The following is a 57069-nucleotide window of genomic DNA, read 5'->3' as shown; positions in this document are numbered from 1 at the left end:
CGCGCCAACGGCAGTACCAGCTCCAGCAGATGGGCCGGGTCGATGCCTCGTTCCCCGGTCCGTACCGGCTCGGCGGACCTGCCCTCCATGGGTGGCGCTCCACCGTACGTCCCCACGGCCACGCGCAGGCCGGAGCCTCCGGAGTCGACCGCGAGGAAGCCGGAGTCGGGCGGGTGGGCCGTGCTGTCCTCTGGGAACAACGGGATTCCCCTTCTCCTCGCCGGAGCGTCCGCGACGGAGGCAGGGTAGCGGGAGAGAGGATGTGCGCGGGTGTCGATCCACAGCCGTTCGGGTGATGTCGGTGGTGGCCAGTAGAGTGACTTGACGTGGCACGACGACCGTTGAACGAACTTGTAGAGGCCGGCTGGGCGAAGGCCCTGGACCCGGTGGCCGACCGCATCACGGCCATGGGGGACTTCCTGCGTGCCGAGGTGGCGGCGGGGCGGACCTATCTGCCGTCCGGGGCGAATGTCCTGCGGGCCTTCCAGCAGCCCTTCGACGATGTACGGGTCCTGATCGTGGGTCAGGACCCTTACCCGACGCCGGGCATGGCGATCGGGCTGAGCTTCGCGGTGGCGCCGGAGGTGCGGTCGCTGCCGGGCAGCCTGGAGAACATATACCGGGAGCTGAACACCGACCTGGGCCTGCCCCGGCCCTCCAACGGTGACCTGACCCCGTGGACCTCCCAGGGTGTCCTCCTGCTGAACAGGGCGCTCACCACCGCGCCCCGCAAGCCCGGCGCCCATCGCGGCAAGGGCTGGGAAGAGGTCACCGAGCAGGCCATCCGCGCCCTCGCCGCCCGAGGCAAGCCCCTGGTGTCCATCCTCTGGGGCCGCGACGCCCGCAACCTCCGCCCCCTCCTCGGCGACTACCCGGCCATCGAGTCCGCCCACCCCTCACCCATGTCCGCCGACCGGGGCTTCTTCGGCTCCCGGCCGTTCAGCCGGGCCAACGAGCTGCTGACGAACCAGGGCGCGGAGCCGGTGGACTGGCGCCTGCCGTAGGGCGCCGCGAGGTGGGCCGACGTATCCGCGCCGGCCCACCGGGCTTGCCAAAGCGTGGGCCCCGCCCGCAGCGGGCGCGCTCCTCAGCCCACCACCGCCGCCCGCACGCACAGCACGTCCGGCAGATGGGACGCCAACTGCTCCCACGTGTCCCCGTCGTCCGCGGAGGCGAACACCTCGCCGTTGCGGTTGCCGAAGTACACGCCCGCCGGGTCGGCGTCGTCGGTGCAGAGGGCGTCGCGGAGGACGGTGCCGTAGTGGTCGTCCTGGGGGAGGCCCTGCGAGAGGGGTTCCCAGGATTTGCCGGCGTCGGGGGTGCGGAAGACGCGGCAGCGGTGGTCGGCGGGGACGCGGTCGGAGTCGGCGTTGATGGGGAAGACGTAGGCCGTGCCGCCCCGGTGCGGGTGTGCGGCGACGGCGAAGCCGAAGGTCGAGGGGAGGCCCTCGCCGATGTCGGTCCAGTGGGCGCCCGCGTCGTCGCTGCGGTAGACGCCCCAGTGGTTCTGGAGGTACAGGCGGTCGGGGTCGTCCGCGTCCCGGGCGACCTTGTGCACGCACTGGCCGAACTCCGGGTCGGGGTCGGGGAGGAACGCGGCGGAGACACCTGAGTTAGACGGGGCCCAGCTCTCGCCGCCGTCCGTCGTACGGAACACCCCGGCCGTCGAGACCGCCACCGTCACCGCGCGCGGATCTCGGGCATCGGTCAGTACCGTGTGCAGCCCCTCCCCGCCGCCGCCCGGCACCCATTGTGAGCGGGTCGGGTGCTCCCACAGCGGGCGCACCAGCGCGAAGCTCTCGCCCCGGTCCTCGGAGCGGTACAGCGCGGCCGGTTCCGTGCCCGCGTACACCACGTCCGGCTCGGCGGCGGCCGGGTGCAGTTGCCAGACGCGTTCCAGCGAGGCGCCGGTGTCCTTGGGGAACTTGACGGCGGGCTGGGCCGGTTCCGACCAGGTGCGGCCCAGGTCGTCGGAGTGGAACACCGACGGGCCCCAGTGCGCGCTGTCGCCGCTGGCCAGCAGGCGGGGGGTGTCACCGCGGGTGTCGATGGCGACCGCGTAGACCGCCTGGGCGTTGAAGCGGGGGCCGTCGTCGAACTCCCAGGAGCCTCCGCGGCGTCGGCCGATGAACAGGCCCTTGCGGGTTCCCACGGCGAGCAGTACCTCGGTCATGACGACCACCTCCGGGACTTCGTTGTCCACTGTGCCGCATCGGTGTCGGACGCGGCATTCTCCGATTCCGCCCAGTCTGCACCCCACCACTGACAGTGACCCTGAGCAACGGGCGCCGGGCGTCCGTATCGGAGGGCGGTCCGGTCTTTCGGTGCGCTCGGGAGGAGGCTGGCCTTGGAGGCGTTCCGTGGTCCGCGTCGGTGGCTCTGGCGGTGGCGGAGGAATCCGCTGCGGCGCCGTGCCGACGTGGTGGAGGGGTGGGTACTGGCGGGCGCCTGGCTGCTGACCCTGCTGGCCGGGACGGTCGCGGGGCTCGTGACCGCGCGGGCGGTCGAGCACGACCTCGCCCGGGAACGGGCCGCCACGCATCCGATGATCGCCTACGTCGTCACGCGCGCCCCCGGCCGCTCCGGCGCCCGCAGCTCCACCGGCGAACGCGTCTGGGCGGAGGTCCGCTGGACCGCCCCCGACGGCTCGCCCCGCACCGGCCAGGTCCGCGTCACACCGGGCGCGGCGACGGGTGCACCGGTCGCCGTCTGGACCGACGCGTACGCCCACCTGGCCAACCGTCCCGCCACCCCCACCGAGGCGTCCGTCCGCGCCGCCTTCATCGGCACCCTGGCCGCCACCACCGCAGCAGCCGCCCCCTCCGCCGCAAGCCGCCTCCTGCTCATCCGACTGGAACGCCACCGCCTCGCCCTCTGGGACACCGAGTGGTCCCGCCTGGGCCCCCAGTGGGGCCGCAAGACGGGCTGACGGCGCGACCGGCATGGGCAGAGACCCCGCGCCCCCCTCAGACCGGCAGCGCGCTCAGACCGGCGCCCCCTCAGACCGGTAGCGCCCGATCCAGGATCGCCCCCAGATCCGTCCCCGAAGGCAGCGTCCCGAAGGAGTGCCCCCAATCACCCCCCAGCCGCGTCGCGCAGAACGCGTCCGCCACCGCCGGAGGCGCATGACGGACCAGGAGCGACCCCTGCAGGGCCAGGGCCATCCGCTCCACCACCCGCCGCGCACTCAATTCGTCCGCCCCCGCCAGTTCCCGCTGCAGCGAGGTCACCGTCGCGTCCAGGTGGCCATTCGCGCCCCGCGCGAGGGCCAGCTCACCGAAGAACGACTCCGCGCTCTCCGGTGACCGTCCCAACGCCCGCAGCACGTCCAGGGCGTTGACGTTGCCCGACCCCTCCCAGATCGACAGCAGCGGGGCCTCGCGGTAGTGGCGGGGCATGCCGGAGTCCTCGACGTAGCCGTTGCCGCCGAGGCATTCGAGGGCCTCGGCGGTGAAGGCGGGGCCGCGCTTGGTGACCCAGTACTTGCCCACGGCGGTGGCGATCCGGCGGAACGCCCGCTCGCCCTCGTCGCCGCGCACCGCGCGGTCCGCCGCGCCCGCGAGCCGGAGGGTCAGCGTCGTGGCCGCCTCCGACTCCAGGGCCAGGTCGGCAAGGACGTTCCGCATGAGGGGCTGGTCGAGCAGGCGGGCGCCGAAGGCGCTGCGGTGCCGGGCGTGGTGGCCGGCCTCGACCAGGGTCTTGCGCATCAGGGTCGCGGAGGACATCACGCAGTCCAGCCGGGTGCAGTTGACCATCTCGATGATCGTCTTCACCCCGCGCCCCTCCGGCCCGACCAGCCACGCCACCGTGCGGTCGAACTCCGGCTCGGAGGACGCGTTGGAGCGGTTGCCGAGCTTGTCCTTGAGGCGCTGGATGCGGAAGGTGTTGCGGGTGCCGTCCGGCAGCACGCGCGGCACCAGGAAGCAGGAGAGCCCGCCCGGAGCCTGCGCCAGCACCAGGAACACGTCGCACATCGGCGCCGAGGTGAACCACTTGTGCCCGCGCAGCGTGTACACGCCGGGCTCGTCCGTCGGTGTGGCCACGGTGGTGTTGGTGCGGACGTCGGAGCCGCCCTGCTTCTCGGTCATGCCCATCCCGGCGAGCAGGCCCCGCTTCTCGGTGGGCACGCGCAGCCCCGGCTCGTACTCCCGGCTGGTGAGCAGCGGTTCGTACACCTTCGCCAGCTCCGGCTGGGCGCGCAGGGCGGGGACGGCGGCGTACGTCATCGAGGTCGGGCAGCCGTGGCCCGCCTCGGTGTGCCCCCAGACCAGGCCGCCCGCCGTACGGGCCACGTGCGCGCCGGGGCGGTCCTCCGCCCACGGGGTGCCGGCCAGGCCCTCGGCGACGGCGGTGCGCATCAGGTGGTGCCAGCTCGGGTGGAACTCGACCTCGTCGACGCGGTTGCCGTACCGGTCGTGGGTGCGCAGCTCCGGCTCGTGCCGGTTGGCCAGCTCGCCCCACTCCTGCGCCTCGGCGCCACCCGCGCGCAGCCCCAGCAGCCGGACACCGTCCTCGGCCCACCCGGCGCCCTCCCGGCGCAGCCCCTCCAGCAGGGCGGCGTCGGCGGACGCGTCGTAGGGAGCGAGCGGCGGGGGCTGGTTGGTGACGTCGTGGGTGGCTGTGGGCATCGACTGCTCGGGCATCGGGACCATACGGCCATGTTGCACTCTCCGTACGGTTGTAGCAATGACGCAACATGGATCGGCGCACGTACAGTACGTCCCCATGCGCATCAACCCGTCGGCCGAGCCGGTGACCAGGCCGTTGTCCGCGCGGTCGGTCGTGCTGAGCCTGCTGCTCGGCGCGCACCCGCCCCGGCTGCCGGTACGGGAACTGGTGCGGCTGGTCGAGCCGTTCGGCGTGGGCGGCTCCACGCTCCGGGCCGCGCTCAGCCGGATGGTGGCCGCGGGCGATCTGCGCCGCACCGACGCGGTGTACGGGCTCAGCGACCGCCTGCTGGCCCGGCAGCGCCGCCAGGACGAGGCCGTGGCGCCGCGCACGCGCGCGTGGGACGGCGACTGGGAGATGGTCGTGATCACGGCGACCGGACGCGGCCCGGCCGAGCGCGCCGACCTTCGCGCCCGGCTGACCGCGCTGCGTCTGGCCGAACTACGCGAGGGTGTCTGGCTGCGCCCCGCCAACCTCGCCCGCCCGCTGCCCGAGGAGCTGACCGGGGTGGCCCTGACCTACACCGCCCGCCCCGACGAGCCCGTCGCCGAACTGGTGTCCCGGCTGTGGCCCCTGGACACCTGGGCCGCCGAGGCCCGCGCCCTCCTCGGCCGGGCCACCGGCGCCCGCCACCCGGCCGACCGCCTCACCGCCTACGCGGCCGTCGTACGCCATCTGCTCACCGACCCGGTCCTGCCCCCGCCCCTGCTCCCCGCCGACTGGCCGGGCGACGCGCTCCGGGCGGCCTACGCCGGGTACCAGCGGGAGCTGGCCGCGTCCTAGCGGGCGGCCGAGTGGCGCGTGCCCGGTGCTTGGCGTCTCCTGGGAGTGGAGGGGGTGACCAGCGTGCGCGTGCTTACGGGCACCGGGTGGGGCACGGCAGGCGATCTCGCCCGAGGAGAGTCATGGCTGAGCACACGTCGTCATCGGTCCTCACCGCGCCCCTGCGCGGCGCCGCCTCCGTCCTGAGCAAGGTGCCCGGCGCGTCGATGGTCAACAAGGCGGCCCAGGACACGCTGGACGTGATCGGCGTGGTCTCGCCCCGTGGACGGCGCCTCGCGGTGTACGCCGGGGCGGGCGTGCTCGGCGTCGCCGGGGTGGTGGAGTGGCCCGTGGCGCTGACCGGAGCCGCCATCGCCTGGCTGACCCAGCCCCGCCCGCCGCTGGTGACCCCGGTGGCCGAGACCACGGAGGTCGTGGTCGAGGAGCCCGCCCCCGCCAGCGAGGCCGAGGTGGGCGAGGCGGCGCTGCACACCAGGCACCACGACGCCCCCGGCCCGGTGAAGGCCACGGACACGGAGTCCGCGCACTCGGAGCCCGCGCACCCGGAGTCGCCCAAGAAGCACGGCAAGAAGTCCGGCAAGCAGTCCAAGGGCGCCACCGGACAACTCGGGCCCACCGCCCGCCCCGAACGCACCAGCCTTTGACGGCCTCGATGGTCCTCCACCTCCTCACCGCCCCCTCCGCCGCCACCCGCCTGCCCCGGCTCCTGGCGGAGGCCGCTGCCCCGCTGATCGGCGCGGCGGCCGGCGCCGCCGTGGGCACCGCGCGGGCGGGCGTACGCGGCGCGGACGCGGCCGTACGCGTCACCCGCGTCGCCCGCACCGCGCTGCCCGGCGGCCCCGCCCACTGGCGCTCCGGCGCCCGCGTCCACCTCCCGCTGCGCACCGCCGAACCCGACCGGGTCCGGGGCGAGGGCGGCCGCGCCCACCTGGCCCGCCGGATCGCGACGGCCCTCGCCGACCGGCCCGACGTCCTCCTCGCCTACTGGGACGAGGGTCTGGCCCGCCTGGTCGTGACCATGACCGAGGACGCCGTGAGCGACCGGGTCGTGGACCGCGCCGCCGAACTCGCCGTACGCGACGGCCTGCTCGTCGCGGGCGGCGACCCCGAGGAGTACGACCACCCCGCCGACCCGGCCGGCGTACGCGCCGCCGCCACCACCCTCGCCGTAGACCTGGCCGGCATCGGCGCCGCCCTCACCGGCTACGTCCTGCGGCTGCCCCCCACACCCCGCGCGGTCACCGCCTGCGTGACCCTGCTCCGGGAGAACCCGCGCGTCCGCGCCCTGCTGCGCAGCCGGATCGGCGCCGCGCGCATGGACCTCCTGCTGGCCGGTGCCAACGCGCTCGTGCACGCCGCCGGACAGACCCCCACCTCGCTCGTCCTCGACGGCACCCTGCGCTCCCTCCAGCTCACCGAGACCGTGGCCCGCGCCGCCGCCTTCGACTCCCTGCACGACGAGCTGTGCGGCCCCGAGCGCCTGAGCGTCGCCCCCACCGGCTCCCCGCGCCCCCCGCTGCGCGAGTCCCCGGCCCAGGTGTACGCCGCCCATGCCTCGGCGGGCAGTGTGCTCGGCGCGGTGGCCGCACTGCTGGTCAAGCGGGACCTGAACTCGGCCGCCGAGGCCGCCCTCTCCGGCTCGCCCAAGGCCGCCCGGTACGCCCCGGCCGCCTTCCACGCCGTACTCGGCACCGCCCTCGCCCGCTCCGACGTGCTGGTCCGCGACCCGGAACGGCTCAGACAACTGGAGATGGCCGGGACCCTGCTGCTGCACCCGAGCGCGCTGCGCACCGACGAGGGGCTGCCCGACCCGTGGACCGAGGCCGTGCTCGACGCGGCCCGCCGCGCCCGGCTGCGCGTGGTCCTCGTCGACGACCCGGCGCTGGAGGACTTCGCCGGGCTCGCGGACCAAGTGGTCGACGCCAGAAGGCCTTTGGACGATGTCGTACACGCCCTGCGCGGGGAACTGGACGCCGAGGACGCCGAGCACGGGGCAGGCGGCGAGGAGCACGTCGTCATCACCGTCGCCCGGCCGCGCGCCCTTGAGGAGACCGACGTCCTGGCCGGGCTCGACGCCGCCGACATCGCCGTCGCGCTCACCGACCGGGAGGGCGCCGTCATCTGGGGCGCCGACATCCTCGCCCCGCACGGCCTGCCCGACGTGTGGCGGCTGCTCACCGCGATCCCGGCCGCCCGCACGGTCGGCAGCCGGGGCCAGATCCTGGCCCGCTCCGGCGCCGCGCTCTCCGGGCTGCTGGTGGCCATCGGCGAGGCCCGGCGCGGCCGGGGGCGCCGCTCGGTGCTGCCCGGACTGCGGCACGCCCCCGTCGACACCGGCGCGCTCACCGCCCTGGTGTACGGCGTCTGGGCCGCCCTCAAGGTGTCCGCCGCCCGCGCCCCGCACCCGCGCGCCCGCGTGCGCTGGCACGAGCTGGACCCCGACGAGACGGTGGAACGCCTGGACCGCGAGGCACCCCCCGAACCGGGCGTGCTGGAGCGAGCCGCCGGCGAGGCCCGTAGGACGGCCGGCCGGATCGCCCGTGTCCCCGCTCTCGCCCCGGCCCGCTTCACCTGGCAGCTCGGCCGGGCCGTACGCGGCGAGCTGGACGACCCGCTCACCCCGGTGCTGGCCGTCGGCTCCGCCGCCTCCGCGATCCTCGGCTCGGTCGTGGACGCCCTGCTCGTCGTCGGTGCCCTCGACCTCAACGCGCTGGTCGGCGGGATCCAGCGGCTGCGCGCCGAGCGGGCGCTGTCCGGGCTGCACGCCGAGCAGCAGCGCAAGGCACGGGTCGCGCCCCCGCCGGAGGAGGCGCCCGCCGGGGGCACCCGCACCGTGGACGCCGGGCAACTGCTGCCCGGCGACGTGATCGAGCTGAAGGGCGACGACGTGGTCCCCGCCGACGCCCGGCTGCTCCGGCAGGACGGCCTGGAGGTGGACGAGTCCGCGCTGACCGGCGAGTCCCTGCCCGTGCACAAGCACGTCGGGGCCACTCCGCACGCGGCCGTCGCCGACCGGCGCTGCATGGTCTTCGAGGGCACCACCGTCGTCGCGGGCACCGCGCACGCCGTCGTCGTCGACACCGGTGAGCGCACCGAGGCCGCCCGTGCCGTCCACCTCGCCGCCCGCACGCCCCCGGCGGCCGGGGTGCAGGCCCGGCTCCAGGAACTCACCCGCAAGGCACTGCCGTTGACCCTCGCCGGTGGCGCGGCCGTGACCGGGCTCGCCCTGCTGCGCGGCACCCCGGTGCGCGAGGCGGTCAGCGGGGGCGTGGCCGTCGCGGTCGCCGCCGTGCCCGAGGGGCTGCCGCTGGTCGCCACCGTCGCCCAGCTCGCCGCCGCCCGGAGGCTCAGCCGCGACGGCGTCCTCGTCCGCACCCCGCGCACCCTGGAGGCGCTGGGCCGGGTCGACACCTTCTGCTTCGACAAGACCGGCACCCTCACCGAGAACCGGCTCCGGGTCGTGCGGGTGACCGACGCCGAGGGCATCGAATGGGCGGCCGGTGACGCGGGCGAGCCGGGCCCCGCCGCGACCTTGCGCCGCGCCGCCCGCGCCTGCCCGCGCGTCAACGGCGGCTCCGGGCGCCCGGTGCACGCCACCGACGAGGCCGTCATCGACGCGGCCGCCCCCGACCCCAACTGGACCCAGCTCGGCGGCCTCTCCTTCGAGGCCGCGCGAGGCTACGCCGCCGCCGTGGGCCGCGACGGCGACGGCCCCCGCACCCTGGTCGTCAAGGGCGCCCCCGAGACCGTCCTGCCCGGCTGCGCCGACCTCTCCGCCCGTGCCCACGACTCCGCGCACTCCCTCGCCGGAGCCGGACTGCGCGTCCTCGCGGTGGCCATGCGGCGCCTCGACGAGGGCGAGTCGGACTCCGACGCCCTCCAAGGGCCGCTGCACGGGCTGGAGTTCACCGGTCTGCTCGCACTCTCCGACGTACCCCGCGAGACCTCCAAGGCGCTGGTGCGCGGCCTCTACGAGGAGGGCGTACGGCCGGTCATGCTCACCGGCGACCACCCGCAGACCGCCCGTGCCATCGCCCGGGAACTCGGCTGGCCCGAGGACACCGAGGTGGTCACCGGCGACGAACTGGTCGCCGCGGACCGGCGTACCCGTGCCCGGATGCTGCGGGACGCCGGTGTTGTTGCCCGTGTCGCGCCCGAGCAGAAGCTCCAGGTCGTGGAGGCGCTGCGGGACGCGGGCCGGGTGGTCGGCATGGTCGGCGACGGTGCCAACGACGCCGCCGCGATCCGGGCCGCCGACATCGGCGTCGGCATCAGCGCGCGGGGCTCGGCCGCCGCGCGCAACGCCGCCGACATCGTCCTCACCGACGACGACCTGACCGTCCTCATCGACGCCATCGGGGAGGGGCGTTCGCTGTGGCACAGCGTCGCGGACGCCATCGCCATCCTCATCGGCGGCAACGCGGGCGAGGTCGGCTTCGGCATCCTCGGCACCCTGCTCTCCGGCACCGCCCCGCTGTCCACCCGGCAGATGCTGCTGGTCAACCTCTTCACCGACCTCTTCCCGGCCATGGCGGTGGCCGTGACCCCGAAGGACGGCGACGAGACCGAGGTACGCAGCCGCACCGCCTCCCCGGAGGACGCGGCGGGCGGGGTCCTCGGCACCCCGCTGATCCGGCAGATCCGGCACCGCGCCCTGACCACCGCGCTGGGCGCCATCACCGCCTGGCTCATCGGCCGCTTCACCCCCGGCACCGCCCGCCGCGCCAGCACCATGGCATTGTGCGGCGTCGTCGGCACCCAGCTCGTGCAGACCCTCCTCGACCGCCGCGACAGCACCCTGGTCCGCGTCACCGCCCTCGGCTCCGCCGCGGTCCTGGTGGCCGTCATCCAGACCCCCGCCGTCAGCCACCTGGTCGGCTGCACCCCGCTCGGCCCGATGGCCTGGGCGGGCGTCGCCGTGGCCATCGCCGCAGCCCTTGCGGCCCAGCGGACGCTGCCCCGGCTGGAGGAGATCGTCGCCGGACTGGTGCCGACGGAGGAACCGGCCTAGACGCGCTCCTCGACCGGTACCGGAGCCTCCTCGGTCTTCCGGCCGGGCAGGTGGTTGAACAGCAGGTTCAGCACGATCGCCGTCAGGCACCCCGCGCTGATGCCGCTGTTCATCACCGTCTGGAACCAGTCCGGGAACTTCGCGTACACCGTCGGCACACCCACCGGGAGCATGCCGACCGCGACCGAGACCGCGACGACGGTCAGGTTGTGGTTGTCCCGGAAGTCCACGCGGGCCAGGGTGCGCAGGCCGCTCGCCGCGACCGTGCCGAACATGACCAGCCCCGCCCCGCCGAGCACCGGCGCCGGTACGGCGGCCACGACGGCGCCCAGCTTGGGCAGCAGCCCGAGCAGGACGAGAAGGGCACCCGCGGCGGCGACCACCCACCGGCTGCGGACCCGCGTCATGCCCACCAGGCCCACGTTCTGCGCGTACGCCGTGTACGGGAAGGTGTTGAAGACCCCGCCCAGCACGGTCGACAGGCCGTCCGCGCGCAGCCCGTCCGCCAGGGAGCGCGGCTCGACCTCGCGGCCGGTCAGCTCGCCCACCGCGATGAGGTCACCGGTCGTCTCCGTCATCGTTACCAGCGCCACCACCAGCATGGACACGATCGCGGACACCCGGAACTCCGGCGCCCCGAAGTGGAACGGGGTGCTGATCCCCACCCAGTCCGCGTCCGCGACCCCGCCGAAGTCCGTGAAGCCGAACGGCACCGCGACGGCCAGACCCACCACGATGCCGGTCAGCACCGCCACCCGCGCCAGGAAGGGCGGGGCGAAGCGCTGCACCCCCAGCACCACCAGCAGGACGAACGCGGCCAGCGCGAGGTTCCGGGGCGCCCCGAAGTCCTTCGCACCAGCACCGCCGGCCGCCCAGTTGCCCGCGACCGGCAGCAGGGAGACCCCGATGATCAGGATGACCGTGCCGGTGACCAGCGGCGGGAAGAACCGCAGCAGCCGGCCGAAGACCGGCGCCAGCAGCACGATCGCCAGCCCCGCGACGATCACCGAGCCGTAGATCGCGGGCAGCCCGCCGCCCGTCGTACCGATCAGCACCATCGGCGAGACGGCCGCGAAGGTACACCCCTGCATGATCGGCAGCCGTACCCCGAACCGCCAGAAGCCGACGCACTGGATCAGCGTCGCCACCCCGCACACCAGCAGGTCGGCGGTGATCAGATACGCCAGGTCGGCGGGGGAGAGCCGCATGGCGCCGCCCACGATCAGCGGGACGGCCACGGCGCCCGCGTACATGGCGAGCACATGCTGGAGCCCGAAGGCCGCGAGCTGCCGTACCGGGGGTATCTCGTCGACGGGGTGCACTTCGGCGGTCGTGGCCATGGGGCCTCCTGAGCGGCGGGTGGGGAGCGGCAACCGGACAGCACGAGACCGTAGGGGCCTTGAACAATTTGTTGATTTCCGGTGCGTTGCCGCTGTGTGTCATGCCCACGTGAACGGTGGGGACACCCTCGGCCGCGCTACTCCGGCCGCGCCGCCGCCCACAGCGCGTCCCAGTCGGACAGCTTGACCGGGTTCCGGCCCAGGCTCGCGCCCAGCTCCGCCTCGGCCCGCTCGATCGCCAGCCATCCCGGCCACTCCACCGGGTCCGCGCCCGCCGCCCGCAGCCCCGGAAGCGGGTCCTGCGGCACCTCGCGGGCCTCCAGCGCGGGGGCGTCCGCCAGCAGCGAGGTCACCGTCTCCTTGGCGCAGGAGCGATTGCTGCCGATGACGCCGGTCGGGCCGCGCTTGATCCACCCGGCCACGTACGCGCCCGGCACCGGCACGCCGTCGCTCAGCACCCGGCCCGCCAGATGCGGCACCATCCCGGTCACCGGGTCGGACGGCAGCCCCTCCGGCGGCATCCCCCGGTACCCGACCGAACGGAGCACCAACTGCGCCGGGACGTCCTCGAACACGCCCGTGCCCCGCACCCCGCCCTGCCCGTCCGGCTCGGTGCGCTCGAAACGGACCCCGCCCACCCGGCCGTCCGTCTCCAGCACCTCAACCGGACGCAGGAAGAACCGGAGGCGGATCGTCCGCTCGGTGTCCGGGGGAGAGGTGGCGGCCCAGTCCCGCAGCACCTCCGCGTTACGCCGCTGGGCCGCCGGCAGCGCCGACAGGTCCACGAAGCCGGGGTCGAGCGCCAGTTCCGCCGGGTCGACCGAGACCCCGACGCCCGGCAGATGGCCCAGCTCCCGCAGCTCCTTGGTGGTGAACCGGGCCTGCGTGGGCCCGCGCCGCCCCGCCATGAGCACCTCGCCGACCCCGCCCCCGGTCAGCATCTCCAACGCGGCCTGCGGCATGTCCGTCCCGTGCAGCTCCGCCGCGCCGCGCATCAGCATCCGCGTCACGTCGACGGCCACATTGCCGACCCCGATGACCACGGCCGAGCGGACATCGCGCAGGAAACCCTCGTCGGCCGCGTCCGGATGCGCGCTGTACCAGGACACGAACTCCGACGCCGACCAGCTCCCCGGCAGCTCCTCACCCGGAATGCCCAGCGGACGGCCCGCCGCCGCGCCCACGCAGTACACCACCGCGTGGTACAGCTCCCGCAGCCGCTCCACCGGCACCCCGTCCGGGCCGCCCACCCCGACCCCGCCCAGGAACCGGACCCGGTCGTGCTCCAGCACCGTCCGGAGGCTGCCCTGGAGCGACTTGATCTTCTCGTGGTCCGGGGCGACGCCGTAGCGCACCAGCCCGAAGGGGGCCGGCAGTCGGTCCAGCACGTCCACGTGCACGCCGGGGTGGCGCTCCACCAGGTTCTGCGCGGTGTAGCACCCGCTCGGTCCGGAGCCGACGACGGCGACCCGCAGCACGGCGTACTCCTCACCCCGTGGGCATCGGGTGACAGCCCTGACGGCTCCAGCATGGCACCGCGCGGCGGGGTCGGCAGGAGGGGTGGGCTACTCGGTGCGGTCGTCCGGCTGCTTGTCCGTGGCGAAGAAGCGGGACAGGTCGCCCCGGCAGGGCTCGCCGCCGCCCTGGGGCAGGCCCAGCTCCCCGTCGAGCCCGTACCGCTCGAACAGCTCCGCGCGCAGGACGGGGATCGGCATGGGCACGCCCGGCACCAGCGCCGCGTACACCGCGCCCATCAGGAGCGCCCGGAGCATGGGGTAGCCGGCGGTCACATCCTCGGCGCCGCTGCGGGCGATCGTGTCGCCGAGGAGCTCGGAGAGGCGCTGCTGCTCCGGGCACTGCACGAAGCCCTCCTCGTGCAGCAGGCCCGCCATGTGCTGGCGCATGAGCACCGGGCGCTCGCGGGCCAGGCCCAGGATCGCGTCGATGGCACGGGCCAGCCGCTCCCGCCCGTCCTCGGTACGCGGCTCCCGCTCCAGCGCCTCCTCCAGCGTGCGGTGCATCAGCCGGTGCACGGCGGACTGTACGAGCCGGCGCTTGCCGGGGAAGTAGTACGAGACCAGTCCGCGCGCCGATCCGGCGCGGTCCGCGATGTCGCCGAGGGTCGTCGCCTCGAAGCCGCGCTCGTCCACCAGTTCGACCGCTGCCTGGAGGAGCCGCTCGCGCGAACGCCGCCGCAGCTCTTCATTGACCGAGGCGCTGCGCGGGGACATTGTCGAACTCCTGCGTTGACTGGCTGTCAGCCAACTATACTCATGGCGTGAGGCACCGCATCGCGCGGGGCCTTTTCAGGGCTGCCGTTCGTCTGAGCGCCGCGGGGGAGCGCCTCAGACGGGCGGCAGTTCCGCGTTCCGCAGCAGGTCCAGTACGGGCAGCAGCGCGTCCGGACGTTCGGCCGCCGGCAGATGGTCCACGAAGTGCACCCGGCAGCCGAGCGCGGCGGCGCCCCCGTCCGCGGCCCTGTTGTCCCCGACCATCAGCGTGTGCTCGGGCTCGACCCCCAACTCCGCGCAGGCGGCCGCGAACAGGCGGGGGTCCGGCTTGCGTACGCCGTGCTCGTACGACAGCACATACGCGTCCACGTACTTGTCGAGCCCGTGCTTCCGGAAGACCGGGCGCAGGTCCCAGCCGATGTTGCTGACGATGCCGACGGCGATTCCGCGTTGGCGCAGTTCTGCGAGGACTTGGGCCGTGTCGGGGTACGGGGTCCATGCGGCGGGGGTCATGTGGCGGTCGTACAGCGCGTCGTGGAGGTCGTCGGCGGGCAACCGGACCTGCCGGGACAGGCCGGTGTACGCGGCCCGGTGCGACGCGGCGTGGAGATCCCGCTCGGCCCAGGCGCCGGCCAACTCCTCTGGCACGGAGGCCGGTTCGGCGCCGCCGGGCAGCGCGCCCGCGACCTCCAACGCGGCTGCCGCTGCGCTGAGTTGGGGCTCCTCCATCCTGGTGCCGGTCGCCGCGAGGGTGGCGCGCAGCCAGGACTCGGTGGACTCTATGCGGCACAGCGTGCCCGAGAAGTCGAACAACACAGCGGTCATGGGCGGACCTTACTCCTGCGCTCGTGGACCAGTACGGCACCGGCCACCACCAACGCCCCGAACAGCCAACCCCCGAGCACGTCCGAGAACCAGTGCACGCCCAGCCAGACGCGCGTGAGGCCGACGCCGAGTACGGAGACGGTGGCCACGGCGACCGCGCCGTACCAACGGGGCCCACGCACCCCGTGCTCGCGGATCAGCCACAGGAGCAACCCGCACACCACGGTGGCCGTCATGGCGTGCCCGGACGGGAACGCGGCGAAGCGCGCACTGTCCACGGGGTCCGGCCACACCGGGCGCGGCCGCGCGACGCCCGCCTTGATCGCCTGCTGCACCACCGCGGCCACGGCACAGGTGACCAGCAGCCAGAGCGCCGTCCACCAGGCCGCCCTTCTCCAGACCAGCCACAGGGCGACTCCGGCGCAGAGCAGCCGCATGGTCACCGGGTCCCATACCCAGTCGGTCAGCACCCGGAAGGTCTGCGTGAGGTCCCGGTCCCTGACGGCCCAACGGTGAGTGGTGCGGGCGGTGTCTTCGTCCAGGGCGAGAAGGGGGGACCAGTCGATGGCGACGAGGGTGAGGAGCAGGGCGGAGGGGAGGGCCAGGAGGAGGGTGGTTCGGGGGGATTGGCGGGACATGGGGGGATCTTCGTCGATGAGGGGGCTGGGGGCTATGACCCGCGGGCCAGGAGGAGGATCTGGTTCGCGGTGGTGGGGTTGTCGAGGGAGGCTTCCAGGGCCGCGAGGCTTTGCCAGACCCGGTACAGGTGGCCGCTTCTGCCCGTGTGGCGCCACGTCGACTCTTCGACATCGACCATCGCCGCGATGAGTGCAGTGCGGGCGCAGGACAGGGCCAGTGGGTCGCCGGGGACGGTCCGGTCACGTATCGCGGAGAGGAGTTCCGTGACGTCCTCCGTCAGAACGCGCGCCTGTTCAGCCGGATGCTCGATGGCTGTCGATTGGAGGGTGTCGAGCTGCAGACGTAGGGCGGGCTGCGGATCTTCCAGGGCTCGTGGAGAGCGGCGGTCAGTGAGCCTGCTCGCTGCGGTTGCCCGTGCCGTGAGGATGGCGGAAATGGACAGTTCCTCGTCGGTGGCTGACGGGATCTGAGGCCAGCGGATGGTCAGGAAGCGGAAAGTACGCAGGGCCAGACCGAGCACCTGAATGCTGGAGCCGCGGGCGGCGTCGACGGCGAGGCTCAGGGCGAGATCGAGTTCGTGGTCGCGCGACAGCAGAGAGCCGTTCGAAACGACCGCAGTCGCCTGGTCGCGGTCGCCTGTGGGCCTGGAAATCGCTGCTGAGAAAGCGACATCGAGTTCGTGAAGCAAGTATGCGTCGAGCCCTTGGGCATGTTCGAGTGCGCGGTCGAGGTCAAGGCGGTAGGCGTGACGCCACGTGGGCGTGAGGGTGGGAGGGAGGTCGAGGCTCCGGGCGAGGTGACGAACTCGGTTCGGCCCGGCGGCGAAGTCGGACAGGGAGCGGGCGCGAATGACCGAATGGGCGCGGTGGAGGGCACCGGCGAGCAACGGGTCGAGGTACACGGAGATCTCTTGGATCGAGACGGTCTCGACGGCGTGAGCCAAGGTTCGGGCGACATCGAACGCACGCAGGAACGCGAGGGCGCTCTCATGGGCGCCGGTAACGGCCTCTGCGCACAGGCGAAGTTTGTCGATGGCAGCCGCCATGCCCAGGAGGAAGGGCAGTTTCAGCGGGGTCGTGGCCGGGTCCCCGCCCAGCTCGGACGGGTAGGCGAGAGCGGTGGCGAGGACTTTGATCCAGGCGATCACCCGCGTGCGTTGCTGCTCCGGCGTGCCCAGGAGCTGCAGGCAGGGTTTGAGCAGCTCCAGGTCGGCGGACACGATGGCGCTGATCCACTCGGCCGACCTGAGGTAGGGCCAGCCGGCTCCTTCAGGCTGATGAAGGAGCGTCCTGGCGCGTTCCTGTGCCCACACGGTCTGTCCGGCCGGGATGAGAGTCACGGCCGCCGGATCGCCCAGCTCCGCCGGGGTCGGCAGCCGGTAGGTGCTTTCCTCGTCCAGAGCAAGGCAGTTGACCCACTCCACGAAGCGCTCCGCGTCACCCGCCTGCATGCCCACCGCCGCCCCACCGGCGCTCCCTGACGACTGCGGCGGGACGGAATGATGCCGCCTCACCGCCCTCTCCTCATGGACGAACGCCGCATACAACTCGTGCGGAACCGGCCGGGCGCACAACGTGGTCGTGTCGTCGATCCGCACCGTCTCGCGCAGACTCCGCGTCGCCAGGACCTGGGCCATCAGACGCGCCTGCGCGGGGTCGCGGGGCTCGTCGGGGCCGGGCGGAGTCAGCAGGGACTCCAGTCGGCTCCGCGCATCCGGGTCCACGGTCCTCGCCTCCTCCGCACAGTCGAAGGCGAGGGCCAGCGCGGGGACCGCACCGCTGTCCAGGCAGGCGGTGATGACGGGCGTCGCGTCGTTCCCGGCCGACCAGAGCAGGATCGTCTCGCGCCACCACGGTGAGCCGACGTTCGATGTGAGGACGCCGGTGTCCGCGTGCGGAGCGCTGAGCTGGGCCGCTGCCAAGTACTCCTGGAGCGTGAGGTGGGCGAACCCGTACACGTGGTGCTCCCGCTCCACCAGCAGCCCGCTCTTCCGGGCCTCCTCCAAAAACACCTCCGCGCTCACCCGCCCCGGCACCTGCCGCAACGCCAGCCGGATCGCCCGCGCCGCGTCCCGTACGGGCCAGTCCCGCACCCGCGCCCGCATCATCGCCAGCGCGAGATGCTGAGCGACATGCTGCTTGTGCGGCCCGGCAAGCCCCGTTGCGTCGGTGAGACCGCGCGCCTCGGAACGCCGGTGGAGCAGTACGTCACACATCTCGGCGTACAACTCCGCCCGACTGCCCGGAAGTTGGCCTCGGTACCGATGCACATTGGCCGTCATCGTGAGCAACAGCGGGTTCGCCGCCAGGTCGTAGAGGGCCGGCTGTCGGCGGAGGCGGGTCAGGAGGTCGGTGGCGGTGCGGTCGGCGGCCGTATGCGCCTCGGGGCCGGTGGTGCCCCGCGCGCGGCTCTCCGTGGCGTACGACCACTGGCGGAGGAAGCGCTCGATCTGCTCCCAGGTGAACCGGCGGACCTGGAGGACCTCCGCGCCCGGCAGCGGATTCGTCTCGTAACCGTGCGGCCGGGACGTCACCACGTACGTGTTCCGGGGGTGCCGTTGGACCTGCCGGGCGACCCAGGCCACCACCCGGCCGCGTTCCGCCGGGTCGGCGACCTCGTCGAGGCCGTCCAGCAGGACCACGCAGCCGCCCCGGTCGAGACGGCGGGCGAGCCAGCGGGCCGGGACCTTGCCGTCCAGCCAGCCCGCCGAGACGGCCACCGTCTCCAGTGCCGGGGGCTCGTCGGCCAGCAGGGCGGAGGCGTGGTCGCGGAGGTAGAGCAGCACCGGCAGCCGCCGCTTCCACGGCCGCCAGCGGTGTGCGCACAGCTCCAGTGCCGTGTTGCGGGCCAGCGTCGTCTTGCCGGAGCCCGGGCCGCCGATGACCGCCAGGACACGGGACGTCTCCGCACCGTCGCCCTCGCGCAGCACCGAGGCCAGGCTCCTGCGCTCACCGCCGCCGGCCGGACCGACGTACGGCTCCCTGGCCGCCGCGTGCAGGACTTGAGGGACCACGCTGACGTCGACGTACACCTGACGCATCCGGAACACGAACTCGCTCTGCGTGGCGATGCCGACCGTCTCCATGTCCCGCACGCTCGCCCGCAGTTGGCGTAAGTACACCCGGCGGCCGCCGTGGGCCGTCCCCGTGTCGCCCGCGCTCCCCAACTCGGAGTACAGCAGGCTCAACACCGAGACGCACAGCGAGGCATAGAGCCAAGTCCAGCTCAGCTTGCCGTCGTTGAGCACCTGGTTCGTCGCCACGCCCACGGTGACCGCGAGCGCCGCTCCCGCCAGGACGCGTAACGCCGGGCGTACCCCCGTCATCCGACTGCCCCCCCATGTCGTCCACTTGGGACGACAGACCCTAATGCAACGCCCGCAGCCCCGGAACGAAAGCGACGATCACCGGAAGTACCGGTACCAGTGCGGCGGTTGCCGTCAGGCGGAGGCGCTGGGGGGCCGGAAGGCGGGGCGGGGCCGTGAGAAGGCGGTTGACACGCTGGGGGAGTTGGGCCTGGGGCGTGGGGGAGGGGCCGAAGACGCCCCGGTCCTCATTGAGGTCGACCAGGGCGAGGGCGGTGGTGACGCGGCCGAAGCGGCGGGAGGCGGTGTCGTCGGCGGCCAGTTCGACCAGGCGGTGCATCTCGTCGCGGAAGGCGGCGAAGACCCGGACCTGGGGGAAGCCACCGGCCAGGGCGGCGGAGCAGTGCAGCAGCCAGTCGTGCCGGAAGCGGGCGTGGTCCTGTTCGTGGGCGAGCAGGGCGTCCAGACGGCTGCCCTTGAGACGGCGGAGGGCGGCCGTGGTGACCACGAGCTGGGGAGTGGTACCGGGGAGCCAGTACGCGTCCGGGCGGTCGCCCTCCAGGACCACCAGCCGTCCGCCCGGTTCCTCGCCCGGCAACAGGGGCGCTCGCTCCAGGAGTTCGGTCCGGCGCGCCCCTCGGCGGCGCCGCGCGTGCAGCACCTCGCCGGCCAGCATCGCCAGGGTCCACAGCCCTCCGCAGGCCAGCGTCACGGCGGTCGGCGCGGCCCAGGGACCGGCCGCACCGAGGGCGTACGCCTCGACCACCCCGTGCGGAGCCCCGCTGAACAGATGCCCGCGCACCTCCTGCCAGGCCGCCGCCGCGCTCAGTGTCATCGACAGCGCGCAGCACAGCAGGACGGCGGCCACCACGCACTGCCAGGCCCACAGCGCCACCACCGGCTCCCGGTCCGGCCAGTCGGCGCGGGCCAGCAGGCGCGGGGCGGCGACGGAGGTCAGGATGCCGAGCAGCAGCAGTGCCACGGGGACGCTCATGGGCAGCACCCTATGAGCACCGGACCGCTCACCGGCGCCGAAGTGACGCAGACAACTCCCGCGCGCCGCACACCGCTTGAGGTGTCACATCGTCAGAAGCATCGCCAGCATGCCTATCCCCATCGACAGCCGGCACACCCGGGACAGTTCGGTCCGGTCACCCCACGGCACCGAGCCGGGGCCGCCCCGCACGGTCACGGGCGCCAGACGGGCGCCGGTCAGCAGGACGTAGCCGGTGAAGTAGAGCAGCAGCGCGCCCGTCAGCCAGGCTGGGCCGGAGGCGCCGGTGTGGTGGTGGTGAGCCGGGGCGGCGGCCATCAGTACCGCCATGTACACCATCGCCGTACTGCCCAGCAGATGGTGCAGATGGTGGGCGCTCCGCCGCGCCGACCACAGCGCACGCAGGGCGGCCAGGCCGAAGACCGCCGCGTACAGCGGCCACACCCAGCGCGGCGGGGCGAACACCGCCGCCGGTATCGCCATTGCCGCCATCCCGAAGCCCATCAGCGCCTCGCCGCCCGCCGCGCGGCGCTGTTCCTCGACCCCGCTGCGCATCCGCAGCAGGCAGTAGGCGCCGGTCGCCGCGCAGAGCGCGACCAGCAGCCAGGCCGGTGACACCGGTCCGTGCACGCGCACCACCCCCGTTCGACGCCATGTCGAGGGATGCGATGCCCACGCCACGCACAGCGCACGCGAGCGCAAGGGGGTGTACGGGGAGCGTTCACCGGAGCGCGGCGTGTGACCAGGGCGGTTGCGAGGCCGCGATAAGTCTTTTACTGGTGAAACACCTGTTAAATTATTCGTATGAGCAGCCGCCGTCTCCCCCTCGTCCAGGCGCTCCGCCTCCAGGGACCCTCCGCCATCTGGTTCAAGCCCGCTCTGAGCGTGGTCGTGTCGGCGGCCCCGCCCAACCTCCTCCTGCTGGCCCTCGGCCGCCTCGACCTCGCCCTCTACACGATGGCCGGGTCGCTCTGCGCGCTCTACGGCCACCAGCGCCCCTACGCGGCCCGCGCCCGCCTCCTCACCGGGGTCGTGCTCGGCATGACAGCCGGACTCGCCGTCGCCCTGGTCGCCTCGGCGCTCACCCCCGGCCCCGTCGCCCTGGTGCTCGTCGGCGCCCTGCTGGCCGCCGCGCAGAAGACGGTCTGCGAGGCCACCCGTGTCGGGCCGCCCGGCAACGTGGTCGTCACCTTCATCAGCTCCGCCGCCCTGTTCGTCCCGCAGACCCCCGGCCAGGTCCCCGCCCACCTCGGACTCACCCTCGCCGCCGGCGCCTGGGCGTGGCTCGTCTGCATGGCGCCCAGAGTGCTCCGCCCGCATGGGCCCGAGCGGCGGGCCGTCGCCGCAGCCCTCCATGCCGCCGCCGACCTCGCCGACCAGGGCCACGCACCCGCCCACGCGGCCCTGCACACCGCCTGGCAGGCCCTCCGCGCCCCCGGCGTCCGCCCCGACTCCACCCGGCGCGCCCTCGAGAACCTGCTGCTCCGCGCCGAGGCCGCCGACGCCGGCCCCGCCCAACTGCGTGCGTGGGCCCAAGCCCTGCGCGGCACCGGCCCGGTACCGCAAGCGGAAGCCACCAACCCGGTCGACGCCCACCCCCGCCCCGCCCGCATCCCCTTCAAGCACCTGGCCCCCATAGCCACCCGCACTGCCCTGGGCTGCGCGCTGGCCGGTCTGGCCGCCCTCTCCCTCGGCGTGGGCCGCCCCTACTGGGCCCTCGTCACCGCCGCCTCCCTCTACCAGGCCAACGTCACCCTCACCTGGCACCGGAGCGTCCAGCGCGTCGTCGGCAACCTCCTCGGTGTCCTCGTCTTCGCCGCGCTCACCCCGCTGACCCATCTCCACCCCGTCACGCTCGTCCTGTGCTGCCTGGCGTGCAGCTTCGGCGCGGAGGCGCTCATCGCCCGCAACTACTGGCTCGGTACGGTCTGCGTCACGCCCATGGCGCTGCTCATCACCGAGTTCACCCATCTCCAGGACCCGGGCCTGCTGATCACCCAGCGGGTGCTGGACACCCTGGTCGGCGCGCTGGCCGGGTTCGCCGCCGCCGTGATCGTCACCAACCGGCGGGCGGGTGACCGCGTGCACGACGCCCTGACCGCCGTCGAGAGCGCCAGCGCGCATACCGAACACCTGCTGGCCCACCCCGCGCCCCACGCCCTCCCGGCCGCCCGCCGGGCCCTCGCCGTCGCGCTGACCGACCTGTACGCGACCACTGCCGCCGCGCAGGGGGAGTGGTGGCAGCGGCCCTTCCCCGCCGAACGCCTCGCGCTCGCCGAGCAGGCCGGACACCGTACGCTCGCGGCGGCGGTGCGGCACCGAGCGGTCGCACCCTTGAAGCAGGACCTGACGCAGGACTGACCCGGCACCACGGAGGACACACGGCCATGACCGACACGGGAGACCAGCGCCCGAGGACGGACACCGTCGCCTCGGTCGTCCGGCAGTGGCGTGCCGTGCACCCCGCGCTGGACACCGGGCCCATGGAGGTCATCGGCCGGATCAACCGCTGCGCCGCCCTCCTCCAGCAGGCCGAGGACGCCCCGCTGCGGCGGGCCGGGCTCAGCAGGGCGGAGTTCGACCTGCTGGGCGCGCTCCGCCGTACCGGGCACGAGCTGACGCCGGGGGAGCTGGCGCGGGAGACCTTCTCCTCGGGGGCGGCCGTGACCAAGCGGGTCAAGCAGCTCACCGAGCGCGGACTGGTCGAGCGGCGCGGCGACACCCGTGACCGCCGCGTCTCCCACCTCCGCCTCACCGACGCCGGCCGCGACCTCGTGGACGGCATCCTGCCCGAGCAACTCGCTTACGAGGAGGCGGTGTTGTCCGTACTGAACCCCGACCGCCAGGACGAGCTGTCCGGCCTGCTCGCCGGTCTCCTCGACGGGCTGGAGGGCCGGCTGGGCGCCCTGCGCGGCTGACGGAGGGCCGTCAGATCCCCGGCCGGTACCGCAGCGGATGGTCCGCCGGAGTCTCCACCAGCACGATCGGGATGCCGTCCGGGTCGGCGATCCACATCTCGATCAGCCCCCACGGCTCCCGGACCGGCGCCCGCACGATCTCCACGCCCTCGGCCGCCAGCTCGTCGTGCGCCGCGGCCGCGTCCGGCACCTGGAGCCAGAGGCACACCGACGGGGCGAGCGGGGTCTCCGAGCGCCCGGAGAGTTCGAGGAAGCCGCCGCCCAGGAAGTAGACGGTCCCGCGCTCGGGCCCCTCCCCGAACTCGCGGTAGACGGCAAGCCCCAGTTGTCCGCCGTAGAAGGCACGGGAGCGCTCGGGGTCCGTGGGGCGGATGAGGGTCCGGCTGCTCAGTACATGCACCATGCGAGCGGAGCCTAGCCGCCCGACTAGGCTCGTCCCTGTCGAGCCGCGCCCAGATCGGAGTACACCCCATGGAGACCCCCACCGGACCGACGTTCCGTGACGCCACCGACGCCGATGTGGACGCCCTCGTCGCGCTCGTCGAGTCGGCGTACCGGGGGGACGCCAGCCGGGCCGGGTGGACCACCGAGGCGGACATACTGGACGGGCAGCGCACCGACCCCGAGGGGGTGCGCCAGGTCATCAAGACGCCGGACAGCAGGCTGCTCGTGGTGGAGCGGGAGGGCCGGATCGTCGCCTGCTGCCAGCTCGAACACCGGGGCACGTACGCCTACTTCGGCATGTTCGCGGTCAGCCCCACCCTCCAGGGGTCGGGCCTCGGCAAGGCGGTCATGGCGGAGGCGGAGCGGCTGGCGCGGGCCGACTGGGGCGCCACCGAGATGCACATGACGGTGATCTCGGTCCGCGACGACCTGATCGGCTGGTACGAGCGCCGGGGCTACCGCCGTACGGGTGAGATGACCCCGTTCCCGTACGGCGACGAGCGCTTCGGCATCCCGCGCCGCCCCGACCTTCGCTTCGAGCTGCTGGTCAAGCCGCTGGTGTGAGCGCCTAGGCCGTGAAGCGGCCGGTGCGCTTGATGTCCGGGAGGTCGGTGGTCGCGCCGTCCAACTGGAGGGCGCGCACCAGCCGCAGCTCGTCCTGGGTGTTCACCACCCAGGCGAAGACCCTGAGGCCCGCCGCACGCGCCCTCTCCACGACCTCCAGCGTCAGCCGGCGGACGTCCAGACAGAGGGTCGCCGCGCCGACCGCGACCGCGCGGTCCACCACCTCCGGGCCGTAGTGCTCGGCCACCAGCGCGGTGCGCACCCCCGGCACCAGCCGGGAGATCTCGGCGAGCGCCTCGTCGTGAAAGGAGATGACCTCCACGCGGGAGACCAGGTCCCGCCGCAGCATCACCTCCGCCAGCGCCTTCGCGGCGGCCACGTCCTTGATCTCGGCCTGGACCGGCGCCCGGACCGCGTCCAGCACCTCTTCGAACACCGGCACCCGCTCGCCGCGCCCCGCGTCCAGGGCGCGCAGCTCCGCGAGGGTCTTCTCGGCGATCTGCCCGGTGCCGTCCGTGGTCCGGTCCACGGCGGCGTCATGCATGACGATCAGCGCACCGTCCTTGCTCAGGTGCAGATCGAGTTCGATCAGGTCCAGCCCGGCCTGCTCGGCGGCGGCGAAGGAACGGAGCGTGTTCTCGGGCTCGACACCCATGACCCCACGGTGCCCGATGGTAAGGAAGTTCAAGGTTCAACTCGCTTCCGTCGACGGCGGATCGGCTTCTCGCGGACCCGACGGAGTGTCGTCGTCCGCACGCCTGGCTCGCAGCCTAACGGCGATGCCCTCACCTGGGCGATCGCGAAGTCACCGGCGCGGCGCCGGATGCTTTGTGGCCGGATCGGGGCATCCGGTCACGCTCCCGGACCGCCTCACCACCCGCAGCGAAAGTGAGCGCGGTCACGGTTTGAGGCGGGAAAAACAGCGGTGACCATGCGGCCGCGCAGAATAATTTCCCGAGCCCCCTCTTGTTCGGCAAAACGGGGTATGCATACGGTGTCCATACGCGAGGTTCTCCCGTGGAGGATGGGACATGACGGAAATTCTTGTGCAGGCCGGTCCGGAGGGACAGGTTCCTTCGCTGACCAGGGTGGTCGAGCACCCGGCGTGGCCCGTCCTCAAGGGCGCGGTGGAGCAGATCCGGCCATGGCAGGCGAAGGACGGCTCGATCGACTTCACCGCCGAGGGCGCCCCCGAGCGGGCCGAGGCCGAGGCGGCCGTGGGCCGGGTCGTGGACGCGGTGGAGCAGCTCTCCCCCCTGGTCCCGCACGACGCGGCGTACCACCGCGCGCTCGTGGCCGACCTGCGCCGCTGGGCCGAGGGCGGCTTCGAGGTACCGGACTTCCTGGACTCGCTGCTGGCCTTCCAGCCGGCGGCCAACCGCGCGGACGGCCTCCAGCACCTGGTCGTCTTCCCGATGTACACGCAGAACGGCAACCCGGACCGCAACCTCGAGGCGGTCGTGCTGCGCATGGTCTGGCCGGACTGGCTGGCCGAGCTGGAGCGCACCCGGTACGACAACCCGCTGTTCTGCGGCATCACCTTCGAGGACTTCACGGCCGGGTACGACACCAACTCCGCCGTCCTCTTCCCGGAGACCATCGCCGTCCGCGAGGCGCCGGAACGTTTCTCCTGGGGTGGCATCTTCTGCGACCGCGAGGCCGCCCGCTTCCGCCGGGTCACCGACGCCGCCGTCGGCATCCTGGGCCTGGAGCTGCCCGAGGACATCGCCGCGATGGTGCACGACCAGAAGCGCTGCGAAGAGGCGTTCGTGCTCTGGGACATGGTCCACGACCGCACCCACAGCCACGGCGACCTGCCGTTCGACCCGTTCATGATCAAGCAGCGCCAGCCGTTCTGGATGTACGGCCTGGAGGAGCTGCGCTGCGACCTCACCGCCTTCAAGGAGGCCGTGAAGCTGGAGTCGGACGGCGTCCCGCAGGCCCGTGACGTGCAGTACGCGGTGCTCTTCGACCGGATGTTCCGCTTCCCGGTCACCGGCGACCGCAACCGCAACTACGACGGGCTCGGCGGCCAGCTCCTCTTCGCCTACCTGCACAAGCACGACGTGGTCCGCTGGACCGACAACAAGCTCGCCATCGACTGGGAGCGCGCCCCGCAGGTCACCAACCAGCTCTGCGCCGACATCGAGCAGCTCTACCGCGACGGCATCGACCGCCCCAAGCTGGTCCACTGGTTCGCCGGGTACGACCTCGTCGCCTCCTACCTCTCCCCGCACCCCGGCTCCACGTGGGCCAAGGGCCCCGACGCCCTCGACCTGAGCCTGCCGCCGCGCAAGCTGGTCGACGACGTGCTCCCGGACGAGTTTCCGCTGAGCATGTTCTACGAGGCACTGGCCAAGAAGCTGAAGAATGTGATCGCCGAGACCAAGGGCATCACGGCGGACGGCGCCGAGCGGATCGCCGCGTGAGCGACCGCCGGGACGACACGGCAGTGGGAGAAGGGAAGACGATGCAGAACGGGGCTCTTCGGGGCGCGGTGATCGCGGTCGCCGGTGCGGGCGGACCGGCGGGACGGGCCACCCTGATCAGGCTCGCCGAGGCGGGCGCGACCGTGGTCGGCGCGGACAACGACCCGGCCCGGCTGGCGGAGGCCGTGGACGCGGCCCGCTACGCCAACGGCGGCGCCACCGTCACCGGCGAGACGGTCGACCTGCTCGACCTGGACTCCACCCGCGCCTGGGCCGCCGGTATCGAGAAGGAGTTCGGCCGCGTCGACGGCCTGGTCCACCTGGTCGGCGGCTGGCGCGGCGGCGCCAAGTTCGACGACACCGACCTGGCCGACTGGGACCTGCTGGAGAAGCTGCTGATCCGCACCGTCCAGCACACCTCGCTGGCCTTCTACGACGCGCTCCAGCGGGCCGGCGACGGCCGCTACCTGCTGATCAGCGCCGCCGGCGCGTCCAAGCCGACCGCTGGCAACGCCGCGTACTCCGCCGCCAAGGCCGCGGCCGAGGCGTGGACGCTGGCCATGGCCGACGGCTTCCGCAAGGCGGGGGGCGAGGACGGCCCGCAGGCCGCGGCTGCCATCCTGGTAGTGAAGGCGCTGGTGCACGACGCGATGCGCGCGGAGCGCCCAGGCGCGAAGTTCGCGGGCTTCACGGACGTCAAGGAGCTGGCCGAGGCCATCGAGGGCGTCTGGGGCAGGCCCGCCGCCGAAGTGAACGGAAACCGTCTGTGGCTGACCGAGAAGCCGTGAACCCTCCCAGGACCGACGCCCGTCGTCACCACGACCCGCAGGTCCGCGGTTTCGCCAGCGACAACTACGCCGGTGCGCACCCCGAGGTGCTCGCCGCCGTGGCCCTGGCCAACGGCGGCCACCAGGTCGCGTACGGCGAGGACGAGTACACCGAGAACCTCCAGCGGATCATCCGCAGCCACTTCGGCGCGACCGCCGAGGCGTTCCCGGTGTTCAACGGCACCGGCGCCAACGTCGTGGCGCTCCAGGCGGTCACCGACCGCTGGGGCGCGGTGATCTGCGCCGAGAGCGCGCACATCAACGTGGACGAGGGCGGCGCGCCCGAGCGGATGGGCGGGCTGAAGCTGCTCACCGTGCCGACCCCGGACGGCAAGCTCACCCCCGAGCTGATCGACCGGCAGGCGTTCGGCTGGGACGACGAGCACCGGGCGATGCCCCAGGTCGTCTCGATCACCCAGTCCACCGAGCTGGGCACCCTCTACACGCCGGACGAGATCCGCGCGATCTGCGAACACGCCCACGCGCACGGCATGAAGGTGCACCTGGACGGCTCCCGGATATCCAACGCCGCCGCCTCCCTGAACGTCCCCATGCGGGCGTTCACCAACGCGGTCGGCGTCGACATCCTCTCGCTGGGCGGGACCAAGAACGGCGCCCTGTTCGGCGAGGCGGTCGTCGTCATCAACCAGGACGCCGTCTCGCACATGAAGCACCTGCGCAAGCTGTCCATGCAGCTCGCGTCCAAGATGCGCTTCGTGTCGGTGCAGTTGGAGGCCCTGTTCGCCAAGGACCTCTGGCTGCGCAACGCCCGGCACGCCAACGAGATGGCCCAGCGGCTCGCCGAGGGCGTCCGCGCGGTGCACGGCGTGGAGATCCTGCACCCGGTGCAGGCCAACGGCGTCTTCGCCCGGCTCCCGCACGACGTGAGCGTCCGGCTGCAGAAGCGGTTCCGCTTCTACTTCTGGGACGAGGCGGCCGGTGACGTCCGCTGGATGTGCGCCTTCGACACCACCGAGGACGACGTCGACACCTTCGTGGCGGCGCTCAAGGAGGAGATGGCCCGCTGAGGGCCTCCGTAAGACGCAAGAACGGCCCGGCCGGACGGTGCATCGTCCGGCCGGGCCGTCGTCGTCTCACAGGGCCTCGGCCGCGCGCAACTGCTCGTTCGTCGGGGCCGTGCCGCCCAGGTGGGCGGGGAGCCACCAGGAGTCCTCGGCACCCTTCGGGCGGGCCGGGTAGGCGCGCTGAGCGGCGTCCAGCAACTCCTGGACGCGCTCGCGCAGCCGGCGGGTGATCGCGCCCGCGTACTGCTCGCGCGACGCCTCCAGCGCCTCGCCGACCCGCATGGTGATCGGGGTGTGGCTGCGCTTGAAGTTGCGCGGCTGGCCCTTGGTCCACAGCCGCTGGGTGCCCCACAGCGCCATCGGCACCAGCGGCACGCCCGCCTCCTGGGCCAGGCGCGCGGCACCGGACTTGAAGCCCTTCAGCGTGAAGGACTGCGAGATCGTCGCCTCGGGGAACACCCCGACGATCTCCCCGGCGCGCAGCGACGCCAGCGCGTGCGCGTACGCCGTCTCGCCCTGCTCGCGGTCGACCGGGATGTGCTTCATGCCGCGCATCAGCGGGCCCGACACCTTGTGCCGGAACACCGACTCCTTGGCCATGAACCGCACCAGGCGCTTCTGCGGCAGCGCGGCCAGGCCGTTGAAGATGAAGTCCAGGTAGCTGATGTGATTGCTCACCAGCACGGCACCGCCGGTGCGCGGGATGTTCTCCGACCCCTGGCAGTCGATCTTGAGGTCCCAGACCTTGAACATCGTCTTGGCGAGACCGACGACGGGACGGTAGACCAGCTCTGCCATAAGCGGGGTGGTCCCTTTCTGCTCTGCTCGGGAAAGGGGGCTCCCGGCGGGAAGTTACGGAGCCGTAGGTTTACGGCTCTCGCAGATCGTGCCCCAAGAACGGGCGGGTGACCAGTCCTGGTGCCCGGTGGCGGCGAGATCCTCGTCACGTCCGCCCTCGACCCCCTCTTTCGGAGGCGGGGAATCCATTCGGCCCTCGATGTGCTGGTGTTGAGGACGGATCGGGCGAGCGGTGCCGCGGTGGCGGCAGGGTGGAGGAGACGGGTGCGCGGGGCGGACGACGGACGGCGGCTGACGGCGGCCGAACTCGGCGGCGAACCGGGGGAGCGGGCCACCCTCGTGCAGTTCTCCTCCGCCTTCTGCGCGCCCTGCCGGGCCACCCGGCGCACCCTCGCCGAGGTCGCCCGGATGGTGCCCGGCGTCGCCCACGTCGAGATCGACGCGGAGGCCCGGCTGGAACTCGTGCGCGAACTCGGCATCCTGAAGACCCCCACCGTGCTCGTCCTCGACGCGGGAGGCGCGGTCGTGCGGCGCGCCCAGGGGCAGCCACGCAGGGCCGATGTCATCGCCGCGCTGGGCGAGGCCGTGAGCGGGCGGCACGATGGCTGAGCGCTCCCGGGCGCCACGGCGGCGACTTGACTGCGCCCGCCGTCTGTCGTCAGCCTGGCCCGGTGCCGATCGAACACCTTCTCGCCGGACCGGTCGTCCCCAGCGGCCCGGCCCGCCTCGGGAGCGCCCGCTGCCGGGGCCGTTGAACAGCACCGGACCCCATCAGCTCGCCCCCGTCAGCAGAAGGACGACCCCATGACGGCCACCCCCGGCCTCGGTTCCCGTCAGCCCGCCTCGCCGGACCTGCTGCGTTCCGTCTTCCGCCGGCACGCCGCCGGTGTCGCGGTGATCACCGCGCGCGGCGAGCACGGCCCGGTCGGCTTCACCGCCACCTCGCTCAGCTCCGTCTCCGCCGAGCCGCCGATGATCTCCTTCGGCATAGGCACCGGCGGGTCGAGCTGGCCCGCCATCCAGCGCACCGACCATGTCGGTGTGCATCTGCTCGCCGAGCACCAGAGCGAGCTGGCCGCCACCTTCGCCCGCAGCGGCGCCGACCGCTTCGGGGCGTCCACCGCGTGGCGCGAGGGGCCCGAGCGTGTGCCGGTACTGGACGATGTGCTGGCCTGGCTGGTGTGCCGGATCGTGGGGCGGGTACCGGCCGGGGACCACCGGATCGTGCTCGCCGAGGTGCTGCTCGGCGACCCGTCCGGCGACGGCCGCCCGCTGCTCTATCACCAGGGACGCTTCAACGCCCTGCGGGACTGAGCGGGTTGGGGCCCGGCTCTGCGGAGCCGTCGGGTTCCGGTTACGCTGCGTTGCGAAGGTCACAGTTCAAAGCGCTTGCTTAGCGGGCATGAACTGGATGTACTGGTGAGTAATATTTCGGTCGGAGCGCACCGACGCCCCGAGCGGGATCAGCCGCTTGAGGCGCCTATGCTGCACTTCAAGAGGCAGCCCGGAAAAGACGATGCAGTAGGAGAGCCGGCGTGAGCTTGAGGATCGTTGTCACTGTGAAGTACGTGCCCGACGCCACTGGCGACCGGCACTTCGCCGATGACCTGACCGTCGACCGCGACGACGTGGACGGTCTGCTCTCCGAACTCGACGAGTACGCGGTGGAGCAGGCCCTGCAGATCGCGGAGGATGCGGACGACGCCGAGGTCACCGTGCTGACCGTCGGCCCCGAGGACGCGAAGGACGCGCTGCGCAAGGCTCTCTCGATGGGCGCCGACAAGGCGATCCACGTCGAGGACGACGACCTGCACGGCACCGACGCGCTCGGCACCTCGCTGGTGCTGGCCAAGGCCATCGAGAAGGCCGGTTACGACCTGGTGATCTCCGGCATGGCCTCCACCGACGGCACCATGGGTGTCGTTCCGGCGCTGGTCGCCGAGCGTCTGGGCGTGCCGCAGGTGACCCTGCTCTCCGAGGTCTCGGTCGAGGACGGCACCGTCAAGGGCCGCCGCGACGGCGACGCCGCCTCCGAGCAGCTCGAGGCGTCCCTGCCGGCCGTGGTCTCCGTGACGGACCAGTCGGGCGAGGCGCGTTACCCGTCGTTCAAGGGCATCATGGCGGCCAAGAAGAAGCCGGTGGAGTCCTGGGACCTGTCCGACCTCGACATCGAGGCGGAGGAGGTCGGTCTCGAGGGCGCGTGGACCAAGGTCGAGACCGCGACCGAGCGCCCGGCGCGCACCGCGGGCACGATCGTCAAGGACGAGGGCGAGGGCGGCAAGCAGCTCGCCGAGTACCTCGCGGGCCAGAAGTTCATCTAAGGCCCCGCACCCCGCCGACCGCCCCTCAACTTCGTTACGCAGGAGAGCAATCCCATGGCTGAAGTCCTCGTCTACGTCGACCACGTGGACGGTGCCGTCCGCAAGCCCACCCTGGAGCTGCTGACGCTGGCCCGCCGCATCGGCGAGCCCGTCGCCGTCGCCCTGGGCAACGGCGCCGCCGACACCGTCGCCGCCCTCGCCGAGCACGGCGCGGTGAAGGTACTCACCGACGACGCGTCCGAGTACGCCGACTACCTGGTCGTCCCCAAGGTCGACGCGCTCCAGGCCGCCGTCGAGGCCGTCTCCCCGGCCGCCGTGCTGGTCCCGTCCTCCGCGGAGGGCAAGGAGATCGCCGCCCGTCTGGCGCTGCGCACCGGCTCCGGTCTGATCACGGACGCCGTCGACCTGGAGGCCGGGGCCGAGGGTCCCGTCGCCACCCAGTCGGTGTTCGCCGCGTCGTACACCACCAAGTCCCAGGTCACCAAGGGCACCCCGGTCATCACGGTCAAGCCGAACTCGGCCGCCGTGGAGGCCGCCCCGGCCGCCGGCGCGGCCGAGGCGCTGTCGGTGACCTTCTCCGCCCAGGCGACCGGCACCAAGGTCACCAGCCGCACCCCGCGCGAGTCGACCGGCCGCCCGGAGCTGACCGAGGCCGCGATCGTGGTCTCCGGTGGCCGTGGCGTCAACGGCGCGGACAACTTCGCGCTGATCGAGGCCCTCGCCGACTCGCTCGGTGCCGCCGTCGGCGCCTCGCGTGCCGCCGTCGACGCCGGCTGGTACCCGCACACCAACCAGGTCGGCCAGACCGGCAAGTCGGTCTCGCCGCAGCTCTACATCGCCAACGGCATCTCCGGTGCCATCCAGCACCGCGCCGGCATGCAGACGTCGAAGACGATCGTCGCGGTCAACAAGGACCCCGAGGCCCCGATCTTCGACCTGGTCGACTACGGCGTGGTCGGCGACCTCTTCGAGGTCGTCCCCCAGCTCACCGAGGAAGTCAAGACCCGCAAGGGCTGACCCCTTCGCCGCCGAACGAGGCCCCCGCGACCGACACGGTCCCGGGGGCCTCGCCCTTTGTTGACCCGTCGGAATCCCCCTGGATACCGTCCCTCAACGGTTTGTTGAGACCGGAGGGGTGTGGGATGGGTCGGCAGGAGCAAGTCAGGACGAGTCTCGGCGGCGAGGTCGGCAAGGAGGTCGACGGGCTTCTCGCGCCCGTCGACGCCGAGTTGGCGCTCCGGTACCCCGGCGATCCCGGCACGCGTCAGCCCGTGCACACCGTGTACGTGCCGGGCGATGTCTTCGGCGCGGGCACCGTACGCGACTGGGGCGACCGGGCGCTGGCCGCGCTCGACGAACACGCCCCGGACGCGGGCTCGTTCGGTGCCGTGCTCGGGCTGGACGGGGAACTCGCCGGGCCGGTGTACGAGCGGGTCCGGGCCAAGCTGGAGCGCGAACCCGTGGAAGACCTGCGGGTCGACTTCGAGGACGGGTACGGGCACCGGCCGGACGCCGAGGAGGACGAGGACGCGGCCCGCGCCGCCCGGCTGCTCGCCGAGGACGCGCCCCCGTACCTCGGTGTGCGGGTGAAGTGCATGGAGGCGGGGGTGCGCGAGCGGGGCATCCGTACGCTCGACGTCTTCCTCACCGGGCTGCTGGCGGCCGGCGGGCTGCCCAAGGGGCTGAACCTGACGCTGCCGAAGGTGACGTACGCCGAGCAGGTCGCGGCGTTCGCCCGCGTACTGGACGCCTTCGAGCGGGCGCACGGGCTGGAGGCCGGGCGGCTCGGCTTCGAGATCCAGATCGAGACCAGCCAGGCCATCCTCGCCACGGACGGCACCGCCACCGTCGCCCGCATGATCCAGGCGGCCGGAGGCCGGGCCACTGGACTGCACTACGGCACCTTCGACTACAGCGCCGCCCTCGGGGTCTCCGCCGCCCACCAGGCACCCGACCACCCCGCCGCCGACCACGCCAAGGCGGTGATGCAGGTCGCGGCAGCGGGCACCGGCGTACGCGTCTCGGACGGCTCCACCAATGTGCTGCCGGTCGGCCCCACCGCGCAGGTGCACGACGCCTGGCGGCTGCACTACCGGCTCACCCGCCGCGCCCTGGCCCGCGCCTACCACCAGGGCTGGGACATGCACCCCGGCCATCTCCCCACCCGGTACGCGGCCGTCTTCGCCTTCTACCGCGAGGGGTTCGCCCAGGCGGCGGCCCGCCTCGCCGCCTACACCGCCCGCACCCAGGGCGATGTGCTGGACGAGCCCGCCACCGCGCGGGCGTTGAGCGGTTACCTGCTCCGGGGACTGCACTGCGGCGCCCTCGACAGCGCGGAGGTGACGGCCGCGAGCGGGCTGAGCCGGGCCGAGCTGGAGAACCTGGCGGCCCTCCGGCCCCAGTAGCGGGTTCAGTGCGCCGGGGGCAGCTCGCCCGAGCCCCGCGTGATCAGCCGGGTCGGCAGTTCCAGGCGTTCCGGGGTGCCGGGGGCGCCGTCGAGGCGCTGGAAGAGGCGGTCGGCGGCGGTACGGCCGAGGGCTGCCGCGTCCTGCGCGACCACCGTCACGCCCGGCTGGAGCAGGTCGGCCAGCTCGAAGTCGTCGAACCCGACCAGGGCGACCGGCCGGTCGTACTCGGCCAGGACCCGGATCACGGTGACCGTCACCCGGTTGTTGCCGGTGAAGACGGCGGTGACCGGGTCGGGCCCGGCGAGCATCTCCTCCGTGGCCCGCCGCACCCGCTCCGGATCGGTCGCCCCCAGCGACATCCAGCCCTCCGCGACCGGTATCCCCGCGTCCTCCATCGCCGCCCGGTAACCGCGCAGCCGCTCGGCGGCCGTGTGGATGCGGGGCATGTCACCGATGAAGCCGATCCGGCGGTGGCCGTGCGCGATCAGATGGGCCACCCCGTCACGGGCGCCGCCGAAGTTGTCCGACAGCACCACGTCCGCGTCGATGCCCCCGGCCGGCCGGTCCACGAACACCGTGGCCACGCCCGCCCGGATCTCCGGCTCCAGGTAGCGGTGGTCGTCCCCGGCCGGGATCACCACCAGGCCGTCCACCCGCCGCGCGCACAGCGCCAGCGCCAACTCCTGCTCCCGCTCCGGGTCCTCGGCGCTGGACCCGTTGATCAGCAGCGCCCCGTGCGCGCGGGCCACCTCCTCGACGGCGCGGCTCAGCGGCCCGTAGAACGGGTCCGCGAGGTCCTCCAGCACCAGGCCGATGCTCGCGGTACGGCCCTTGCGCAGCACCCGCGCGCTGTCGTTGCGCCGGAAACCGAGCGCCTCGATCGCCTCCCGCACCCGCCGCTCCGTGTCCGGGGTGACGCCGGGCTCGCCGTTGACCACGCGGGACACCGTCTTCAGGCCGACCCCGGCCCGTGCGGCCACGTCCTTCATGGTGGGCCGGTTGCCGTAACGGCTGCCGTTGGCGCGGTCTGCTCGGCGGGTGGTGTCGGGCACGGTGCGGTGTCCTGTCCTGTTGTCCGGGGTGTCGCGAGGTGACGCGGGGTGGTGCGGGCAATCGAAGGCCGGTACAAGCATGTGGCGTCGAGCATAGAGCCTGGACAACGTTGTCAGGTGCGAGAGAGACTGTCCACCGCCGTCCCGGTCCGCGCCCCCACCGCGACCAGGCCGGGGAGGCCCACCGGATCACCACCTACGGCTCGACGGGGAGACCAGACTCAGATGCACACCGACCTCGTGGCGGCCCTGGACATCGGCGGTACCAAGATCGCCGGTGCGCTGGTGGACGGCCATGGCCGGATTCAGGCGCGCACCCAGCGCGCGACGCCCGCGCGACAGGATGGCGAAACGGTCATGCAGGCCGTCGAGCAGGTGCTCGACGACCTCGCCGCCTCGCCGTTGTGGGGACGCGCCTCCGTGCTCGGCATCGGCAGCGCCGGCCCGGTGGACGCCTCGGCGGGCACCGTGAGCCCGGTCAACGTGCCGGGCTGGCGCGGCTTCCCGCTGGTCGAGCGGGTACGCGCGGCCACCGGCGGACTGCCGGTCGAGCTGATCGGCGACGGGGTCGCCATCACCGCCGCCGAACACTGGCAGGGCGCCGCGCGCGGCCACGACAACGCGCTGTGCATGGTGGTCTCCACCGGCGTCGGCGGCGGACTGGTCCTCGGCGGCCGACTGCACCCCGGCCCCACCGGCAACGCCGGTCACATCGGTCACATCAGCGTCGACCTGGACGGCGAACCCTGCCCGTGCGGCGCGCGCGGCTGCGTCGAGGGCCTGGCCAGCGGCCCCAACATCGCCCGCCGCGCCCTGGCCGACGGCTGGCTGCCCGGCCCGGACGGCGACACCTCCGCCGCCGCCGTCGCGGACGCGGCCCGCCGGGGCGACCCGGTCGCCGTGGCCTCCTTCGAGCGGGCCGCGCAGGCCCTCGCCGCCGGGATCGCGGCGACCGCGACCCTGGTCGAGATCGACATCGCGGTGATCGGCGGCGGCGTCGGCAAGGCGGGCGACGTACTTTTCGCCCCGCTGCGCAAGGCCCTCGCGGACTACGCCACCCTCTCCTTCGTCCAGCGGCTCACCGTGGTCCCCGCCCAGATGGGCACCGACGCCGGCCTGGTCGGGGCGGCCGCAGCCGCGCTGGCCCTCAGGCCGGACACCACCGCCGCCGGGGTCTGACAGCAGCCACGCGTGGCCACGGGAGGCAACACCCCCGTGGCCACGGCCGGTTCAGCAGCTCAGCCGGGCGTCCGCCCAGTCCGCGTGGTCGGAGTCGATCCCGTCGCCCCCGTCGGTGACGACCAGCCGCACCACCTGCGCGCCCTTGACCTCGGCGCTGAGCGGCTTGGCCGGGTCGGCGTTGCTCAGCACGCCCGTAGACGCGGCTCTCACCCCGTCCGCCCAGATCTCGAACGCCACGCTGCCCTTCGCGCCCTTCTCGTCGTCCACGCCCACCTGGGCGGTGACCGTCGAGCAGCGCCGCCCGGCGTAGTACGCGACCTCGCTGGCCGCGTGCACCCCGAGCCCCTTGGCGTACACCGTGGAGCCGACGGTGAGCGGGGAGCCGTCGCCCGCCGCGTCCTCACCGTTGCTGGTGTCCCGCTCCACCGGCCCCCACCCGCTGACCGCCGACAGCCACGGCAGATCGCTCAGGTACGAGGTCCCGGCGGGCGGCGGCACCACCACGGACGCGGTCACCGGCAGCTCACCGCTGACCCGCTCCCCGGCGGGCGAGCGGTACCGCACGCGCAGCGAGAAGGCGTACGACCCGACCGGCGTCCCCGGCGGAGCCGTCACCCGCCAACGGGTGCGCAGGGACGCCCCGTTGGGCAGGTTGGCCGCCGTGGCCGGGGACAGCGCGCGTACCGTCCAGCCGTCCGGGCCGGTCAGCGTGGCCGAGACCTCGCGGGCCGGGGTGCGGCCCAGGTCGGTGACGGTCGTGGTGAGCGTGGCCGGGGTGTCCCGCTCGATGAACGGGGCTTCGTCCAGGCCGAGTTCGACGGCGGGCGGGTGCTCCGCCCAGTGGTCGTCGGCCGACACCCGGAGCAGGACGGTGCCGTGGGCCGGGACGGTGGCCGCGATGGTGCCGGACGTGTTGGCGTCCCGGTGCTGCCAGAGGTCGCGCCGGGTGTAGCCGGGGGCGCGGGGCAGGCCCACGGCGGCGGCGCTGGTGGCGACGCGCTGCGCGGTCCCGGCCTCGTTGAACAGGGCGACCGCGCGGCTGCCGTCCGCCATTTCTTTGGCGATCACCCAGCGCCCGGCCTCACTGGAGACCACCGTGCCCTGCCGGCCCAGCGGGTCCTGGTCGACCGCGATGACCTCCCTGTTGCCCAGGATGTCCAGGGTGGCGGGGGAAGCGGTGCGCAGGTCGGTGCCGATGAGCAGCGGGGCCGCCATGACCGCCCAGAGCGAGAAGTGCGAGCGGTACTCGGTGTCGGTCATCCCGCCGTTGCCGACCTCCAGCATGTCGGGGTCGTTCCAGTGGCCGGGACCGGCGTACGGGGCGAGAGGGAGGTTCTGCTTGAGGATGGAGAGCATCGAGCCCCAGTTGTCGCTGATGTCCCCGGTGGTGCGCCAGAGTTGGCCCACGTCCGAGGCCCACTCCCAGGGCTTGTTCTCGCCCCACTCACAGATGCTGTAGACGATCGGGCGCCCGGTGGCCCGCAGGGCGTCGCGCATGGTCCGGTAGCGCTGCTGAGCGTCCACGCCCTGGTTGTTGCAGTTGTCGTACTTCAGATAGTCCACGCCCCAGTCGGCGAACTGCCGGGCGTCGCTCTCCTCGTGGCCCAGCGCGCCGGGGAAGCCCGCGTTGTCGCAGGTCTTGGTGCCCGCGCTGGTGTAGATGCCGAGCCCCAGGCCCTTGGCGTGGACGTAGTCGGCGACCGCCGAGATGCCGTGCGGGAAGCGGACCGGGTCCGGGACGAGCTTGCCGTCGGCGTTCCGCTGGGGGAGCGCCCAGCAGTCGTCGAGGTTGACGTACCGGTACCCGGCGTCCTTGAGGCCCTCGGTCACGAAGAGGTCGGCGATGCCCTTGACCATGTCCTCGTTGAACTCGGCCCGGCAGTGCGTGGAGTTCCAGTTGTTGAAGCCCATCGGCGGAGTGGGCGCCAGGTCCCCGGCGGGGGCCGGGGGAGGGGGTGCGGCCGTGGCCGGGGCGGCGATACCGCCCGTGGTCAGCAGCGCCGTCAGGAGTAGGGCGGCTGTTCGGATGCGGTGCGTGCGGGGACGAGGGTGACGCATCGTCTACGTTCCTCCGGCTCGCGGCGGACAGGGACGGGCACCGGTGCGCGATCACGGTAGGACGTGTCCGAGTCTGTTGGAAGAGGCGGAACGGCCACGTTCGATCCTGTTGGTTCGGCTGGCCGAAACCCGTACAGCGTGACCCCTCGGGCCGTCCGGCAGTTGATCACGGCATGAAGAAGCGCAGCATGCTCGCCATCGCCAGCCTCGCCACCGGATTCGTGGTGGCCGCCCTCACCCCGTCGCACGCCGCCGAGAACGCCGGGCTCAGCGACCTCAAGGTGGACGACACCCTGAGCACCGTCGACCACATCGTGAGCCAGGACAGCTTCGACGTGGACGAGAGCGCGCTCGGCCAGTAGCGGGCCGGAACCGACCGCAGGCACGGTGCCGGGACCCCTCCCCCAGGGGTCCCGGCACCGTGCTGTGCGCCCTCAACTGCGCGTGGTTTCCGTGACAGGGTGGAACGGGCAAGCCCCAGGGGGCCAACAGAAGAGGGGGAACCGTGACCGTCGTCTGGATCAACGGCGCGTTCGGTGCGGGCAAGACCACGACCGCACGGGAATTGATCGAACTGATCCCGAACAGCACGCTCTTCGACCCCGAGCTGATCGGCGCGGCGCTCCCGCGCCTGCTGCCGGCCAAGCGCCTCGCCGAGGTCGACGACTTCCAGGACCTGCCGATCTGGCGCCGCCTGGTGATCGACACCGCGGCCGCGCTCCTCGCCGAGCTGGGCGGGACCCTGGTGGTCCCCATGACCCTGCTGCGCCAGGAGTACCGCGACGAGATCTTCGGCGGCCTCGCCGCCCGCCGGATCTCCGTGCGCCATCTGCTGCTCACCCCGGCCGAAACGATTTTGCGCCGTCGCATCGCCGGACGAGAGCCCTCGCCGGGCGTGCCCGACGCCGAGATGCGCGAGCGGCAGTGGGCCTACGACCACATCGAGCCCTACCGCGCGGCCCTCGCGTCCTGGCTCACCGCCGACGCGTACCCCATCGACACCAGCGGGCTCACCCCGTACCAGAGCGCCGTCCGGATCATGGAGGCCGTGGGGAGTGGGGCTGCCCGGCCGTGCGAGATCGTGCAGACGCCCGAGCCGACCGGGGAGACGCTGGCCGCCGGGGTGCTGCTCTTCGACGCGGAGGACCGGGTGCTGCTGGTCGACCCGACCTACAAGCCGGGCTGGGAGTTCCCCGGCGGGGTGGTCGAGCGCGGGGAGGCCCCGGCCCGCGCCGGGATGCGGGAGGTCGCCGAGGAGGTCGGGATACAACTGCGGGAGGTGCCCCGGCTGCTGGTGGTCGACTGGGAGCGGCCCGCCCCGCCCGGCCACGGCGGACTCCGCCTGCTCTTCGACGGCGGCCGGCTCGGCCCCGACGAGGCCGCCCAAGTGCTGCTGCCCGGACCCGAGTTGCGCGCCTGGCGCTTCGCCACCGAACGCGAGGCCGCCGCCATGCTCCCGCCGGTCCGCTACGAGCGCCTCCGCTGGGCCCTCAGAGCCCGCGAACGCGGCGCCGCGCTGTACCTGGAGGCGGGGATTCCGGTGGGCTGAGCGAGGATCGACGACGGTGCGCGCCTTTGAGGGAACGCACCGTCGCCCCTTCGCTCAGTTCGCCGCGTAGTTGTTCAGGAACAGGGCCTCCGCGACCGAGAGGCGCTCCAGTTCCTCGGGGGAGACGCTCTCGTTGACCGCGTGGATCTGGGCCTCCGGCTCGCTCAGACCGATGAGCAGGATCTCGGCCTCGGGGTAGAGACCGGCGAGGGTGTTGCAGAGCGGGATCGAGCCGCCCTGGCCCGCGTACTGCATGGTCTCGCCGGGGTAGGCCACCGCCATCGCGTCGGCCATCGCCTGGTAGGCGGGGCTCGTGGTGTCGGCGCGGAACGGCTGGCCCTGGCCCACCTGCTCGATGCTCACCCGCGCGCCCCACGGCACATGGGCCTCCAGGTGGGCGGTGAGCAGCTTGGTCGCCTCGGCGGCGTCCACGCCCGGCGGCACCCGGAGGCTGATCTGCGCGCGGGCACTGGACTGCACGGACGGCGTGGCGCCCACGACCGGCGGGCAGTCGATGCCGATGACGGTCACGGCCGGACGCGCCCACAGGCGGTCGGCCACCGAGCCGTCACCGATCAGCTCGACGCCGTCCAGCACCTTGGCGTCGATACGGAACTGCTCCTCGCCGTACTCCAGGCCCTCCCAGCGGGCGTCGGCCGTCAGGCCGTCCACCGTGGTCGAACCGTCCTCGGCGCGCAGCGAGTCCAGCAGGCGGATCAGCGCGGCGAGCGCGTCCGGGGCGGCGCCGCCGAACTGGCCCGAGTGCAGGTTCCCGGCCAGGGTGTCGACCTGGACCCGGAGCATCGTCATGCCGCGCAGCGTGGTGGTCGCCGTCGGCAGGCCCACCCGGAAGTTGCCGGTGTCGCCGATCACGATGGTGTCCGCCGTCAGCAGCTCGGGGTGCGCCTCCGCGTACCGCTCCAGACCGCCCGTGCCCTGCTCCTCGGAGCCCTCCGCGATCACCTTGATGTTGACCGGCACCCCGCCGTTCGCCTTCAGCGCGCGCAGCGCCAGCAGGTGCATGATCAGGCCGCCCTTGCAGTCGGCCGCGCCACGCCCGTACCAGCGGCCGTCGCGCTCGGTCAGCTCGAACGGGGGAGTGGTCCAGCCGGCCTCGTCCAGCGGGGGCTGCACGTCGTAGTGGGCGTAGAGCAGCACGGTCTTGGCGCCCTCGGGGCCGGGCAGGTAGCCGTACACCGACTGGGTGCCGTCGGGGGTGTCCAGGAGTGCCACGTCGGTGAAGCCCTCGGCGGTGAGCGCGTCCACGATCCAGTTCGCGGCGCCCTCGCTCTCGCTCTTCGGGAACTGCTCGAAGTCCGCCACCGACCTGAAGGCGACCAGCTCGGCCAGCTCCGCCTTGGCGCGGGGCATCAGCGAGGCGACGGTCTCGGCGACCGGATTCGACGACATGGGCACGGCTCCTCATGGGTTACGACGTTGAACTGCTGGAATACACCGATCCTCCCACAGCGGCCCACGCCGGGGACCAGCCGTAGGATGCGTGGGACATGGGGGTTCCCCCGCCCCGTGTCAGCGGTGCACCGGGGGAGCGGCAGCGGCTTGATCGGAGCGATGGACCATCGTGAGCGGCGAGAACACTTCGGCGGAGGATGAGCGGCGGGTCTGGGACGTCGTCGTGGTCGGCGCGGGACCCGCGGGCGCCTCGGCGGCCTACGCGGCGGCCGTCGCCGGCCGCCGGGTGCTGATCCTGGAGAAGGCGGAACTGCCCCGCTACAAGACGTGCGGCGGCGGCATCATCGGCCCCTCCCGCGACGCGCTCCCGCCCGGCTTCGAACTCCCCTTCAGGGACCGGGTGCACGCGGTCACCTTCTCCCACAACGGCCGCTTCACCCGGACCCGCCGCTCCCGGCAGATGCTGTTCGGGCTGATCAACCGGCCCGAGTTCGACCAGCGCCTGGTGGAGCACGCCCAGAAGGCGGGCGCGGAGGTGCGCACCGGCGTCACCGTGCAGCGCGTCGAGCAGCACGGCTCGGCCGTCCCCGACCGGCGCACCGTCGCCGTGGTCCTGCAGAGCGGCGAGACGGTACTGGCCCACGCGGTGGTCGGCGCGGACGGCAGCGCCAGCCGGATAGGAGCCCATGTCGGGGTCAAGCTCGACCAGGTCGACCTCGGTCTGGAGGCCGAGATCCCGGTGCCGGACACCGTCGCCGAGGACTGGAAGGGCCGCGTCCTCATCGACTGGGGCCCGCTGCCCGGCAGTTACGGCTGGGTCTTCCCCAAGGGCGACACGCTCACCGTCGGCGTGATCTCCGCGCGCGGCGAAGGGGCGGCCACCAAGCGGTACTTGGAGGACTTCATCGCCCGGCTGGGCCTGGCCGGCTTCGAACCGAGCATCTCCTCCGGGCACTTGACCCGCTGCCGCGCCGACGACTCCCCGCTCTCCCGCGGCCGGGTGCTGGTCTGCGGCGACGCGGCCGGACTGCTGGAGCCCTGGACCCGTGAGGGCATCTCCTTCGCGCTGCGCTCCGGGCGCCTGGCGGGGGAGTGGGCGGTACGGATCGCCGAGGCCCACGACGCGGTCGACACCCGCCGGCAGGCGCTGAACTACGCCTTCGCCATCAAGGCGGGGCTCGGCGTGGAGATGAGCGTCGGCAAGCGGCTGCTGGCCGCCTTCGAGCGCCGTCCCGGTGTCTTCCACGCCGGGATCACCGGGTTCCGGCCCGCGTGGAAGGCGTTCCGGGACATCACCACCGGTGCGACGACGCTGGGGGAGATGGTCAGGTCCCGTCCGCTGGCCCAGCGAGCGCTGGCCGCGCTTGACCGGGGGCGAGCCGTGCCGGAGATCAAGCCTGAGCGGGCCGAGCAGCCGGAGCACCCGGAGCAGGGGGACACCGTCAGTCCGTGACGGTGAGCCCCGTCAGTCCGTGACGGTGATCCGGAACACCGGGTGGTCGGAGGCGGCCGCGAGGATCTCCGCGTCGGAGCTTTTCGCGGTCACCCCGGCGAAGAACTTGTCGACCTGCCAGCCCCAGCGCTCCAGGTAGGTCCGCAGGATCGGGAGCTTCTCCGCGTCGGGCAGCTCCACCGCGCGGAACGGCCGCACCTTCCGGCCGACCCGCAGCTCACCGCCGTGCGCCGCGCGCATGTTGCGCACCCACTGGGAGTGGCCGCGCGCCGAGACGAGGTACCGCTCGCCCTCGTAGGTGTGCGGGTTGACCGGGATGCGCTGCATCTCCCCGCTCTTGCGGCCGCGCACCGACAGCTCCGCGCTGCCCGCCAGGCTGACACCGAGGCGGGCGAGCTTGCCGACCAGCCCGTTGAACCAGGTACCGAGCGGGCTTGCCTTCAGGTAGTACGGCGCGGACGACATGACGACCCCCAGGGGTTCGGGAGAGCGGTGCTCTCGCTTCTGCTTCCAGTGTGCCGAGATCGGTGCTCTCGCGCAAGAGCAGTGCTCTGCTTTGTGTGCACCGCTCTGCCTCACGTGGCACACTGACCCGCATGAGCACCGCAGAGGGCGCCCGCGCGCGGGCCAGGACCGAGGTCACCGCGGCCATCAAGGACGAGGCCCGCAGACAGCTCGCCGCCGAGGGCGCGTCGAGGCTCTCGCTGCGCGCCGTGGCCCGCGAGCTGGGCATGGTGTCGTCCGCGCTCTACCGGTACTTCCCGAGCCGCGACGACCTGCTGACCGCGCTGATCATCGACGCCTACGACGCGATCGGCGAGGCGGCCGAGACCGCCCACGCGGCTGTCCCCGAGGGGGAGTTGATGCGCCGCTGGACGGTCGCGTGCGAGGCGGTACGGGTATGGGCGCTGGCCCACCCGCACGAGTACGCCCTGATCTACGGCTCGCCGGTACCGGGATACGCGGCCCCCGCCACCACCATCCCGTCCGCCGCGCGGGTGGCCATGGTGCTGATCGGGGTCGTCCGCGACGCCGACCGGGGGCCCGGCCTCACCGGGCTGTCGCTCCCCGCCGAGCTGCGGCCCGAGGCCGAGCGCATGGCGGCCGACATTGCCCCCGAGCTGCCGGTGGAGGCCGCGCCCGCCATGGTCGCCGCCTGGGCGGAGCTGTTCGGGCTGGTCGGGTTCGAGGTGTTCGGGCAGTTCGAGCAGGTGGTGCTCGACCGCGAGCGCTTCTTCCGGCATGCGGTGACCCGGCTCGGCGCGAGCGTGGGTCTGCCGGCCGCCTGATCCGGCGGCCGGTACTCGCCGTCTGATCCGCGCGGCTCAGACGGCCAGCACGCGCACGCCCGCCTCCTCGAACCGGCGCACCGTCTCCGGGGCGACCGCGGTGTCCGTCACCAGGGTGTCCACCGGCTCCGGGCCGCAGATCTGGGCGAACGCCCGCCGCTGAAGCTTGCTGGAGTCGGCCGCGACCACCACCCGCTCCGCGCGCTCGCACAGCAGCCGGTTGACCGCCGCCTCCGACTCGTCGTGCGCCGCAGCGCCGTGCACCGGGTCGAAGGCGCCCACCCCGAGCACCGCCACGTCCAGCGTCACCGCGCTGAGCACCCCGTCCGCGAGCGGCCCGACCAGCTCGAACGACTGCGGACGCGCCACCCCGCCGGTCACCACGATCTTGAACTGCGGCCGTACGGCGAGTTCCCCCGCGATGTTGAGCGCGTTGGTGACCACGGTCAACGCGGGCGAGCCCGCGGCCAGATCGGGGCGTACGGCCAGCGCGCGGGCCACCTCCGTGGTCGTGGTGCCCCCGGTCAGCCCCACCGCCTCGCCCGGCGCCACCAGTTCCGCCACCGCCGCCGCGATCCGCTGCTTCTCGGAGGCGTGCCGGGCCGTCTTGTAGCGCAGCGGCAGCTCGTACGACACCCCGTGCGCCACCGCTCCGCCCCGCGTCCGTACGAGCATCCGCTGCTCGGCCAGCCCGTCGAGGTCCCGGCGGATGGTCGCCGCCGACACAGCCAGCTCGGCCGCCGCCTCCTCGACCTCCAACCGGCCGCGCTCCGCGAGGAGTTCGAGCAGTGCCTGCCAGCGGGTGTCCCGCGCCATCGGGTCTCCGTTCCTGTGATCTCCCGGCGACCCTAACGCACCGGCGATTTCCGTTCCGATGCTTGATTGTGCTCGAAAGTCGGCAGTATCTTGCACGAACGATCAGCCTGGGGAGGGTGTGGCATGAGCCATGTCGAGGACGAGCTGAGCAGCCAGCCGGAGTGCTGGGAACGGGCGGCGCGGGAGGCGGCCCCGTACCGGGCGGCCCTGCCGGTGCCGGGGGAGCGGGTCGCGGTCGTCGGCTGCGGGACCTCGTACTTCATGGCGCAGGCCGTGGCCGCGCTGCGCGAGGACGCCGGGCAGGGTGAGACGGACGCCTTCGCCGCCTCGGAGTTCCCGCGCGGCCGGTCCTACGACCAGGTCATCGCCCTCACCCGCTCCGGCACCACCACCGAAGTTCTCGACCTGCTGGCCCAGTTGAAGGGCACGGCACGCACCACCGCGATCACCGCCGACCCCGAGACGCCCATACAGCAGGCCGCCGACGATCTGGTGGTCCTCGACTACGCCGACGAACGTTCCGTCGTGCAGACCCGGTTCGCCACCACCGCCCTCACCCTGCTCCGCGCCCACCTCGGGCTGCACACCCCGGCCGCCGTCACCGACGCCCGCGCGGCCCTCACCATCCCGCTGCCCCAAGGGCTGGTGGAGCGACGGGAGTTCACCTTCCTCGGCCGGGGCTGGACCGTGGGACTGGCGAACGAGGCGGCGCTGAAGATGCGCGAGGCGTCGCTGTCCTGGACCGAGGCGTACCCGGCGATGGAGTACCGGCACGGCCCGATCAGCATCAGCGGCGAGGACACCGCGACCTGGACACTGGGCCCGGCGCCCGAGGGGCTTGCCGAACAGGTGCGCGCGACCGGCGCGTTGTGGATCGAGGGCGGACTCGACCCGCTCGCCGAACTGATCCGCGTCCAGCGTCTCGCCGTCGCCGTGGCCGCAGCCCGGGGACTCGACCCGGACCGGCCGCGCCACCTCACCCGCTCGGTGATCCTCACCCCCTGAACGCGGAAGGGACCAGCCGCCGTGCCCCTCACCACCACCGGTGAACTGATCACCCGAGCCGCCCGACTCCGTACCGCCGTGGCCGCGTTCAACATCATCACCCTCGAACACATCGAGGCCGTCGTCACCGGAGCCGAGACGGCCGGAGCGCCCGTCGTGCTCCAAGTGAGTGAGAACGCGGTCAAGTTCAGGAACGGCCACCTCCGGCCCCTCGCCCGCGCCGCCGTCTCCGCCGCCGAACAGGCCGCCGTGCCGGTGGCGTTGCACCTCGACCACGTCCAGAGCGACGACCTCCTGCGCAGCGCCCCGGATGCCGGGTTCAGCTCGGTGATGTACGACGCCGCCCGCCTGTCCTACGCGGCGAACCTCACGGCAACCCAGGCGGCCGCCGACTGGGCGCATGCCCAAGATCTCTGGATCGAGGCCGAGTTGGGCCGGATAGGCGGCAAGGACGGCAGACCCCCGCTGGACGCCCACGCCCCCGGCGCCCGTACCGACCCCGCCGAGGCGCGGGACTTCGTCGCGCGGACCGGTGTCGACGCGCTGGCCGTGGCCGTCGGCAGCACCCACGCCATGACCACCCGTACCGCCGCCCTGGACCACGCCCTGCTCAAGCGGCTCTCCGCCGAACTGGCCGTACCCCTGGTGCTGCACGGCTCCTCGGGCGTGCCGGACGACGAGCTGGTCAGGGCGGTCGAGGGCGGCATCGGCAAGGTCAACGTCGGCACCGCGCTCAACACGGCCCTCACCCGAGCCGTCCGCGACCACCTCGGCCGGCACCCCGAGGCCGTCGACCCGCGCAGCTACCTCGCCGGCGGCCGGACGGCCATGGCCGACGAGGTGGCCCGGATCATCCGCCTGTTGGGCGCTCGCCCCTCTTGACCGCCCTCAGCACCACGAACTTCGGGTCGCTCGCCACCAGTTCGCAGTTGCCGAAGAGCCGCTTCAGCTTCACGTGGTAGCCCAGGTGCCGGTTGCCGATCACCCACAGCTCGCCGCCCGGCCGCAGCGCGCGCTCGGCGCCGGTGAACATCCGCCAGGACGTGGCGTCGCTGGTGGCCTGGTGGGAGTGGAAGGGCGGGTTGTTCAGCACCAGGTCCACGCTGCCGGACGCCACCCCGGCCAGCCCGTCCCCGACCCGGAACTCCGCGTGCCCCGGCACCCCGTTGGCCTTGTAGGTGGCCTCCGCCGAGGCGACGGCCTGGAACGACTCGTCCACGAACAGCACCTCGGCCGCCGGGTCGGCCAGTGCCACCGCCGTCCCCACCACGCCGTTGCCGCAGCCCAGGTCCACCACCCGGCGTCCGCGCGTCTCCGGCAGGTGCCCGAGGAAGAACCGGGTACCGATGTCCAGCCGGTCGGCGCAGAAGACGCCCGCGTGATTGACCACGGGCCGCCCCGACGCCTCCCCGATCCCGTCCGGCAGGGCGTACCCGTACGGCCAGGGGTTGTCCGGCGGGACGAGCGACGGGTCCGGGGTGCAGAAGATCAGCCGGGCCTTCTGCTCGGCCAGCGAGGTGCGGGTCGGCCCGAGAATCCGCTCGAACAGCTTGAGGGTGGAGGTGTGGATCTCCTTCACCATGCCGGTGCCGATCACCACCGTCCCCGCGTGCACCGAGGGCGCCAGCCGCAGCAACTGGTCCTCCAGCAGCGCCAGGCTCTTGGGCACCCGCACCAGCAGCACGTCCACCCGCTCCGGCACCGGGTCCTGCGTGGTCAGCAGCCGTACCGCGCCGGGGCCGACCCCGGCCCGCGCCAGGTTGGCCCGCGTGGCCTCCTGACTCAGGAAGGAGTCGGTGATCTGCGTCGGCCGGTGCGCGGCGAGCGCCGTCACCAGCGCGCCCCAGCGGTCGCCGAGCACCACGACCTCACCCGACAGATCCACCCCTTCCCCGGCCAGATGCCGCAGCAGATACGCGTCGGAGGCGTCCCAGGCACGCAGCCGGTCGCGGGGATCATCGGGGAAACGGGACAGCTCGGTCTCGCCCCACGGAGTCGTCATGCGGTCGTTCATCGCCCCCCAGGCTAGCCGAGCCCCAGCTCAGGACCGTTCGGCCGATTCTGAGGGAAAATGGGCGCATGGACGTGGAACTCTTCCCGCGGGAGCGGGCCGAACCCGCGCCGGGCGCCGTGCACGTCCCGCACTGGCTGGACGCGGACCGGCAGCACGCGCTGCTCACCGCCTGCCGCGAATGGGCCCGCCCGCCGGCCGGCCTGCGCACCGTCCGCACCCCCGGCGGCGGCACCATGACCGCCCGGCAGGTCTGCCTCGGCTGGCACTGGTACCCGTACGCCTACGCCCGCACCGTCGTCGACGGCGACAACGCGCCCGTCAAACCCTTCCCGGCCTGGCTCGACGAGCTGGCCCGGAACGCGGTCGCCGACGCCCTCGGCCCGGACGCGGTCCCCGGCGACCCCTACGACATCGCCCTGATCAACTTCTACGACGGCGACGCCCGCATGGGCATGCACCGCGACGGCGACGAACGCTCCGAGGCCCCGGTGGTCTCCCTCAGCCTGGGCGACACCTGCGTGTTCCGCTTCGGCAACACCGAGACCCGTACCCGCCCCTACACGGACGTGGAGCTGCGCAGCGGTGACCTGTTCGTCTTCGGCGGTCCCTCCCGCCTCGCCTTCCACGGCGTCCCACGCGTGCTCCCCGGCACCGCGCCGGCCTGGCTGGGCCTGACCGGACGGCTCAACATCACCCTCCGGGTGAGCGGCCTGGCCGCCCCCGCCGGCTGACCATGTCACATCGGTCACGAGACAGGTCACGACCGGCGCGGATCATGCGAGACTCGCCCCCATGAGCGGCATGGCGGACCCCCGGAAGGCGGGGGCAGGACCCATCTCACGGGCGCGGCTGGACCGGGGACGCGGTGCCCTCGGCCCCGCGCTGGAGCTGGTGCACACCGGACGCGCCCCGACCCGCGCCGTGCTCACCGCCGAACTCGGCGTCACCCGCGCCACCGCCGGTGCCGTCGCCGCCGAACTGGAGGCGCTCGGCCTGATCAGGGTCGACGCCCGGCCCAGCGCCCCCGCCGGTTCCCAGGGCCGACCCTCGCACCGCCTGGAGGTCGCCGAGGACGGCCCGGTCGCGCTGGCCGCGCAAGTGCACACGGACGGCTTCCGGGCCGCCCTGGTCGGTCTCGGCGGACGGATCGTGGCGACCACGCCCGGCTGTGAGACCGTCGACGCCGACCCGGCCAAGGTGCTCGGCGCGGTGGTGGAGGCGGGCGCCGACCTGCTGCGGGCCACGGGGCGCCGCTGCGTGGGCGCCGGGCTCGCCGTGCCGTCCGCCGTCGCCGAACCCGACGGGCTCGCCCTCAACCCGCTCCACCTGGCCTGGCCCGCCGGGGAACCGGTGCGCCGCATCTTCACCGACCTCGTGCACGCCGCCGGGATCACCGGCCCCGCCTTCGCGGGCAACGACGTCAACCTCGCCGCCCTCGCCGAACACCGGCACGGCGCGGGCCGGGGCGCCCGGCACCTGCTGTGCGTGGCCACCGGGCACCGTGGCGTCGGCGGCGCGCTCGTCCTCGACGGCCGCCTGCACACCGGGAGTTCGGGCCTCGCCCTGGAGGTCGGCCACCTCACCGTCAACCCCGAGGGCCGCGTCTGCCACTGCGGCAGCCGGGGCTGTCTCGACGTCGAGGCCGACCCGCTCGCCCTCCTCATGGAGGCCGGCCTCGACCCCGGCCCCGAGGTGTCCCTTCTCGCCCAGGCCGACGAGCTGCTGCGCACCCGGTACACCGAGCCCGCCGTACGCGCCGCCGCCGAGACCCTGATCGACCGGCTCGGGCTGGGGCTGGCCGGGCTGGTCAACATCCTCAACCCCGACCGCGTCATCCTCGGCGGACTGCACCGGGGCCTGCTCAACGCCGACCCCGAGCGGCTGCGCGCCGTCGTCGCCGAGCGCAGCCTGTGGGGACAGAGCGGCAGCGTGCCCATCCTGCCCTGCACCCTGGACCACGACAGCCTGGTCGGCGCCGCCGAACTCGCCTGGCAGCCGGTGCTCGACGACCCGCTCGCGGCCCTGCGGTGACGGCGGAGCTGCGGTGACGGCGGAGCTGTGGGACGTCTCCCGCCTCCGGTTCGAGGAGACCACCCCGCCCGCCCTCACCGCCGCCCAGCGCACGACGATGGACCACCGCTGGGCAGCCGCCGTACGCGCCAACCCGACCCTGTTCGACGGGCCCGTGGCCGCGCTCGCCGGTTTCCAACGCGACGACACGAACGGCCTGTTGGTCTCCTGGACGAGGCTGACGTACCGCTACCGCGCCCTGCGTGGGCTTCCGGACGCGCCGGCCGTCGCGGCGCTGTTCGTGGCGGTGCTCCAGCCCAGTGACGACGGGCGCCTGCTGGTGGGGCGGATGTCGCCCTCCACTTCGGCCCCCGGCCGGTGGCAGCCACCCGGCGGCACGCTCGAACCTCCGGGCGACGGGGCCGCGTTGGACCTCGGTCTGCTCCGGGTCCACGCGGCCCGCGAACTGGCCGAGGAGACCGGCTCCGACACCCCCGCCGACGCCCTCGTACCGGGCCCGGTGGTCCTGGGTGCCCGGGGCAGCCTGGGGTTCCTCTTCACCGCCCCGCCGCGTCCCGCGCGCGAACTGCGGGAGCGGCACGCGGAATTGGCGCGGGCCGAGATCGCCTCGGGGGTGGACCCCGAGTTCGACCGGGTGGAGTTGATCGGCTCGCCGGCCGAACTCCGAGCGCTTTCGGGCCCCTTGGCGTCCTACCTGGAGTTGGCGGCGGGGCGGTTCTTCGGGGCGTAGCGCGGCCCGGTACGGCGCTCGGGCGCGGTACCGGGCACGCGTTCCGTCCGGTCAGCCGGGGACGGCCGACGTCGCGGGAGCCGCTGCCGCCGCCACGGGCTCAGCCGCGGCGGGTTCGGGTGCCGCGTGGGCCAGGGCGGGCTCCGGTGCCGGGGTGCCGGCGGGGGCGTGGGCCACGGCGGGCTCGGGGGAGCGGGCCGGACCGTGCGCCACCGACGGCTCGGGTGCCGGGGCGTGGACCACGACCGGCTCCGGTGCGCGGACCGGTGGCTGCACGGTGAGTTGCGCGGGCTCGGGCCGCTTCTCCGCCGCGCGGAGCGGCTTCGGCGCCGGTGGACGCGGGGCCGGGGCGGCGGTCGCGGACAGCGCGAACCACACGACCTTGCCGTCCTCGCCGTCCGGCCGGCATCCCCAGCTCTCGCTGACGGCGGCCACCATCACCAGCCCCCGCCCGCAGGTGGCGAGCGGTCCGGCGTCGGACGACTCGGCGCCGTCGGGCACCACGGGAAGGCGTGGATCGCGGTCGCGGACCGAGACGGTGAGCCGGTCGGACTGGAACTCCAGCTCCACGGTGCACGACTTGTCGGGCCGGGCATGTCGGTGGACGTTGCTCAGCAGCTCGGTCACACCGAGCGCGGCCCGGTCTATCAACGGGTCCAGACGCCAGTAGCGCAGTTGCGCAGATACGATTCTGCGGACCTGACCGATCCGCGACGGCAGGGCTTGGAGCTCCACCGTGCAGTGCCTGTTCGGGTAACTGATCACGGCTGCGACTCCCCGGTGTGAGGTCCGGATTGACCGGAGGAACACGGAGAACAACGGAAATCCGGGAGGGCGCCGACGTCCCTGTGACCGCCGCCGTCGAGGCCGACGGGCTGGTCCGCAGCGTTACCTCCGGTAAACCCAGAGTGACGTGAGATCAGCGTGCCGCAGTGCCCGCCCTCCCGCAACTCGCCACGGTGGCCCGCAGGTCAGCCACCCCGGCCGGCCGCGCGGCGCACCGCTTCGACGAACCGGCTGGCGGCGGGCGGCCCCGGCTCATCGGGCGCGGTGTCACGTTCGGTGAGCGTGAGCTGGTAGCGCCGGCCGTTCAGCTCGGCCTGCGCCCGGCCCTCCGGCGCGAACCACGGTCTGGAGGCCCGTACGGTCCCGACGGGGGCGCTGTCGATCTCGCTGCCCTCACTGGTGAGCAGCTCCACCCTGCCGTCGCCGACCCGGACCCGGCCCGCCCGCGTCAGCGAGCGCACCCCCTTGCCGATGCGCACGCCTCGCGCCGTGAACTCCGGCTCCGCCATCCCGCACCGCCCCCTCGCGCGTACCGGTTCACCGGCCCCCCGCACGGCGGCCGGTCCACGCGGTGCAGTCTGCCCCGGCGCGGACAGGAGCACCAGTGCGCGCGGACGGGGCGCACGTGGCGCTGGAGCACTCGCGCCAATGCGCCCCCGCGCCCCCTCGTACGGGTGTGCCCCAGGCTGCCTTTGGGTGGCTCAAAGATGCGTTGATGCAGGTGAGAAGCGGTGCGACTGATGCCTATGATCGGGCTGCCGACCGCGCTGGGCGTCGTCGGCGCCCAGCGTAAGGAGCCCCGCCGTGAGCACCACCCCACCGGCCCGGACCGGCGCCACCCTCGATGTCGACCGCAGCGACGCGGCCTACCGGGACTGGCTGAAAGAGGCCGTACGCAAGGTCCAGGCCGACGCCAACCGCTCGGCCGACACGCACCTGCTGCGCTTCCCGCTGCCCGAGGAATGGGGCATCGACCTCTACCTCAAGGACGAGTCGACCCACCCGACCGGCAGCCTCAAGCACCGCCTCGCCCGCTCCCTCTTCCTCTACGGCCTGTGCAACGGCTGGATTCGCCCCGACCGCCCGGTGATCGAGGCGTCCAGCGGCTCGACCGCCGTCTCCGAGGCGTACTTCGCGTCCCTGATCGGCGTGCCGTTCATCGCCGTCATGCCGCGCACCACCAGCGCCGAGAAGTGCCGGCTCATCGAGTTCCACGGCGGCCGCTGTCACTTCGTGGACGACCCGCGCACCATGTACGCCGAGTCCGCGCGGCTCGCGGCGGAGACCGGCGGCCACTTCATGGACCAGTTCACCTACGCCGAGCGCGCCACCGACTGGCGCGGCAACAACAACATCGCCGAGTCGATCTTCCGGCAGCTCGCGCTGGAGCGGTACCCGGTGCCCACCTGGATCGTCGCCACGGCCGGCACCGGCGGCACCTCGGCCACCCTCGCCCGCTATGTGCACTACCTCCAGCACGACACCCGGGTCTGTGTGGCCGACCCCGAGAACTCCTGCTTCTTCGAGGGCTGGACCACCGGCGACCCGGACGTCACCTGCGACTGCGGCTCCCGCATCGAGGGCATCGGACGGCCGCGCATGGAGCCCAGCTTCGTGCCCGGCGCGATCGACCGCATGATGAAGGTCCCGGACGCCGCGAGCGTGGCCGCCGTCCGCGCGCTGGAGCGGGCGCTCGGCCGCAAGGCGGGCGGGTCCACCGGAACCGGGCTGTGGAGCGCGCTGAAGATCGTCTCCGAGATGGTGGCCGAGGGCAGGAACGGCAGCGTGGTCACCCTGCTGTGCGACCCCGGCGACCGGTACCTCGACAAGTACTACTCGGACAGTTGGCTGGAGGAGCAGAACCTCGACATCGGGCCGTACACGGCCGCGATCGAGTCGCTGCTGGCCACGGGGGTGTGGCCGGACTGAGACGGCCGCCCTCGGCGCGTCGTCAGTCCTCCTCGGGGCCCTCGGGCTCCTCGTCGTCCTCCGGCTCGCCCGCCACCACCAGGCGCCGCAGCCGCTCGGAGATCTCGGTACGGGCCTCGGCGGGCAGTCCGCCGTCCGTGACGAGCGTGTCCACCTCGTCCAGCGCGGCGAACGAACTCAGGCCCACCGTGCCCCACTTGGTGTGGTCCGCGACCACCACGACCCGGCGCGCGGAGCGCACAAGCTGCCGGTTGGTCTCCGCCTCGGCGAGGTTCGGCGTGGACAGACCGGCCTCCGCCGATATGCCGTGCACGCCGAGGAACAGCAGATCGAAGTGGAGCGCGGCGATGGCCCGGTCCGCGACCGGACCCACCAGCGAGTCGGAGGGGGTGCGCACCCCGCCGGTCAGCACCACCGTGGCCGCGCCCGGCCGCCGGCCCGAGGTGCGCTGCGCGGTGTGGAAGACGTCCGCGACCCGCACCGAGTTCGTCACCACGGTCAGATCGGGCACCTCCAGGAGCTGCCGGGCGAGCGTGTAGGTGGTCGTACCGCCCGACAGCGCGATCGCCGAACCCGGTGCCACCAGGCGTGCGGCCGCCCGCGCGATCTCCTCCTTGGCGGTCGGCTCCAGGCCCGACTTGGCCTCGAACCCCGGCTCGTGCGTGCTCGCCTCGACCACCGGGACCGCGCCGCCGTGCACCTTCTCCAGCACACCCTGCCGGGCCAGCGCGTCCAGATCGCGGCGCACGGTCATGTCCGAGACGCCCAGTTGCCGGGTCAGTTCATTGACGCGGACACCGCCCCGCCGCCGGACCTCGTCCACGATCAGAGCGCGCCGCTGCTCCGCGAGGAGGTTCTGATTCTCGCTCACGTACGCTCCGGTCCTTTCGCCACACCTGTCCGAGCTGCCCGGCGCACCCACGGTGACCTGCCGTTCCCAGACCCCACCACATGCGTCGGCGTCTCATCTTGTCACGGGCCGCCATGGCGCGCGCCACTGGCTGTCACCACGCACACCTAGGGCGCGCGCACATGTGTGCGGGCACCATGCGGGCCGTCGTCACCCGGATCGGGGAGATTCCGTGACAAGCCCTTCCGCCAGGTGTACGCCACCCCGGAAACGGAGAACCTGAAGCCCGCACGGACTTGAGACTCCTCAGGTGACAACGGAAGCGCGGACGACAAGTGGAACACGCGCGGGAACGCATCCCCGATCCCCGGCCGGACCTCACGGACCCGCCGCCCTGGGCCACCGCGACGGCGGAACGCGGCCTGGAACTGCTGGTGCACGGCGTCGGCGGCACCACCCCCGAGAAGATGCTCGCCGACCCGCGCACGATCCGCGTCACCGGCGACGACACGGCCGCCGTCTACCGCCGCGCCGAGGACGTACCCGAGTCCGCCGGGGGCGCGGGACCCGCACTGGACGAACTCCCCGGCGAGGGCCCGGTGCGCGAGGCGTACGTCTGGTGCAACCTCACCTCCGGCAACGGCACCCGCGCCCTGTGGCTGTTGCTGCTGCCCTTCATGGTGGTCAACCTCGCCCACTGGATGCGCCCCTCCGTCGAGCGCCCCGGCCGCTCGGTCCGCTTCTACGGCCTCCTCGTCCGGCTGGCCGCGCTCACCCTGACCGTGCTCCTGGTCGCCGCCGCCTGCGAGGTCGCGCTGGACCTGGTGGCCTGGCAGTGCGCCGGCGCCCCCGCCTGCGCGGGCCGCCACACCTGGCTCACTTTCGTCTCCGACGGCGGCTGGTGGAGCCCGCCCGGCCGCCGCGTCGCCCTCGCCGCCCTGGCGCCCACCCTGCTCACCGCGCTGCTCTGGTACCTCTCCCACCGCACCTGGAGCGCCTACGAGTCCCACCGCCCCCTGACCACCACCGCCGACCCGGCCGCCGACGAGGGCGCGCTGGCCCGCCCCGGCTTCTGGTACGGCCGCCGCCTCGGCGCCCGCCTCCGCGCCGCACACACCGCGGCCGGCCTCCTCACCGTCGCCGCCGCCGTCACCCTGCCCGCCACCCGCTTCGACCACCGCCCCGGCGGACCCGCGCTCCTCGACGTCCTCGGCGTCCTGCTCGGCGCGGGCATCCTCGCCTGGGCCTGCGTGGCCGTCGCGGTCGTGTGCCGCCGGGGCCGCAGCGAGCGCCGACTCGACCAGGCGCTCGACCGCCACCTGCTGCGCGCCCTCCCGCTCGGCGCCCTCGCCCTGCTGCTGCTCGCCGTCACCTACGCCTGCTGGTCCCGGCCCGTCTGGCAGTCCGCCGGGAGACTGCCCGGCGACCCGGCGTTCGGCGCGATCATGCTGGCCCAGGGCATCCTCGTCGTCGCCCTCGCGGTCGTCGCCCGCCGGCTGCACCGGCGCCTGCCCGACCCCCGCGCCGCGATGCGCGGCCTCGGCGGACCCGCCGTCGCCCTGCTCGCGTGCGCGCTCGGCGGGGTCGCCTCCGGCGGGGTCGCCCAGCGCGTCGCCGACTGGCTGGACGGCACCCACGCCACGATCACCGGGCCGCCCGTCACCCTGACCTGGCAGGCGTCCGCGATCCCGCCCGTACTCGCCGTGCTCCTGGTCCTCATCGCCGTCCTGGCCCGGCGCACCGCGCGCCTCGCCCGTGCCGAGCGCCGCCGGGTGCGCGCCGAGCACCCCGGCGAGCCCGAGGACCCGCACCGCACCCGGCGCATCGCCCACGTCCGCGCCATGGCCACCCTCACCGACCGCGCGCCCCTGATCCTCGCCGTCGGCTCCGTCGCCACCCTGATCGCCGGGGCGGGAGCCCTCACCGGCGCCCTCGCCACCGGGCTCGCGCCCGCCCATGCCGCCCAGGACGCCGGGGCCCCCGTACGGATCGCCGCCGAGATCTGCCAGACGCTCGGCTCCTGGCTCATCGGCGTCGGCTTCCTGCTCTTCGTCACCTGGGGGCGCCGTGCCTACAAGGACGCCTCGGCCCGCCGGACCATAGGCATCCTGTGGGACGTCGGCACCTTCTGGCCGCGCGCGGCCCACCCCTTCGCGCCCCCCTGCTACGCCGAGCGCGCCGTACCCGACCTGACCTGGCGCACCGCGACCTGGACCGAGCGCACCGGCGGCCGTCTCGTCCTCTCCGGCCACTCCCAGGGCAGCGTCCTGGTCGCCGCCGCGGCCTGGCAGCTCCCGCCCGCCGTACGGCAGCGCGTCGCCCTGCTCACCTACGGCTCACCGCTGGAACGGCTCTACGGGCGCTGGTTCCCGGCCCACTTCGGCCCGGCCGCCCTCGCCGCCCTGCACCGCGACATCTGCTGCTGGCGCAACCTCCACCGCCGCACCGACCCCATCGGCGGCCCCGTCCGGCTGCCCGCCGGGCACGGCACCGAGGTCGACCACGAGCCGCTGCCCGACCCGCGCGCCTACGGCCGCACCCCCGAACACCCGCTGCCCGCACCGATCCTCGGCCACTCCGACTACCAGGAGGACCCGGTCTTCATCCGCGAACGCGACCGGCTGCTGGCCCGCCTCCACCCCGACCTGCCCGCACCCCGCCCGGAACCGGGCCCAAAGTGACGCCGCCTCACGGCAGTTCGGGCAGATCCTCCGGGTACAGCAGGGTCAGGTCGTCGGTGCTCGGGTCGGCGAACTGCGCCACCCGGCTCGCGTGCCGCTCCACCATCGCCTCGAACGTCTGCCGCGCGGTACGGCCGTTGCCGAACGCCGGGCCCTTCGGCAGCGCCGTGAAGTACTTCAGCAGCGCCTCCGCCGTGCCGGACGCGAGCCGGTACTCGTGCTCGTCGGCCTGCTGCTCCACGATCCGCAGCAGCTCCTCGGGGCCGTAGTCCCCGAAGGTGATCGTCCGCGAGAAACGGGACGCCACACCGGGGTTGACCGACAGGAAGCGCTCCATCTCCGCCGTGTAGCCCGCCACGATCACCACCACCGCGTCCCGGTGGTCCTCCATCAGCTTCACCAGGGTGTCGATGGCCTCCTTGCCGAAGTCCCGCCCGGCGTCCTCCGGCGACAGCGCGTACGCCTCGTCGATGAACAGCACACCGCCCCGAGCCCGTTCGAACGCCTCCTGGGTGCGGATCGCGGTGGAACCGATGTGCTCGCCCACCAGGTCGACCCGCGACACCTCCACCAGATGCCCTATCTCCAGCACCCCGAGCGCGGCCAGGATCTCGCCGTAGAGCCGGGCCACCGTCGTCTTGCCGGTGCCGGGGGAGCCGGTGAAGACCAGATGCCGCTTGACCGACGCCGCCTTGAGCCCCG

Annotated in this window: 51 protein-coding genes and 1 pseudogene (2 of these 52 cut by a window edge); 28 read left to right on the top strand and 24 right to left on the bottom strand. The window is 73.4% G+C overall.

All coding sequences use genetic code 11. From position 1 onward, the window contains the following. On the bottom strand, positions 1-89 hold the start of the coding sequence (locus tag E5083_RS19230) for an N-acetylglucosamine kinase (protein ID WP_135786928.1). Its footprint begins 808 nt before the window's first position; only the first 89 of its 897 coding nucleotides appear in the window; its start codon is at positions 87-89; its stop codon lies off the left edge, out of view. Between the two features lie 237 nt (positions 90-326). Between E5083_RS19230 and E5083_RS19225 the strand changes: the two genes are divergently transcribed. After that, entirely contained in the window at positions 327-1004 is a 678-nt protein-coding gene (locus E5083_RS19225; protein ID WP_135786927.1) for a uracil-DNA glycosylase, read from the top strand. A gap of 83 nt (positions 1005-1087) precedes the next feature. Here the strand turns inward: E5083_RS19225 and E5083_RS19220 are convergent, their stop codons facing one another. After that, entirely contained in the window at positions 1088-2263 is a 1176-nt protein-coding gene (locus tag E5083_RS19220) for a WD40/YVTN/BNR-like repeat-containing protein (RefSeq protein WP_425276734.1), read from the bottom strand. Positions 2264-2347: 84 nt separating this feature from the next. Here E5083_RS19220 and E5083_RS19215 point away from each other — a divergent pair, with 84 nt between their 5' ends. Beyond that, on the top strand, positions 2348-2929 hold the full coding sequence (locus E5083_RS19215) for an Rv1733c family protein (protein WP_135786926.1): 582 nt from the start codon (positions 2348-2350) through the stop codon (positions 2927-2929). Between the two features lie 70 nt (positions 2930-2999). Here the strand turns inward: E5083_RS19215 and E5083_RS19210 are convergent, their stop codons facing one another. Then, positions 3000-4652: a DNA alkylation response protein gene (locus E5083_RS19210; protein ID WP_135786925.1), complete on the bottom strand. Its 1653-nt coding sequence runs from the start codon at positions 4650-4652 to the stop codon at positions 3000-3002. A gap of 73 nt (positions 4653-4725) precedes the next feature. Here E5083_RS19210 and E5083_RS19205 point away from each other — a divergent pair, with 73 nt between their 5' ends. From E5083_RS19205 to E5083_RS19195, 3 genes are all read left to right on the top strand, one after another. Beyond that, a complete protein-coding gene (locus tag E5083_RS19205) occupies positions 4726-5451 on the top strand; it encodes a PaaX family transcriptional regulator C-terminal domain-containing protein (RefSeq protein ID WP_135786924.1) in 726 nt (241 codons plus the stop codon). A gap of 122 nt (positions 5452-5573) precedes the next feature. Then, positions 5574-6095, top strand: coding sequence for a prolipoprotein diacylglyceryl transferase (locus E5083_RS19200; protein ID WP_135786923.1), 522 nt, complete (start codon positions 5574-5576; stop codon positions 6093-6095). A gap of 8 nt (positions 6096-6103) precedes the next feature. Next, positions 6104-10462 (top strand): cation-translocating P-type ATPase, encoded by a 4359-nt coding sequence (locus E5083_RS19195; RefSeq protein ID WP_135786922.1) that lies wholly within the window; start codon positions 6104-6106, stop codon positions 10460-10462. Here E5083_RS19195 and E5083_RS19190 read toward each other — a convergent pair. The 8 genes from E5083_RS19190 to E5083_RS19155 all read right to left on the bottom strand — a co-directional run bounded on the left by E5083_RS19190 (position 10459) and on the right by E5083_RS19155 (position 20425). Continuing rightward, positions 10459-11802, bottom strand: coding sequence for a nucleobase:cation symporter-2 family protein (locus E5083_RS19190; RefSeq protein ID WP_135786921.1), 1344 nt, complete (start codon positions 11800-11802; stop codon positions 10459-10461). The two genes, E5083_RS19195 and E5083_RS19190, sit on opposite strands and share 4 nt — an antisense overlap. A 137-nt stretch (positions 11803-11939) precedes the next feature. After that, the gene (locus E5083_RS19185) at positions 11940-13280 is read right to left on the bottom strand and encodes an NAD(P)-binding protein (RefSeq protein WP_135786920.1); all 1341 of its coding nucleotides are present in this window, start codon (positions 13278-13280) and stop codon (positions 11940-11942) included. Between the two features lie 87 nt (positions 13281-13367). Beyond that, on the bottom strand, positions 13368-14033 hold the full coding sequence (locus E5083_RS19180) for a TetR/AcrR family transcriptional regulator (RefSeq protein WP_135786919.1): 666 nt from the start codon (positions 14031-14033) through the stop codon (positions 13368-13370). Between the two features lie 114 nt (positions 14034-14147). Continuing rightward, positions 14148-14858, bottom strand: coding sequence for an HAD family hydrolase (locus tag E5083_RS19175; protein ID WP_135786918.1), 711 nt, complete (start codon positions 14856-14858; stop codon positions 14148-14150). Beyond that, positions 14855-15496: a phosphatase PAP2 family protein gene (locus E5083_RS19170; protein WP_135786917.1), complete on the bottom strand. Its 642-nt coding sequence runs from the start codon at positions 15494-15496 to the stop codon at positions 14855-14857. Before E5083_RS19170 ends, E5083_RS19175 begins: the two co-directional genes overlap by 4 nt. 32 nt (positions 15497-15528) lie before the next feature. Then, positions 15529-18822: an NACHT domain-containing protein gene (locus E5083_RS19165; protein ID WP_135786916.1), complete on the bottom strand. Its 3294-nt coding sequence runs from the start codon at positions 18820-18822 to the stop codon at positions 15529-15531. A 40-nt stretch (positions 18823-18862) separates the two neighbouring features. After that, on the bottom strand, positions 18863-19795 hold the full coding sequence (locus E5083_RS19160) for a M56 family metallopeptidase (protein WP_135786915.1): 933 nt from the start codon (positions 19793-19795) through the stop codon (positions 18863-18865). An 84-nt stretch (positions 19796-19879) separates the two neighbouring features. Then, positions 19880-20425 carry a DUF5134 domain-containing protein gene (locus tag E5083_RS19155; protein WP_135786914.1) on the bottom strand — a complete coding sequence of 182 codons (546 nt, stop codon included), beginning with the start codon at positions 20423-20425 and terminating at the stop codon, positions 19880-19882. A gap of 174 nt (positions 20426-20599) precedes the next feature. On the opposite strand from E5083_RS19155, the gene E5083_RS19150 reads away from it, so the two are divergent. Continuing rightward, the gene (locus E5083_RS19150; protein ID WP_208754086.1) at positions 20600-22156 is read left to right on the top strand and encodes an FUSC family protein; all 1557 of its coding nucleotides are present in this window, start codon (positions 20600-20602) and stop codon (positions 22154-22156) included. 26 nt (positions 22157-22182) lie between these two features. Continuing rightward, entirely contained in the window at positions 22183-22713 is a 531-nt protein-coding gene (locus E5083_RS19145) for a MarR family winged helix-turn-helix transcriptional regulator (protein ID WP_135786912.1), read from the top strand. Between the two features lie 10 nt (positions 22714-22723). Here the strand turns inward: E5083_RS19145 and E5083_RS19140 are convergent, their stop codons facing one another. After that, positions 22724-23116: a VOC family protein gene (locus E5083_RS19140; protein WP_135786911.1), complete on the bottom strand. Its 393-nt coding sequence runs from the start codon at positions 23114-23116 to the stop codon at positions 22724-22726. A 68-nt stretch (positions 23117-23184) separates the two neighbouring features. Between E5083_RS19140 and E5083_RS19135 the strand changes: the two genes are divergently transcribed. Then, a complete protein-coding gene (locus E5083_RS19135) occupies positions 23185-23721 on the top strand; it encodes a GNAT family N-acetyltransferase (RefSeq protein WP_135786910.1) in 537 nt (178 codons plus the stop codon). A gap of 4 nt (positions 23722-23725) precedes the next feature. Here the strand turns inward: E5083_RS19135 and E5083_RS19130 are convergent, their stop codons facing one another. Next, complete coding sequence (locus E5083_RS19130; RefSeq protein ID WP_135786909.1) at positions 23726-24409, bottom strand: glycerophosphodiester phosphodiesterase; 684 nt, start codon at positions 24407-24409, stop codon at positions 23726-23728. Positions 24410-24752: 343 nt separating this feature from the next. On the opposite strand from E5083_RS19130, the gene E5083_RS19125 reads away from it, so the two are divergent. From E5083_RS19125 to E5083_RS19115, 3 genes are read left to right on the top strand one after another with little or no spacing between them, the layout of a single operon-like run. Beyond that, a complete protein-coding gene (locus tag E5083_RS19125; protein WP_135786908.1) occupies positions 24753-26150 on the top strand; it encodes a DUF6421 family protein in 1398 nt (465 codons plus the stop codon). A gap of 41 nt (positions 26151-26191) precedes the next feature. Next, positions 26192-26938 (top strand): SDR family NAD(P)-dependent oxidoreductase, encoded by a 747-nt coding sequence (locus tag E5083_RS19120; RefSeq protein WP_135787054.1) that lies wholly within the window; start codon positions 26192-26194, stop codon positions 26936-26938. Then, complete coding sequence (locus tag E5083_RS19115; protein ID WP_135786907.1) at positions 26935-28005, top strand: threonine aldolase family protein; 1071 nt, start codon at positions 26935-26937, stop codon at positions 28003-28005. The genes E5083_RS19120 and E5083_RS19115 overlap by 4 nt, the downstream gene beginning before the upstream one ends. A 66-nt stretch (positions 28006-28071) precedes the next feature. Here E5083_RS19115 and E5083_RS19110 read toward each other — a convergent pair whose 3' ends face one another. Continuing rightward, the gene (locus E5083_RS19110; protein ID WP_135786906.1) at positions 28072-28800 is read right to left on the bottom strand and encodes a lysophospholipid acyltransferase family protein; all 729 of its coding nucleotides are present in this window, start codon (positions 28798-28800) and stop codon (positions 28072-28074) included. A gap of 204 nt (positions 28801-29004) precedes the next feature. Here E5083_RS19110 and E5083_RS19105 point away from each other — a divergent pair, with 204 nt between their 5' ends. The 5 genes from E5083_RS19105 (at position 29005) to E5083_RS19085 (ending at position 33526) form a co-directional block, all read left to right on the top strand. Next, positions 29005-29409 carry a TlpA family protein disulfide reductase gene (locus E5083_RS19105; RefSeq protein WP_244317581.1) on the top strand — a complete coding sequence of 135 codons (405 nt, stop codon included), beginning with the start codon at positions 29005-29007 and terminating at the stop codon, positions 29407-29409. A 195-nt stretch (positions 29410-29604) separates the two neighbouring features. Further along, the gene (locus E5083_RS19100) at positions 29605-30114 is read left to right on the top strand and encodes a flavin reductase family protein (RefSeq protein ID WP_135786904.1); all 510 of its coding nucleotides are present in this window, start codon (positions 29605-29607) and stop codon (positions 30112-30114) included. 221 nt (positions 30115-30335) lie between these two features. Then, a complete protein-coding gene (locus tag E5083_RS19095; protein WP_135786903.1) occupies positions 30336-31121 on the top strand; it encodes an electron transfer flavoprotein subunit beta/FixA family protein in 786 nt (261 codons plus the stop codon). Between the two features lie 54 nt (positions 31122-31175). Next, positions 31176-32138 (top strand): electron transfer flavoprotein subunit alpha/FixB family protein, encoded by a 963-nt coding sequence (locus E5083_RS19090; RefSeq protein ID WP_135786902.1) that lies wholly within the window; start codon positions 31176-31178, stop codon positions 32136-32138. A 125-nt stretch (positions 32139-32263) separates the two neighbouring features. After that, positions 32264-33526, top strand: a complete 1263-nt coding sequence (locus tag E5083_RS19085; RefSeq protein ID WP_135786901.1) for a DUF6986 family protein — start codon at positions 32264-32266, stop codon at positions 33524-33526. A 5-nt stretch (positions 33527-33531) separates the two neighbouring features. Here the strand turns inward: E5083_RS19085 and E5083_RS19080 are convergent, their stop codons facing one another. After that, positions 33532-34581, bottom strand: a complete 1050-nt coding sequence (locus tag E5083_RS19080) for a LacI family DNA-binding transcriptional regulator (protein ID WP_135786900.1) — start codon at positions 34579-34581, stop codon at positions 33532-33534. A gap of 225 nt (positions 34582-34806) precedes the next feature. On the opposite strand from E5083_RS19080, the gene E5083_RS19075 reads away from it, so the two are divergent. Further along, positions 34807-35760: an ROK family protein gene (locus E5083_RS19075; protein ID WP_135786899.1), complete on the top strand. Its 954-nt coding sequence runs from the start codon at positions 34807-34809 to the stop codon at positions 35758-35760. A 51-nt stretch (positions 35761-35811) separates the two neighbouring features. Here the strand turns inward: E5083_RS19075 and E5083_RS19070 are convergent, their stop codons facing one another. Beyond that, positions 35812-37821 (bottom strand): NPCBM/NEW2 domain-containing protein, encoded by a 2010-nt coding sequence (locus E5083_RS19070; protein ID WP_135786898.1) that lies wholly within the window; start codon positions 37819-37821, stop codon positions 35812-35814. 173 nt (positions 37822-37994) lie between these two features. Between E5083_RS19070 and E5083_RS19065 the strand changes: the two genes are divergently transcribed. Together E5083_RS19065 and E5083_RS19060 are read left to right on the top strand one after the other, a co-directional pair. Beyond that, positions 37995-38183, top strand: coding sequence for a hypothetical protein (locus E5083_RS19065; protein WP_135786897.1), 189 nt, complete (start codon positions 37995-37997; stop codon positions 38181-38183). A gap of 143 nt (positions 38184-38326) precedes the next feature. Next, positions 38327-39370: an NUDIX hydrolase gene (locus tag E5083_RS19060; protein ID WP_135786896.1), complete on the top strand. Its 1044-nt coding sequence runs from the start codon at positions 38327-38329 to the stop codon at positions 39368-39370. Between the two features lie 54 nt (positions 39371-39424). On the opposite strand, the gene E5083_RS19055 is transcribed toward E5083_RS19060, so the two are convergent. After that, positions 39425-40780 carry a dipeptidase gene (locus tag E5083_RS19055; RefSeq protein WP_135786895.1) on the bottom strand — a complete coding sequence of 452 codons (1356 nt, stop codon included), beginning with the start codon at positions 40778-40780 and terminating at the stop codon, positions 39425-39427. Positions 40781-40952: 172 nt separating this feature from the next. Between E5083_RS19055 and E5083_RS19050 the strand changes: the two genes are divergently transcribed. Then, complete coding sequence (locus tag E5083_RS19050; RefSeq protein WP_244317561.1) at positions 40953-42236, top strand: geranylgeranyl reductase family protein; 1284 nt, start codon at positions 40953-40955, stop codon at positions 42234-42236. Positions 42237-42248: 12 nt separating this feature from the next. On the opposite strand, the gene E5083_RS19045 is transcribed toward E5083_RS19050, so the two are convergent. Further along, entirely contained in the window at positions 42249-42701 is a 453-nt protein-coding gene (locus tag E5083_RS19045) for a nitroreductase/quinone reductase family protein (RefSeq protein WP_135786894.1), read from the bottom strand. A gap of 131 nt (positions 42702-42832) precedes the next feature. On the opposite strand from E5083_RS19045, the gene E5083_RS19040 reads away from it, so the two are divergent. Beyond that, on the top strand, positions 42833-43525 hold the full coding sequence (locus E5083_RS19040) for a TetR/AcrR family transcriptional regulator (RefSeq protein WP_135786893.1): 693 nt from the start codon (positions 42833-42835) through the stop codon (positions 43523-43525). Between the two features lie 36 nt (positions 43526-43561). On the opposite strand, the gene E5083_RS19035 is transcribed toward E5083_RS19040, so the two are convergent. Next, positions 43562-44341: a DeoR/GlpR family DNA-binding transcription regulator gene (locus E5083_RS19035; protein ID WP_135786892.1), complete on the bottom strand. Its 780-nt coding sequence runs from the start codon at positions 44339-44341 to the stop codon at positions 43562-43564. A 123-nt stretch (positions 44342-44464) separates the two neighbouring features. Between E5083_RS19035 and E5083_RS19030 the strand changes: the two genes are divergently transcribed. Next, on the top strand, positions 44465-45346 hold the full coding sequence (locus E5083_RS19030; RefSeq protein ID WP_135786891.1) for an SIS domain-containing protein: 882 nt from the start codon (positions 44465-44467) through the stop codon (positions 45344-45346). 21 nt (positions 45347-45367) lie between these two features. Continuing rightward, positions 45368-46228: a class II fructose-bisphosphate aldolase gene (locus tag E5083_RS19025; protein ID WP_135786890.1), complete on the top strand. Its 861-nt coding sequence runs from the start codon at positions 45368-45370 to the stop codon at positions 46226-46228. On the opposite strand, the gene E5083_RS19020 is transcribed toward E5083_RS19025, so the two are convergent. Further along, positions 46197-47348, bottom strand: coding sequence for a methyltransferase (locus E5083_RS19020; RefSeq protein ID WP_135787053.1), 1152 nt, complete (start codon positions 47346-47348; stop codon positions 46197-46199). The two genes, E5083_RS19025 and E5083_RS19020, sit on opposite strands and share 32 nt — an antisense overlap. A 77-nt stretch (positions 47349-47425) precedes the next feature. On the opposite strand from E5083_RS19020, the gene E5083_RS19015 reads away from it, so the two are divergent. From E5083_RS19015 to E5083_RS19005, 3 genes are all read left to right on the top strand, one after another. Continuing rightward, positions 47426-48091, top strand: coding sequence for an alpha-ketoglutarate-dependent dioxygenase AlkB family protein (locus E5083_RS19015; protein ID WP_135786889.1), 666 nt, complete (start codon positions 47426-47428; stop codon positions 48089-48091). A 61-nt stretch (positions 48092-48152) separates the two neighbouring features. After that, positions 48153-49391 (top strand): ROK family protein, encoded by a 1239-nt coding sequence (locus E5083_RS19010; RefSeq protein WP_135786888.1) that lies wholly within the window; start codon positions 48153-48155, stop codon positions 49389-49391. A 13-nt stretch (positions 49392-49404) separates the two neighbouring features. Continuing rightward, a complete protein-coding gene (locus tag E5083_RS19005; protein ID WP_135786887.1) occupies positions 49405-50121 on the top strand; it encodes an NUDIX hydrolase in 717 nt (238 codons plus the stop codon). A 201-nt stretch (positions 50122-50322) separates the two neighbouring features. Here the strand turns inward: E5083_RS19005 and E5083_RS19000 are convergent. After that, positions 50323-50886: pseudogene (locus tag E5083_RS19000) on the bottom strand (ATP-binding protein); the annotation flags it as partial. Between the two features lie 206 nt (positions 50887-51092). Continuing rightward, positions 51093-51416, bottom strand: a complete 324-nt coding sequence (locus tag E5083_RS18995) for a hypothetical protein (protein ID WP_135786885.1) — start codon at positions 51414-51416, stop codon at positions 51093-51095. Positions 51417-51711: 295 nt separating this feature from the next. Here E5083_RS18995 and cds1 point away from each other — a divergent pair, with 295 nt between their 5' ends. After that, positions 51712-52836 carry an L-cysteine desulfhydrase Cds1 gene (gene cds1 / locus E5083_RS18990; protein WP_135786884.1) on the top strand — a complete coding sequence of 375 codons (1125 nt, stop codon included), beginning with the start codon at positions 51712-51714 and terminating at the stop codon, positions 52834-52836. A 22-nt stretch (positions 52837-52858) separates the two neighbouring features. Here the strand turns inward: cds1 and E5083_RS18985 are convergent, their stop codons facing one another. Next, positions 52859-53707: a DeoR/GlpR family DNA-binding transcription regulator gene (locus E5083_RS18985; protein ID WP_135786883.1), complete on the bottom strand. Its 849-nt coding sequence runs from the start codon at positions 53705-53707 to the stop codon at positions 52859-52861. A gap of 314 nt (positions 53708-54021) precedes the next feature. Here E5083_RS18985 and E5083_RS18980 point away from each other — a divergent pair, with 314 nt between their 5' ends. Beyond that, positions 54022-56367 (top strand): hypothetical protein, encoded by a 2346-nt coding sequence (locus E5083_RS18980; RefSeq protein WP_425276733.1) that lies wholly within the window; start codon positions 54022-54024, stop codon positions 56365-56367. A 7-nt stretch (positions 56368-56374) separates the two neighbouring features. Here E5083_RS18980 and E5083_RS18975 read toward each other — a convergent pair whose 3' ends face one another. Beyond that, on the bottom strand, positions 56375-57069 hold the end of the coding sequence (locus tag E5083_RS18975) for a right-handed parallel beta-helix repeat-containing protein (protein ID WP_135786882.1). It continues 1747 nt past the right edge of the window; only the last 695 of its 2442 coding nucleotides appear in the window; the start codon falls outside the window, past its right edge — the gene reads right to left on this strand; it ends in the stop codon at positions 56375-56377.

Source organism: Streptomyces bauhiniae, from assembly GCF_004784475.1.
Taxonomy (GTDB): domain Bacteria; phylum Actinomycetota; class Actinomycetes; order Streptomycetales; family Streptomycetaceae; genus Streptomyces; species Streptomyces seoulensis.
The sequence above is the reverse complement of the archived record's forward strand: the minus strand, read 5'-3'. Positions and strand labels throughout refer to the sequence as shown.

What these genes read in the sequence shown, in the direction of transcription:
- E5083_RS19055 (WP_135786895.1), bottom strand. Translation starts at nt 40,780, where the DNA reads ATGTCGTCGAATCCGGTCGCCGAGACCGTCGCCTCGCTGATGCCCCGC.
- E5083_RS19065 (WP_135786897.1), top strand. Translation starts at nt 37,995, where the DNA reads ATGAAGAAGCGCAGCATGCTCGCCATCGCCAGCCTCGCCACCGGATTC.
- E5083_RS19210 (WP_135786925.1), bottom strand. Translation starts at nt 4,652, where the DNA reads ATGGTCCCGATGCCCGAGCAGTCGATGCCCACAGCCACCCACGACGTC.
- E5083_RS19030 (WP_135786891.1), top strand. Translation starts at nt 44,465, where the DNA reads ATGAGCCATGTCGAGGACGAGCTGAGCAGCCAGCCGGAGTGCTGGGAA.
- E5083_RS19125 (WP_135786908.1), top strand. Translation starts at nt 24,753, where the DNA reads ATGACGGAAATTCTTGTGCAGGCCGGTCCGGAGGGACAGGTTCCTTCG.
- E5083_RS19170 (WP_135786917.1), bottom strand. Translation starts at nt 15,496, where the DNA reads ATGTCCCGCCAATCCCCCCGAACCACCCTCCTCCTGGCCCTCCCCTCC.
- E5083_RS19040 (WP_135786893.1), top strand. Translation starts at nt 42,833, where the DNA reads ATGAGCACCGCAGAGGGCGCCCGCGCGCGGGCCAGGACCGAGGTCACC.
- E5083_RS19085 (WP_135786901.1), top strand. Translation starts at nt 32,264, where the DNA reads ATGGGTCGGCAGGAGCAAGTCAGGACGAGTCTCGGCGGCGAGGTCGGC.
- E5083_RS18995 (WP_135786885.1), bottom strand. Translation starts at nt 51,416, where the DNA reads ATGGCGGAGCCGGAGTTCACGGCGCGAGGCGTGCGCATCGGCAAGGGG.
- E5083_RS19035 (WP_135786892.1), bottom strand. Translation starts at nt 44,341, where the DNA reads ATGGCGCGGGACACCCGCTGGCAGGCACTGCTCGAACTCCTCGCGGAG.
- E5083_RS19145 (WP_135786912.1), top strand. Translation starts at nt 22,183, where the DNA reads ATGACCGACACGGGAGACCAGCGCCCGAGGACGGACACCGTCGCCTCG.
- E5083_RS19165 (WP_135786916.1), bottom strand. Translation starts at nt 18,822, where the DNA reads ATGACGGGGGTACGCCCGGCGTTACGCGTCCTGGCGGGAGCGGCGCTC.
- E5083_RS19020 (WP_135787053.1), bottom strand. Translation starts at nt 47,348, where the DNA reads ATGACGACTCCGTGGGGCGAGACCGAGCTGTCCCGTTTCCCCGATGAT.
- E5083_RS19010 (WP_135786888.1), top strand. Translation starts at nt 48,153, where the DNA reads ATGAGCGGCATGGCGGACCCCCGGAAGGCGGGGGCAGGACCCATCTCA.
- E5083_RS19070 (WP_135786898.1), bottom strand. Translation starts at nt 37,821, where the DNA reads ATGCGTCACCCTCGTCCCCGCACGCACCGCATCCGAACAGCCGCCCTA.
- E5083_RS19180 (WP_135786919.1), bottom strand. Translation starts at nt 14,033, where the DNA reads ATGTCCCCGCGCAGCGCCTCGGTCAATGAAGAGCTGCGGCGGCGTTCG.
- E5083_RS19140 (WP_135786911.1), bottom strand. Translation starts at nt 23,116, where the DNA reads ATGGTGCATGTACTGAGCAGCCGGACCCTCATCCGCCCCACGGACCCC.
- E5083_RS19205 (WP_135786924.1), top strand. Translation starts at nt 4,726, where the DNA reads ATGCGCATCAACCCGTCGGCCGAGCCGGTGACCAGGCCGTTGTCCGCG.
- E5083_RS19110 (WP_135786906.1), bottom strand. Translation starts at nt 28,800, where the DNA reads ATGGCAGAGCTGGTCTACCGTCCCGTCGTCGGTCTCGCCAAGACGATG.
- E5083_RS19075 (WP_135786899.1), top strand. Translation starts at nt 34,807, where the DNA reads ATGCACACCGACCTCGTGGCGGCCCTGGACATCGGCGGTACCAAGATC.
- E5083_RS19195 (WP_135786922.1), top strand. Translation starts at nt 6,104, where the DNA reads ATGGTCCTCCACCTCCTCACCGCCCCCTCCGCCGCCACCCGCCTGCCC.
- E5083_RS19200 (WP_135786923.1), top strand. Translation starts at nt 5,574, where the DNA reads ATGGCTGAGCACACGTCGTCATCGGTCCTCACCGCGCCCCTGCGCGGC.
- E5083_RS19045 (WP_135786894.1), bottom strand. Translation starts at nt 42,701, where the DNA reads ATGTCGTCCGCGCCGTACTACCTGAAGGCAAGCCCGCTCGGTACCTGG.
- E5083_RS19120 (WP_135787054.1), top strand. Translation starts at nt 26,192, where the DNA reads ATGCAGAACGGGGCTCTTCGGGGCGCGGTGATCGCGGTCGCCGGTGCG.
- E5083_RS19160 (WP_135786915.1), bottom strand. Translation starts at nt 19,795, where the DNA reads ATGAGCGTCCCCGTGGCACTGCTGCTGCTCGGCATCCTGACCTCCGTC.
- E5083_RS19135 (WP_135786910.1), top strand. Translation starts at nt 23,185, where the DNA reads ATGGAGACCCCCACCGGACCGACGTTCCGTGACGCCACCGACGCCGAT.
- E5083_RS19175 (WP_135786918.1), bottom strand. Translation starts at nt 14,858, where the DNA reads ATGACCGCTGTGTTGTTCGACTTCTCGGGCACGCTGTGCCGCATAGAG.
- E5083_RS19190 (WP_135786921.1), bottom strand. Translation starts at nt 11,802, where the DNA reads ATGGCCACGACCGCCGAAGTGCACCCCGTCGACGAGATACCCCCGGTA.
- E5083_RS19015 (WP_135786889.1), top strand. Translation starts at nt 47,426, where the DNA reads ATGGACGTGGAACTCTTCCCGCGGGAGCGGGCCGAACCCGCGCCGGGC.
- E5083_RS19090 (WP_135786902.1), top strand. Translation starts at nt 31,176, where the DNA reads ATGGCTGAAGTCCTCGTCTACGTCGACCACGTGGACGGTGCCGTCCGC.
- E5083_RS19100 (WP_135786904.1), top strand. Translation starts at nt 29,605, where the DNA reads ATGACGGCCACCCCCGGCCTCGGTTCCCGTCAGCCCGCCTCGCCGGAC.
- E5083_RS19150 (WP_208754086.1), top strand. Translation starts at nt 20,600, where the DNA reads ATGAGCAGCCGCCGTCTCCCCCTCGTCCAGGCGCTCCGCCTCCAGGGA.